The sequence below is a fragment of the Lysinibacillus sp. NPDC093216 genome, from assembly GCF_050280325.1.
Lineage (GTDB): Bacteria > Bacillota > Bacilli > Bacillales_A > Planococcaceae > Lysinibacillus.
Window position 1 is genome coordinate 1 of sequence record NZ_JBNNVB010000023.1, and the last position, 56923, is coordinate 56923.

At 37.6% G+C, this 56923-nt stretch carries 64 protein-coding genes (1 of these 64 cut by a window edge); 41 read left to right on the forward strand and 23 right to left on the reverse strand.

All coding sequences use genetic code 11. The annotated features are described in order from the left end of the window. The first annotated feature begins 411 nt into the window (after positions 1–411). Positions 412–1770, forward strand: coding sequence for a lytic polysaccharide monooxygenase (locus tag ACQKOG_RS20380; protein ID WP_402869320.1), 1359 nt, complete (start codon positions 412–414; stop codon positions 1768–1770). Positions 1771–1859: 89 nt separating this feature from the next. Here the strand turns inward: ACQKOG_RS20380 and ACQKOG_RS20385 are convergent, their stop codons facing one another. Then, on the reverse strand, positions 1860–2729 hold the full coding sequence (locus ACQKOG_RS20385; protein WP_402869319.1) for a ferritin-like domain-containing protein: 870 nt from the start codon (positions 2727–2729) through the stop codon (positions 1860–1862). 136 nt (positions 2730–2865) lie between these two features. On the opposite strand from ACQKOG_RS20385, the gene ACQKOG_RS20390 reads away from it, so the two are divergent. After that, complete coding sequence (locus ACQKOG_RS20390) at positions 2866–3045, forward strand: hypothetical protein (RefSeq protein ID WP_427448173.1); 180 nt, start codon at positions 2866–2868, stop codon at positions 3043–3045. Between the two features lie 446 nt (positions 3046–3491). After that, complete coding sequence (locus ACQKOG_RS20395; protein ID WP_370078113.1) at positions 3492–3959, forward strand: DUF6097 family protein; 468 nt, start codon at positions 3492–3494, stop codon at positions 3957–3959. Between the two features lie 230 nt (positions 3960–4189). Here ACQKOG_RS20395 and ACQKOG_RS20400 read toward each other — a convergent pair whose 3' ends face one another. Next, positions 4190–4540, reverse strand: a complete 351-nt coding sequence (locus ACQKOG_RS20400; RefSeq protein WP_427448175.1) for a DUF3592 domain-containing protein — start codon at positions 4538–4540, stop codon at positions 4190–4192. Positions 4541–5236: 696 nt separating this feature from the next. Between ACQKOG_RS20400 and ACQKOG_RS20405 the strand changes: the two genes are divergently transcribed. From ACQKOG_RS20405 to ACQKOG_RS20415, 3 genes are all read left to right on the forward strand, one after another. Next, positions 5237–5674, forward strand: a complete 438-nt coding sequence (locus ACQKOG_RS20405) for an Rrf2 family transcriptional regulator (RefSeq protein WP_370078276.1) — start codon at positions 5237–5239, stop codon at positions 5672–5674. Between the two features lie 93 nt (positions 5675–5767). Beyond that, positions 5768–6370, forward strand: coding sequence for a DsbA family oxidoreductase (locus tag ACQKOG_RS20410; RefSeq protein ID WP_370078109.1), 603 nt, complete (start codon positions 5768–5770; stop codon positions 6368–6370). 78 nt (positions 6371–6448) lie between these two features. Further along, positions 6449–7051, forward strand: coding sequence for a nitroreductase family protein (locus ACQKOG_RS20415; protein WP_370078107.1), 603 nt, complete (start codon positions 6449–6451; stop codon positions 7049–7051). 61 nt (positions 7052–7112) lie between these two features. Here ACQKOG_RS20415 and ACQKOG_RS20420 read toward each other — a convergent pair whose 3' ends face one another. Next, a complete protein-coding gene (locus ACQKOG_RS20420) occupies positions 7113–7937 on the reverse strand; it encodes a GNAT family N-acetyltransferase (RefSeq protein WP_370078105.1) in 825 nt (274 codons plus the stop codon). A gap of 175 nt (positions 7938–8112) precedes the next feature. Here ACQKOG_RS20420 and ACQKOG_RS20425 point away from each other — a divergent pair, with 175 nt between their 5' ends. From ACQKOG_RS20425 to ACQKOG_RS20460, 8 genes are all read left to right on the forward strand, one after another. Continuing rightward, on the forward strand, positions 8113–8301 hold the full coding sequence (locus ACQKOG_RS20425) for a hypothetical protein (RefSeq protein ID WP_402869312.1): 189 nt from the start codon (positions 8113–8115) through the stop codon (positions 8299–8301). Between the two features lie 144 nt (positions 8302–8445). Continuing rightward, complete coding sequence (locus ACQKOG_RS20430) at positions 8446–9303, forward strand: DUF72 domain-containing protein (protein ID WP_402869310.1); 858 nt, start codon at positions 8446–8448, stop codon at positions 9301–9303. Continuing rightward, entirely contained in the window at positions 9303–10124 is an 822-nt protein-coding gene (locus ACQKOG_RS20435; protein WP_402869308.1) for a sulfite exporter TauE/SafE family protein, read from the forward strand. Before ACQKOG_RS20430 ends, ACQKOG_RS20435 begins: the two co-directional genes overlap by 1 nt. A gap of 98 nt (positions 10125–10222) precedes the next feature. Next, entirely contained in the window at positions 10223–11587 is a 1365-nt protein-coding gene (locus ACQKOG_RS20440) for a bifunctional metallophosphatase/5'-nucleotidase (protein WP_427448179.1), read from the forward strand. 41 nt (positions 11588–11628) lie between these two features. After that, complete coding sequence (locus tag ACQKOG_RS20445; RefSeq protein WP_427448181.1) at positions 11629–12738, forward strand: HD-GYP domain-containing protein; 1110 nt, start codon at positions 11629–11631, stop codon at positions 12736–12738. A gap of 43 nt (positions 12739–12781) precedes the next feature. Then, complete coding sequence (gene yunB, locus ACQKOG_RS20450; protein WP_427448183.1) at positions 12782–13570, forward strand: sporulation protein YunB; 789 nt, start codon at positions 12782–12784, stop codon at positions 13568–13570. A gap of 449 nt (positions 13571–14019) precedes the next feature. Then, a complete protein-coding gene (lipA, locus tag ACQKOG_RS20455) occupies positions 14020–14943 on the forward strand; it encodes a lipoyl synthase (RefSeq protein ID WP_370078095.1) in 924 nt (307 codons plus the stop codon). A 32-nt stretch (positions 14944–14975) separates the two neighbouring features. After that, entirely contained in the window at positions 14976–15329 is a 354-nt protein-coding gene (locus ACQKOG_RS20460; protein WP_370078093.1) for a YutD family protein, read from the forward strand. 98 nt (positions 15330–15427) lie between these two features. Here ACQKOG_RS20460 and ACQKOG_RS20465 read toward each other — a convergent pair whose 3' ends face one another. After that, the gene (locus ACQKOG_RS20465) at positions 15428–15637 is read right to left on the reverse strand and encodes a hypothetical protein (RefSeq protein WP_370078091.1); all 210 of its coding nucleotides are present in this window, start codon (positions 15635–15637) and stop codon (positions 15428–15430) included. A gap of 122 nt (positions 15638–15759) precedes the next feature. On the opposite strand from ACQKOG_RS20465, the gene ACQKOG_RS20470 reads away from it, so the two are divergent. Further along, complete coding sequence (locus ACQKOG_RS20470) at positions 15760–16287, forward strand: D-glycero-alpha-D-manno-heptose-1,7-bisphosphate 7-phosphatase (RefSeq protein WP_370078089.1); 528 nt, start codon at positions 15760–15762, stop codon at positions 16285–16287. 64 nt (positions 16288–16351) lie between these two features. Continuing rightward, positions 16352–16546 carry a hypothetical protein gene (locus tag ACQKOG_RS20475; protein ID WP_142510565.1) on the forward strand — a complete coding sequence of 65 codons (195 nt, stop codon included), beginning with the start codon at positions 16352–16354 and terminating at the stop codon, positions 16544–16546. Positions 16547–16713: 167 nt separating this feature from the next. Here ACQKOG_RS20475 and ACQKOG_RS20480 read toward each other — a convergent pair whose 3' ends face one another. Further along, positions 16714–16980, reverse strand: coding sequence for a DUF3055 domain-containing protein (locus ACQKOG_RS20480; protein ID WP_068985326.1), 267 nt, complete (start codon positions 16978–16980; stop codon positions 16714–16716). Positions 16981–17068: 88 nt separating this feature from the next. Here ACQKOG_RS20480 and ACQKOG_RS20485 point away from each other — a divergent pair, with 88 nt between their 5' ends. Beyond that, on the forward strand, positions 17069–17521 hold the full coding sequence (locus tag ACQKOG_RS20485; RefSeq protein WP_427448185.1) for a DUF86 domain-containing protein: 453 nt from the start codon (positions 17069–17071) through the stop codon (positions 17519–17521). After that, positions 17518–18273 carry a TIGR01457 family HAD-type hydrolase gene (locus ACQKOG_RS20490; protein ID WP_415731831.1) on the forward strand — a complete coding sequence of 252 codons (756 nt, stop codon included), beginning with the start codon at positions 17518–17520 and terminating at the stop codon, positions 18271–18273. The genes ACQKOG_RS20485 and ACQKOG_RS20490 overlap by 4 nt, the downstream gene beginning before the upstream one ends. Positions 18274–18391: 118 nt before the next feature. On the opposite strand, the gene ACQKOG_RS20495 is transcribed toward ACQKOG_RS20490, so the two are convergent. After that, a complete protein-coding gene (locus tag ACQKOG_RS20495; RefSeq protein ID WP_285398312.1) occupies positions 18392–18628 on the reverse strand; it encodes a YuzB family protein in 237 nt (78 codons plus the stop codon). Between the two features lie 341 nt (positions 18629–18969). Between ACQKOG_RS20495 and ACQKOG_RS20500 the strand changes: the two genes are divergently transcribed. Next, on the forward strand, positions 18970–20034 hold the full coding sequence (locus ACQKOG_RS20500; protein WP_370078083.1) for an NAD(P)/FAD-dependent oxidoreductase: 1065 nt from the start codon (positions 18970–18972) through the stop codon (positions 20032–20034). Between the two features lie 59 nt (positions 20035–20093). Here ACQKOG_RS20500 and ACQKOG_RS20505 read toward each other — a convergent pair whose 3' ends face one another. Beyond that, positions 20094–20429 carry a YuzD family protein gene (locus ACQKOG_RS20505; RefSeq protein WP_370078081.1) on the reverse strand — a complete coding sequence of 112 codons (336 nt, stop codon included), beginning with the start codon at positions 20427–20429 and terminating at the stop codon, positions 20094–20096. Positions 20430–20512: 83 nt separating this feature from the next. Here ACQKOG_RS20505 and ACQKOG_RS20510 point away from each other — a divergent pair, with 83 nt between their 5' ends. Then, positions 20513–20749, forward strand: a complete 237-nt coding sequence (locus tag ACQKOG_RS20510; RefSeq protein WP_010857481.1) for a NifU family protein — start codon at positions 20513–20515, stop codon at positions 20747–20749. Between the two features lie 50 nt (positions 20750–20799). On the opposite strand, the gene ACQKOG_RS20515 is transcribed toward ACQKOG_RS20510, so the two are convergent. Then, on the reverse strand, positions 20800–21492 hold the full coding sequence (locus tag ACQKOG_RS20515; RefSeq protein WP_370078079.1) for a DUF2225 domain-containing protein: 693 nt from the start codon (positions 21490–21492) through the stop codon (positions 20800–20802). 346 nt (positions 21493–21838) lie between these two features. On the opposite strand from ACQKOG_RS20515, the gene ACQKOG_RS20520 reads away from it, so the two are divergent. Together ACQKOG_RS20520 and ACQKOG_RS20525 are read left to right on the forward strand one after the other, a co-directional pair. Beyond that, positions 21839–22210, forward strand: coding sequence for a HesB/IscA family protein (locus ACQKOG_RS20520; protein WP_370078077.1), 372 nt, complete (start codon positions 21839–21841; stop codon positions 22208–22210). 532 nt (positions 22211–22742) lie between these two features. Next, complete coding sequence (locus tag ACQKOG_RS20525) at positions 22743–22916, forward strand: hypothetical protein (protein WP_370078075.1); 174 nt, start codon at positions 22743–22745, stop codon at positions 22914–22916. Positions 22917–22976: 60 nt separating this feature from the next. Here ACQKOG_RS20525 and ACQKOG_RS20530 read toward each other — a convergent pair whose 3' ends face one another. After that, entirely contained in the window at positions 22977–23468 is a 492-nt protein-coding gene (locus ACQKOG_RS20530; protein ID WP_370078073.1) for a CarD family transcriptional regulator, read from the reverse strand. A 144-nt stretch (positions 23469–23612) separates the two neighbouring features. On the opposite strand from ACQKOG_RS20530, the gene ACQKOG_RS20535 reads away from it, so the two are divergent. Continuing rightward, positions 23613–24056 carry a MarR family winged helix-turn-helix transcriptional regulator gene (locus tag ACQKOG_RS20535; RefSeq protein WP_427448186.1) on the forward strand — a complete coding sequence of 148 codons (444 nt, stop codon included), beginning with the start codon at positions 23613–23615 and terminating at the stop codon, positions 24054–24056. A gap of 132 nt (positions 24057–24188) precedes the next feature. On the opposite strand, the gene ACQKOG_RS20540 is transcribed toward ACQKOG_RS20535, so the two are convergent. Further along, positions 24189–24740: a hypothetical protein gene (locus ACQKOG_RS20540; protein ID WP_402869285.1), complete on the reverse strand. Its 552-nt coding sequence runs from the start codon at positions 24738–24740 to the stop codon at positions 24189–24191. Positions 24741–24910: 170 nt separating this feature from the next. Here ACQKOG_RS20540 and ACQKOG_RS20545 point away from each other — a divergent pair, with 170 nt between their 5' ends. The 5 genes from ACQKOG_RS20545 to ACQKOG_RS20565 all read left to right on the forward strand — a co-directional run bounded on the left by ACQKOG_RS20545 (position 24911) and on the right by ACQKOG_RS20565 (position 30990). After that, positions 24911–25408: an NUDIX hydrolase gene (locus tag ACQKOG_RS20545; RefSeq protein WP_370078067.1), complete on the forward strand. Its 498-nt coding sequence runs from the start codon at positions 24911–24913 to the stop codon at positions 25406–25408. A gap of 23 nt (positions 25409–25431) precedes the next feature. After that, positions 25432–27183: a LytS/YhcK type 5TM receptor domain-containing protein gene (locus ACQKOG_RS20550; protein ID WP_370078272.1), complete on the forward strand. Its 1752-nt coding sequence runs from the start codon at positions 25432–25434 to the stop codon at positions 27181–27183. A 4-nt stretch (positions 27184–27187) separates the two neighbouring features. Further along, positions 27188–27934: a LytR/AlgR family response regulator transcription factor gene (locus ACQKOG_RS20555; RefSeq protein ID WP_370078065.1), complete on the forward strand. Its 747-nt coding sequence runs from the start codon at positions 27188–27190 to the stop codon at positions 27932–27934. Between the two features lie 118 nt (positions 27935–28052). After that, entirely contained in the window at positions 28053–29846 is a 1794-nt protein-coding gene (locus tag ACQKOG_RS20560) for a carbon starvation CstA family protein (protein ID WP_370078063.1), read from the forward strand. Positions 29847–30660: 814 nt separating this feature from the next. Then, positions 30661–30990, forward strand: a complete 330-nt coding sequence (locus tag ACQKOG_RS20565; RefSeq protein WP_370078061.1) for a YuiB family protein — start codon at positions 30661–30663, stop codon at positions 30988–30990. A gap of 236 nt (positions 30991–31226) precedes the next feature. Here ACQKOG_RS20565 and ACQKOG_RS20570 read toward each other — a convergent pair whose 3' ends face one another. Further along, complete coding sequence (locus ACQKOG_RS20570) at positions 31227–31709, reverse strand: divergent PAP2 family protein (RefSeq protein ID WP_370078059.1); 483 nt, start codon at positions 31707–31709, stop codon at positions 31227–31229. Positions 31710–31823: 114 nt separating this feature from the next. On the opposite strand from ACQKOG_RS20570, the gene ACQKOG_RS20575 reads away from it, so the two are divergent. The 7 genes from ACQKOG_RS20575 to cysI all read left to right on the forward strand — a co-directional run bounded on the left by ACQKOG_RS20575 (position 31824) and on the right by cysI (position 39149). Next, positions 31824–33332, forward strand: a complete 1509-nt coding sequence (locus tag ACQKOG_RS20575; RefSeq protein WP_370078057.1) for a leucyl aminopeptidase — start codon at positions 31824–31826, stop codon at positions 33330–33332. Between the two features lie 68 nt (positions 33333–33400). Then, positions 33401–33610, forward strand: a complete 210-nt coding sequence (locus tag ACQKOG_RS20580) for a hypothetical protein (RefSeq protein ID WP_370078055.1) — start codon at positions 33401–33403, stop codon at positions 33608–33610. 270 nt (positions 33611–33880) lie between these two features. Beyond that, positions 33881–34657: a uroporphyrinogen-III C-methyltransferase gene (gene cobA / locus ACQKOG_RS20585; protein ID WP_415731838.1), complete on the forward strand. Its 777-nt coding sequence runs from the start codon at positions 33881–33883 to the stop codon at positions 34655–34657. A gap of 12 nt (positions 34658–34669) precedes the next feature. Further along, positions 34670–35410 carry a sirohydrochlorin chelatase gene (locus ACQKOG_RS20590; RefSeq protein ID WP_370078051.1) on the forward strand — a complete coding sequence of 247 codons (741 nt, stop codon included), beginning with the start codon at positions 34670–34672 and terminating at the stop codon, positions 35408–35410. Beyond that, on the forward strand, positions 35410–35559 hold the full coding sequence (locus tag ACQKOG_RS20595; protein ID WP_370042262.1) for a YezD family protein: 150 nt from the start codon (positions 35410–35412) through the stop codon (positions 35557–35559). Before ACQKOG_RS20590 ends, ACQKOG_RS20595 begins: the two co-directional genes overlap by 1 nt. 63 nt (positions 35560–35622) lie before the next feature. Further along, on the forward strand, positions 35623–37410 hold the full coding sequence (locus ACQKOG_RS20600) for an assimilatory sulfite reductase (NADPH) flavoprotein subunit (protein ID WP_427448187.1): 1788 nt from the start codon (positions 35623–35625) through the stop codon (positions 37408–37410). A gap of 17 nt (positions 37411–37427) precedes the next feature. After that, on the forward strand, positions 37428–39149 hold the full coding sequence (cysI, locus tag ACQKOG_RS20605; protein WP_370078047.1) for an assimilatory sulfite reductase (NADPH) hemoprotein subunit: 1722 nt from the start codon (positions 37428–37430) through the stop codon (positions 39147–39149). Positions 39150–39396: 247 nt separating this feature from the next. Here the strand turns inward: cysI and ACQKOG_RS20610 are convergent, their stop codons facing one another. Genes ACQKOG_RS20610 through ACQKOG_RS20625 form a run of 4 tightly spaced genes read right to left on the reverse strand, consistent with a single transcriptional unit; the run spans position 39397 to position 43270 of the window. Beyond that, entirely contained in the window at positions 39397–40467 is a 1071-nt protein-coding gene (locus tag ACQKOG_RS20610) for a sulfate/molybdate ABC transporter ATP-binding protein (protein ID WP_370078045.1), read from the reverse strand. 16 nt (positions 40468–40483) lie between these two features. Further along, positions 40484–41359, reverse strand: coding sequence for a sulfate ABC transporter permease subunit CysW (gene cysW, locus ACQKOG_RS20615; protein ID WP_370078043.1), 876 nt, complete (start codon positions 41357–41359; stop codon positions 40484–40486). Positions 41360–41368: 9 nt separating this feature from the next. Then, entirely contained in the window at positions 41369–42202 is an 834-nt protein-coding gene (gene cysT / locus ACQKOG_RS20620) for a sulfate ABC transporter permease subunit CysT (RefSeq protein WP_402869267.1), read from the reverse strand. Positions 42203–42217: 15 nt separating this feature from the next. Then, positions 42218–43270, reverse strand: coding sequence for a sulfate ABC transporter substrate-binding protein (locus tag ACQKOG_RS20625; RefSeq protein ID WP_370078039.1), 1053 nt, complete (start codon positions 43268–43270; stop codon positions 42218–42220). A gap of 432 nt (positions 43271–43702) precedes the next feature. Between ACQKOG_RS20625 and ACQKOG_RS20630 the strand changes: the two genes are divergently transcribed. The 5 genes from ACQKOG_RS20630 (at position 43703) to ACQKOG_RS20650 (ending at position 48101) form a co-directional block, all read left to right on the forward strand. Next, entirely contained in the window at positions 43703–44404 is a 702-nt protein-coding gene (locus tag ACQKOG_RS20630) for a phosphoadenylyl-sulfate reductase (protein ID WP_427448188.1), read from the forward strand. A 12-nt stretch (positions 44405–44416) separates the two neighbouring features. Next, positions 44417–45481, forward strand: a complete 1065-nt coding sequence (locus tag ACQKOG_RS20635) for an inorganic phosphate transporter (RefSeq protein ID WP_370078035.1) — start codon at positions 44417–44419, stop codon at positions 45479–45481. Between the two features lie 213 nt (positions 45482–45694). After that, positions 45695–46834, forward strand: coding sequence for a sulfate adenylyltransferase (gene sat / locus ACQKOG_RS20640; RefSeq protein WP_370078033.1), 1140 nt, complete (start codon positions 45695–45697; stop codon positions 46832–46834). Next, on the forward strand, positions 46831–47427 hold the full coding sequence (cysC, locus tag ACQKOG_RS20645; protein ID WP_370078031.1) for an adenylyl-sulfate kinase: 597 nt from the start codon (positions 46831–46833) through the stop codon (positions 47425–47427). The genes sat and cysC overlap by 4 nt, the downstream gene beginning before the upstream one ends. Positions 47428–47630: 203 nt before the next feature. Then, entirely contained in the window at positions 47631–48101 is a 471-nt protein-coding gene (locus tag ACQKOG_RS20650; RefSeq protein WP_370078029.1) for a GNAT family N-acetyltransferase, read from the forward strand. A gap of 49 nt (positions 48102–48150) precedes the next feature. Here the strand turns inward: ACQKOG_RS20650 and mnhG are convergent, their stop codons facing one another. The 7 genes from mnhG to ACQKOG_RS20685 are packed head-to-tail and all read right to left on the reverse strand — an operon-like array spanning position 48151 to position 53909. Further along, complete coding sequence (gene mnhG, locus ACQKOG_RS20655) at positions 48151–48519, reverse strand: monovalent cation/H(+) antiporter subunit G (RefSeq protein WP_370078027.1); 369 nt, start codon at positions 48517–48519, stop codon at positions 48151–48153. Further along, positions 48503–48784: a Na(+)/H(+) antiporter subunit F1 gene (locus ACQKOG_RS20660; protein ID WP_142510536.1), complete on the reverse strand. Its 282-nt coding sequence runs from the start codon at positions 48782–48784 to the stop codon at positions 48503–48505. The genes mnhG and ACQKOG_RS20660 overlap by 17 nt, the downstream gene beginning before the upstream one ends. After that, the gene (locus ACQKOG_RS20665) at positions 48781–49260 is read right to left on the reverse strand and encodes a Na+/H+ antiporter subunit E (RefSeq protein WP_370078025.1); all 480 of its coding nucleotides are present in this window, start codon (positions 49258–49260) and stop codon (positions 48781–48783) included. The genes ACQKOG_RS20660 and ACQKOG_RS20665 overlap by 4 nt, the downstream gene beginning before the upstream one ends. A 4-nt stretch (positions 49261–49264) precedes the next feature. Beyond that, complete coding sequence (locus ACQKOG_RS20670; RefSeq protein ID WP_427448189.1) at positions 49265–50752, reverse strand: Na+/H+ antiporter subunit D; 1488 nt, start codon at positions 50750–50752, stop codon at positions 49265–49267. Next, complete coding sequence (locus tag ACQKOG_RS20675) at positions 50745–51086, reverse strand: Na(+)/H(+) antiporter subunit C (protein WP_249106769.1); 342 nt, start codon at positions 51084–51086, stop codon at positions 50745–50747. The genes ACQKOG_RS20670 and ACQKOG_RS20675 overlap by 8 nt, the downstream gene beginning before the upstream one ends. After that, entirely contained in the window at positions 51086–51508 is a 423-nt protein-coding gene (locus ACQKOG_RS20680; RefSeq protein WP_370078021.1) for a Na(+)/H(+) antiporter subunit B, read from the reverse strand. Before ACQKOG_RS20680 ends, ACQKOG_RS20675 begins: the two co-directional genes overlap by 1 nt. Next, complete coding sequence (locus ACQKOG_RS20685; protein WP_402869257.1) at positions 51495–53909, reverse strand: Na+/H+ antiporter subunit A; 2415 nt, start codon at positions 53907–53909, stop codon at positions 51495–51497. Before ACQKOG_RS20685 ends, ACQKOG_RS20680 begins: the two co-directional genes overlap by 14 nt. Positions 53910–54059: 150 nt before the next feature. Between ACQKOG_RS20685 and ACQKOG_RS20690 the strand changes: the two genes are divergently transcribed. Continuing rightward, complete coding sequence (locus ACQKOG_RS20690) at positions 54060–54623, forward strand: DUF5366 family protein (RefSeq protein WP_370078017.1); 564 nt, start codon at positions 54060–54062, stop codon at positions 54621–54623. 452 nt (positions 54624–55075) lie between these two features. Here the strand turns inward: ACQKOG_RS20690 and ACQKOG_RS20695 are convergent, their stop codons facing one another. Beyond that, positions 55076–56923, reverse strand: partial view of a transglycosylase domain-containing protein gene (locus tag ACQKOG_RS20695; RefSeq protein WP_402869254.1) — the 3' portion only. The gene runs 6 nt beyond the window's last position; 1848 of the gene's 1854 nt are visible here — the last part of the coding sequence; its start codon lies beyond the right edge, outside the window; its stop codon occupies positions 55076–55078.

A 56923-nucleotide genomic window follows, 5' to 3' on the forward strand; every position in this document is an offset into this window, starting at 1 on the left:
ATATGGAGACAACATAAAAAATAGAGAAATCCGAATTTGAATTCATTCAAATTCGGATTTCTCACTAATTGAAGCTAGTTATGTCCCAGCCTCTTTTTTATGCGGATGTTGTTTATATAGCTTTACCAACCTATTTTACGCAGAATAAAAAACTGTGGAGAAGATCATAAATTGACTAATTTTAATTTGAATATTTTATGAACACTTTAATAAAATCCGAAGCTACTTTAAATGAAAAGGCACATAATTATAAGATATTTATTATATTTAGAGCTATTAATATATATCTTTTGCGAAAAAACATCACAATGTAATGCGACTTTTATCATATTCACCCATAGTTTGCTTAATTTTTAATCCATAGCTATCATACGAGTAGAAATACATTTTCAAAGATAGGAGATTACTTATATGAACACTAAATTTACAAAATTAAGTAAAAGTAAAAAGGGACTAAGTGCGGCAATATTAGCAGCAGGAATCATGGGGATTGCAATGGCGCCAAATGCATCTGCACATGGGTTTGTAGAAAAACCAGCTAGCCGTGCTGCTTTATGTAGCCAAAGTTATGGCGCGCTTAACTTGAGTTGTGGAAGGGTTATGTATGAGCCACAGAGCTTAGAGGCCAAGAAAGGATTTCCACAAGGTGGACCAGTTGATGGTAAAATTGCATCTGCAGGAGGTCAGTTTGATGGTATCCTCGATCAACAATCTGTAAATCGCTGGTTTAAGAATACGATTACAGGGGGACCGAATACCTTTACATGGAAGTACACTGCATCACATTTAACAAGCAAATGGCACTATTATATTACGAAAAAGGGATGGGACCCTAATAAGCCATTAACTCGTGCTGATCTTGAGCCAATTGGAACTGTTGAACATAACGGTACTGAAGCATCAACTAATTTAACTCATACAATTAACGTACCAACTGATCGTAGTGGCTACCACGTTATTTTAGCTGTTTGGGATGTAGCGAATACTGCAAATGCTTTCTATAATGTGATTGATGTTAATTTAGTGAATAATGTGGATGTAGATAAGGAAGCTCCAACTCAGCCAAATGGATTACAGGCAACGAAAGTTACTGCTAACAGTGTCGAGCTAAAATGGAATCCATCTACAGACAATGTGGGTGTAAAAGAATATCAAGTATTCCGTGATGGTAAAGCGATTGGAACGGTACCGGGAACAACATTCACAGACAAAAATTTAAAAGCGAATACAAAATATACATATACAATAAAGGCAGTGGATGCAGCTGGAAATGTTTCTAAAGAAAGTGAGTCTATAGCTGTAGAGACAATGAATGCAGTTCCAGACACGGAAGCACCAACGCAACCAACTTCACTTCACACGATGGGAGTAACAGCCTCAAGTGTAGACTTAATGTGGGGGGCATCAGAGGATAATGTAGCAGTTGACCATTATGTTATATATCGAGGCACACAAGTAGGACAAATGACTGTAGTTGGAACATCGAAAACTACTTCTTTTATGGACATGAATCTACAATCAAATACAACATATAACTATGCAGTCACTGCCGTTGATACAGCTGGAAATGAATCTAATAAAAGTTCCATTTTCACTGTGACTACAAAAGAGCAAGGGTCGTCTTATGAGCAATGGAGTCCAATTAAGGCATACACAAAAGGTGATAAAGTAGAGCACCAAGGTAAAATATATGAAGCTGTTCAAAACTATCAAGGATATGGAGATCCAAATTGGATATTCGCATTGTCTTTATGGAAAGAAATTAAATAATTTTGCGTGGACTCTTGTGGAAAAGCAAGAGTACAGAGCGTTTAGATTGAAGGAGACGAACTTTAAAATTCGTCTCCTTCTTTTGCTCTTCAAGGTAAGTACCTAATGTTGTTTTGGAGGTTCAAAGAGTTGTTATATAGTTGAGGAAAAACGGTTGGAAAATTATCAGTAGGAATATTAAATGCCATAAACGATTCATACATAGAAATATTGTCTTTTTCCTTACGACTCCTAGCCGTATATGCTATTTTATTGTTTTCTGAGTTTGTTACGAATAACTGCGATTCATCATTAGAAAACGGTACCCAATTATGTCCGAAAAAGGGTATTAAAGAATTTATATGCCCAAAAGTATTATTAATAAAGTTAAAGTTTCCTAGAAAATTATCAAAAATTGATTGAGTTAAGTTTTCACCCAATAATTGAGGGGATGTCAATGTAGGAGGATGTAATAGATCTGGATGACCGTAATTTTGTGTATGTTTATGTGTTATGTCCGGGCTTTTTGAAAAAAAATACAAAAACCATACTGCGTGATTTTGCTCGTCCGCTGCTGCACGTCGAAATCTTTCTTTAATCATCGGATCATTTGCTTTATCTGCTATATCTAAATAAGAATCAACAGTTTCTTGTTCATCTTTAAAAGCAAATTCGATTCCGGCCCTATAGTTGTCCGGGCATTCCTCAATTATTTGATAAGAAGGCTTTCTTCCTGTTAAATTCATATAAATTTTGCTAAATTCCTCGAGATGGCGTATTTCATCTTTTTGTATCTCAAGTATTCTATTCTTTTCATCCTCAGTAGGTGCCATCTTAGCTAACTTCTCATAACAAGCAACGGCACTATACTCAGCATTAATGGCCTTCTGAATATCATTTACAAGTTGAGCATCGTTTACCATAGGATAAGTACTATTATGCTGTGGAGCATAATGATAATAGTATTGATTTGGATACATCATTGTCCTCCTTTTGTTTAACTTCTTTCAGCGGGTGTCCAAACATCTGTACCTGTCGCTACGCTTTCGGTACAAAAGACATCCGCTGAAAAAAGGAACTCAGTCCAAGAACGCCCCGTCCTGTGGCAACGACTGAGTGACCAACATCGTGTTGCTGCCGCTGCCGCTTCGCTTTCGCGCAAAAGCCATCTGCTGCTGCCGCTTTGCTTTCGCGCAAAAGCCATCTGCTGCTGCCGCTTTGCTTTCGCGCAAAAGCCATCTGCTGCTGCCGCTTTGCTTTCGCGCAGATAAAACCCTTTTGCTGCCGCTACGTTAGCGCTTCGCTTTCGCACAAAAAACATTTGCAGGCCTAAGAACAAAGCCGATTCCGGACGCAATTATGCCGAGGCGTAATTGATCCATCAACTTATCTTATGCATTGTGTATAGGTAATTGTGCAAAGTCATTTCTTGTGTTGCCTAGGTTGGATTCTTCTTTTCATCGAACAATGGAGCATCTTTTAAAAATGCGAGCACCGGTGATAAACGTTGCTTTTCACCACCTGATAGAACCATCTAACAGACGGATAGAAAATCATAAAGAAAGGGGGAGTCGCCGAAACGTTCGGGAAGCTTCATATTATGCCTCCACTCCAACATTTGATGTAGAATCATCTTTTTTCTCTGTTTTTTCGCTTAGATAAATATGACAAATCATAACCTGCAAATAGCAAAAATCCTTCATTTATGGTACTATATACTAAATATTTTAAGCGAGAAAGAAGTGGGGAATCTGAATTACGGAAAAACGATGCTTGATATTCATTCTAGCGCGGAAGAACTTAAACAGCTTCACAAAATAATTAGTGATTACAACTTACCTATTAGAAGTGAAGATACTTTTGAAAAACAAGCAGTGGGGGTTAGCGATTATTTAAATGAACCTACTTTTATCGAAGCTCGGAATAAAAAACGATCTTTAAACATTATGTCAGGTGTTATTGCATTACCAATCGTTGTCTTTATTGTTTATATGATTTTAGGAAAGTTAAAAATAATAGGTCGCGAGGATATCTTTAAAAATATACTTGATTGGTTCTTAGCGTATCCATGGGCATTTATTCTGTACGCTTTTATATTTGCTTCTATCGTAATTGCACATAAATTAATAGAAAAGAAAATGTATAATAAAATATATCCTAATTTAAAGTTGAAATTATTAGACCAATTAAATCAAAATATTGAAAAGTAGGTTTAACGGAGTTTCTTTCCGCTCATTTCTCTACAACAGTTCCTACCTTAGGAGCAATGAGATGGGCGTGTCAAGCGTAGCAATGTACTGACCTAGAAATTCTAAGATAAATAAAAACACCTTTCGTTGAAAAACTGGTATGACTCCTTATGAAATCAACGTGAAGGTGTTTTTCTATGGGACAAGAATGAATAATAAATTATCTCCCATTCATTTAACCCAGTAACCTTCTATATTTGATATTTGAGTTTAAACTGTTGAGGCTTCTTTTTATTATAAAGAATCGTCACCCATTGTCCTTCCTCAAAAAAAGCACGATTTTTCGTATATGTCCATACTTTGCTCGTGACAGTGATTGATTTATTTTGTAATGACGTAAATTGTACTGTCAACTTTACTCTACGCTTTGATTCTCCTTTTGCATATGTAATCTCATGGCCAACTGTTCGGTGTGAAAAATCACTTTCGATAATCTGTGCGTTCGTTTCAATCCATTCAATTTTTTGATACTTCAGTGGTAATATCCATAGTGCGACAAAAATGATTAGAAAGAAGATAATTACCCCGATAAAAATGTACATTTGCATCCCCACTTTTTTCTTTTTTAAACAAAAGACTATAGGTAAACTCAAAATTTTTGAATATTGTTTTTTCTGTGAAAGGTGCCAGATCCAGTAATGCTTTGGGAACTTTACTTTTATAATACTATACACTTTTTACTTTGTTCACAATTAAATATAACTTGTGGAAATAATAGTTGAAGCTACAAAATCAGCTTTAATTGAGAAACTTAAAGGTCAAAAACTGGTTGCTATTCGTATGGAGGAGGCAACCTTATGTATATCCAAAAGAAGTATTCTTAAATCTGTATTATACGGAGAGCTTAGTTTAGAGGTTCCTAATGAAATTAGCAAGAAGCACTTTCTGTAGTGCAATTGGCAGATATGAATCTAGACTATTTATTTATACAATTCTCAGCAGATGAAAACTCAGATTCACCAAATACATTAGAACATTTCAAGAAGAATTCAATTGTTCAAAATATCAACCTTTAAAAGTAATTAAGTGTTTATAAACGTGGTAGACCCTCTTATGGAAGGAGGACTAGCATACAGTCGAATTTAGAAGGCATGTAGCAGTATCTTATAAAATAGCATGTTAAAGTATAGACCCAACAGTTTTTGGATCTATATTTTTTTCGCATGTTGTATTTTTTATAAAACAGTTGACTTATTTTTCAGTTGTAACTATAATGGTTACAGCTGAAGGTGATGAAGATTAAAATTAGCAGTCGTTTTACAATCGCTGTTCATATTTTATCAATCATCAAACAAAATCCATCGACCATTTGCACATCGGAATTTATGGCGGAAAGCGTGAATACAAATCCGGTAGTAATTAGGAAAATATTGTCCTATCTTAAAAAGGCAGGTATAGTGCAAGTGCGCCGGGGAACAGGTGGAGCTTTTTTAGTAAAAGATCTGGATACTATCACTTTGCTAGAGGTTTTTCGTTCAGTAGAGGTTGTGGAAGAAGATAAATTATTTCATCTACATGAAAATCCAAATCCTGATTGTCCTATTGGTGCAAATATACAGGCTGTGTTAGAACTAATTTTAGTGCAAGCACAAGAAGCAATGGAGCAAGTATTAGCCAACATTACTATGGAACAAGTGATTACATCTTTAATCCATGAAATTCAACAATCACAATAAATGCATTCTTTTCTTTTCACGGAATGCATATTTATTTGACTTAGTTGTAACTAAAATGGTTACAACTAAAAGAGAAAGGGAGGTTTTTATTGGGTGACTCTTAAAATAAAAGCATATTCGGATTTTATTTGTCCTTTCTGTTTTTTAGGGAAAGGGCCGTTGGATGAAATTGCAAAAGAAAAGGATATAGAGATAGAGTGGATGCCGTTTGAATTAAGGCCAAAACCATATCCAAAAATCGATCCTTGGAAAGAGCCTGCTAAATTAGGGTCGTGGGATTCCTATATTCTCCCTACAGCCAAAAAGCTAGGGATTGATATGCGATTACCACGAGTATCTCCACATCCATATACGAATTTAGCTTTTGAAGGATATCAATTCGCTAAAGTATATGGAAAAGGAAATGAATTTCATCATAGAGTTTTCACAGCATTTTTCCAAGAAGAGCAAAATATTGAGGCTGTAGACGTGTTAACTCAATTAGCAAATGAGGTAGGTCTGCCAAAAGAAGAATTCAAAGAATCCTTGCTTTCAGGTAAATATCGTGAAGCTCATCAAGAAGCTTTAAAGCATGCTTATGAAGAAGCGAATATTACGGCTGTTCCTACACTAATTATTGGTGATGAAATGATCCAAGGATTAGCTAGTAAAGAAAGAATTGCGCAAGTCATCGATCAGCAATTAAAAAATAGGTAATAAAATTTAAACAGTAGCAAATGATGCTGCATGAAAAAGTCTATATATAAAATTGATTAAAATTTGGAGGAACTACAAATGTCAGTAACAACAACTAATTTAAAAGATGCAATTATTAATCGTCGTTCAATCCGTAAAGTGAAAAAGAACGCAGCGATTACAAAGGAAAAAATTGAAGAGCTATTAAAAGTCAGTGTCCATGCGCCATCTTCATTTAATATGCAAAGCGGACGTGTAGTAGTTTTAATGGATAATGAACACGAAAAGTTTTGGGATATTGTTAAAGAAACATTGCGTGCACGTGTTCCAGCAGAAAATTTTGCTGCAACAGAAGAGCGTTTACAAGGCTTTACAGATGGAGTAGGAACAATCTTATTCTTTGAAAATCAAGCAACAATCAAACAAATGCAAGAAAACGCACCTTCTTATAAAGAGCAATTCCCATTCTGGTCACATCAAGGAAATGCTATGCTACAGTACGCAACATGGATGTCTTTAACTACTGAAGGAATTGGTGCATCTATTCAGCACTATAATCCAATTATTGATGAAGAAGTTAAAGAAACTTGGAATATCCCTGCAGAATGGAGCCTAGTAGCTCAAATGCCATTTGGTGAACCAAATGAACAACCAGGAGACAAAACGTCATTACCTTTTGAAGATGTAGTGAAATTTTATTAATTAAATCCATATCTACAAATAAACCCTGTTAAGTGATTTACTTAGCGGGGTTTTAATATTTTTAGTTGAATGAAAATTCGTATCCTACATAGTTAAAAACATTAGTAAACCCTATATTTTCTGCTACAGCGATGGAAGGCTTGTTTGAATCCATACAATCCCAATATGGGGTCGAACCTTGTGCTAAACAATCTTTTACAACGTAGTGAGCTAACTTTTGGGCTAATTTATTTCCTTGGTGAGCTTCTAATGTTTCAATGTCAATACAGTGGACATTTTCAACTACAAAGCCTGAAAAACAAAGACTAATAATGTGATGTTTGTAAACGACACAATATCCAATTCCTTTATTCAAGAAACACTCAGGAGAAGACCAACACGAAAGAATTTTTGAATGTAAAAATTCGGGATTTTTAATTGCGTTATCGTTAAATAGAGCGTTATCTATTTTTAAAACAGTGCATCCTTCTTTAACATCGGGCTCATTATTTGCTATATAGTTATTTTTATGTAGCTTATAGACTCTTTGCTTCCAACTACCAAGTTCGCGATGTTTAAATATTTTTTCTATCGTTTCATTCCACTTTGGATGGTTACCAATACCTTCGAAGTAATGTAACCCCACTTTCTTCGCTTCAGGTACAATTACTCGATCTACAAAATCATTTATTTGATTATTAAATTGGTCATTTTCTTCATTCCCGATAAATAAAAATCCATCATTGTTGCCTAACCAAATAAGTGCTGTACGTGGTGTGTCGATATTATCCACAAATACTCGTCCAGGATTTACTCCCTCTACAACTGCTTGAACTTCTAATTGGCCTTGCTTATTCAACAGCTCTTTACACCTGTGAAATTCATTTTGCTGTAGTTCAGTAATCATTTATATCACTATCCTTTCATGTTCTATTTTCTATATTTTGACTCATCCCCAAAACGTAGGGTTGATTTCCGCTCCGGCTGGGCGCTTTGTTGCTGCCGCTTCGCTTTCGCACAGATAAAACATTTGCCGCTGCCGCTTCGCTTTCGCACAGAGCAGAGCTTCCTGGGGGCGTCCGATGAGCCGCTTCACTCGCGTTGCTCGCTCCAGGGTCTCGGGCCAGCACGATGCTGGTCACGAAGGCGTTATCACAGGACGTGATGGTTTTAGCCTTCGTTCCTCTATTGCTGATCCCCAAGGAGTCGCCCAGCCTCCACTCCAATCCGCTTATTTACAGGACATACGTTTTAATAAATACTTCACTTAACTTTGGACTTTACTTTATCATATAGGTAAATGATGGTAAAATCCATCTTGCTATACGTATTTATTAGCTGTGTTTTTTTACGATACGTTCATATTTCATTAGAAAGTATATGCTATGATAAATGTACATAGAGGAGGGGGTCACATGATTATAGTTGGATTAACTGGTTGGGGTGATCATCCTTCGCTTTATAGTGAAGTGACTGCCTCAAAGGACAAATTATTCGATTATACAGGTCATTTTTTAACGGTCGAAGTTGATACTTCTTTTTATGCCATACCTTCTCAAGAGAATGTTCGAAAGTGGTGTGAGGGTACACCCGAAAATTTTAGTTTTGTTGTGAAGGCCTATCAAGGAATGACAGGTCATTTACGTGGTGACATACCGTTTGAATCGAAGAATGACATGTTTAATGCCTTTATCGAATGTGCCAATGAATTTAAACGTCATGGGAAGCTAGCAATGGTACTAGCACAATTTCCACCGTGGTTTGATTGTCAGACTAAGAATGTACAATATTTATTGTATATTAGGCAACAGCTTAAAGGCTTTGACGTAGCTATTGAGTTTCGTAATCGAACATGGTATGCGGACAATGTCGTGCAGCAAACAATGGATTTTTTACGAGAGCATCAATTCATTCATACCATTTGTGATGAACCACAGGCTGGCGTGGGTTCTGTACCATTTCATCCTACGGTTACTGCAACTAAGGCACTTGTACGTATTCATGGACGTAACATTCATGGGTGGCGTAATACTGGTAATGCCGAAAACTGGCGGAAGGTTCGCTTTTTATATGACTATAATAGTGAAGAATTGCAACAGCTTGGACAGCATTTGAAACATCTTCAATCAGAAGTACAGGATCTGTATGTATTATTTAATAATAATTCAGGGCTTCATGCTGCGAAAAATGCAAAGGAATTACAAGGGATTTTAGCGATTAGAGATGTAGGGTTAGCGCCTAAACAATTAAATATGTTTGAAGGGGAACTATAATGGAATTTTTTGTTTTAGCTATTATTGCATTATTATCTGGGGTAATTGGCTCGTTGGTTGGACTTGGTGGAGGAATTATCTTAGTCCCAGCAACGTTATACGTTGGATTAAATCTAGGGATGATTCCAGATATCACTCCTCAAAAAGTAGTTGGTTTATCGGTTGTCATGATGATTTTCACTGGACTTGCCTCTACATTAAGTTATATGAAATCTAAAACAGTTGATTATAAGAGTGGTTGGATATTTTTTATAGGAAGTATTCCTGGAACGATTCTGGGCGCATGGGTAAATAAGGGGCTAGATGTACCATCATTTAATTTGTATTTTGGTATTTTACTAATCATTTTAGCGACGATATTACTTGTACGTGATCGATTGAAACCTGTAGAATGGTTTGTAAAAAACGGTGTGCAACAGGAATTCAATGATAAAGAAGGAAATACCATTATATATGGGTATCCCATTTGGTTTGCTATTGCATTAACATTTGGCATTGGCTTTGCCTCCGGATTATTTGGTATCGGTGGAGGCTCGATGATCGTACCTGCCATGATTATTTTATTTTTATTCCCACCACACGTTGCAGTGGCAACATCGATGTTCATGGTATTTTTATCGTCGATTGTTAATTCAGCGAGTCATATTTATTTAGGACACGTTCCATGGCTCTATACGATTCCTGTTATTCCAGGAGCTTATATTGGAGCAAAACTAGGGGCAGCATTAAATAAAAGAATTAAATCAGATACGCTTGTAGTAGCGCTTCGAGTTATTTTATTATTATTAGGAATTCGTTCTATTATCGAAGGTTTAATGTAATATTGATTTTTGATGTCTATAGGTCCGAAAAGTAAAGATGACTTTGATAGAAAGTCTTCTACAGACATAGAAGCTATTTTAAAGAAGAGGTGGCTTAATTGCTGGAAAAAATTCATATTTTTCACACGAATGATTTGCACAGTCATTTTAAGTATTGGCCACGAATGCAAACCTATGTGGAAGAAATGCGTACGAAGCTTACAACCATGGGAGAAACATGTTATTTATTTGATGTCGGCGATCATTTAGATCGTTCAAATATTTATACGGAAGCAACAGTCGGTAAGGGCAATGTGAGGTTATTGAATGAAGCGGGCTACGACGTAGTGACAATTGGTAATAATGAAGGTATAACATTGTCCCATGAGGAGCTGTACCATTTGTATGATGAAGCAACTTTTGACGTAGTAGTTGCTAATGTAAATGCCTCTCAAGGACCAAATCCAACGTGGATGAAGCCGTATGTTGTATTAACAACTGCTTATGGCACAAAGGTTGCAGTCATTGCAGCAACGGCTATGTTTGAAATTTATTATAACGAATTAGACTGGGAGATAGATGAGGCACGAAGTACACTCATTCGCTTAGCACTTCAGCTTCGGGAAGAAGTAGATATAATTGTTTGTTTGTCACATTTAGGGATATCAGAGGATGAGCTTTTAGCTGAGGAATGCCCAGAAATAGATGTTATATTTGGCTCACATACACATCACGTTCTCCCTAATGGAAAGCTAATTAATGGCGTTTTATTAACAGGTGGAGGGAAATTTGGACAATATACTGGCCATCTTATGTTAGAATATAATACAAAATTTAGGAAAATTGTTGAAAAAAAGGATACGTTAATTCATAATAATGATTTGCCTGCAATTAAGAATGAACATGAAATTGTTCAATCTTTTGAAAAGGAAGGCAAACGATTACTTGATATTCCAGTATTCACTACGGAAAAATCGTACAACAAGGAATGGTTCCATTATTCGCAATTATCCGATTTGTTCGCACGTGCGATTTTAGAGAAAAGTGGAGCAGATTGTGCGTTATTTAACGCGGGTATTTTTTTAGATGGTTTACCTAAGGGAACAGTGACAGCACTAGATTTGCATAGAATTTTCCCACATCCTATAAATGTATGTACGATTGAATTATCAGTTGCTGAAATGAAAGAAATTTTTCAGCAATCTAAAAATGAAGAATGGCCTTATATTGAGCTAAAAGGATTAGGGTTTAGAGGCGTTATTTTTGGGAAGATGTTAACTTATGGATTTTCAATGAATGAAGATCGGCAATTACTTATCAATGGGAAGCTAGCAGATAATGATCGAATTTATAAATTAGTAACACTAGATTTGTTTACGTTCGGTTATTTTTATCCAAGCTTTAAATATGCTAAGAAAAAATATATTTTACCAGAATTTTTACGAAACATTATGATAGATTATGGTCAAAGATTCTTTAAGTAATAGTAGATAAAATGCTTTTAGAATGGATTGGGGAAAAGGTCATGCGATTAATTTCAATCGATGTATTAAAAGAAGGAATGGTATTAGCAAGAACCATTTGGAATGAGGCGGGGCATCCTCTTTTAAAGAAAGATGTTGTCATTAATGAACGTATCATAAAAAGACTTCAGCAATTAAATATGCATTATATATATATTGACGATAAAATTTCTGAGGGGATTGAGGTACAAGAAACAGTTCCAACTGTTATTCGAAACAAAGCAATTTCAACCATTAAAGATTCTTTCCAATCAATCGATGGTTTAAATCCAGTAAATGCCTCTTATGTGCTTGACCAACAATCAAAAGCAATTGTCTCAATTGTAGATGAGTTACTGTTGGCGGTTAGAGGTAATGATGAAATTTTAACAATACTAACAGATGCGTATTTATTTGATGAATATTTATATCAACATTCCTTTCAAGTCACACTTTATTCGATAGCGATTGCTAAAGAGCTTGGATACTCAGCTGAAGATTTACGTTTAATTGGAATTGGCGCATTGTTACATGATATAGGGAAGCTTATGGTACCAAAAGAGATTCTGACAAAGCCTGCTCGCCTATCATATGAGGAATTTGAAACGATGAAGCAGCATGCTCGATATGGTTTTGATTTGTTACGTAATTTACATTCCATCTCATTGATTGTTGCACATTGTGCCTTCCAACATCATGAACGGATTGATGGGAGTGGCTATCCACGGGGCTTAGTTGATTTTGAAATACATCCGTTTGCCAAAATTATTGGTGTAGCAGACGTCTTTGATGCGGTGACTACAAGTCGTGTATATCGTGAAAAAATGCTACCTTCTCAGGGCCTAGCCATTTTAGAAGCAGGTGCTGGAACTATATACGAAGCACGTATTGTGAATGCATTGAAAAGGTCTGTTGTCCATTATCCTAACGGCGTTATTTTAAAATTATCGGATGGGCGTCGAGGTATTGTATCAAGACAAAATACATTGAATCCAGCCTTACCGTGGATTCGTATTTTTGAGGAGCAAAATCAACTATTAGCAGCTACATATGAAATTAATTTAGTGGACGACTCAGCCGTAATAATAGAAAGCGTTGAAGTGGACTATGTTGTACCATTGAAAATCGAATAAAAATCTCCTCCTGTTCATACGTTAAGGAACAGGAGGAGATTTTTTGTTTTTCCCTCGAAAACGAATGAAATTACGATCATATAGTAATCACGGTACCTATAGAAAAAAAGGAAATCGGTTGAATCGATTAACCTTAGTAGTTGTGTTTGTTATTATCGGTGTTTTTTTATTTATTTATTATTTAAATGCGAAGCTTATGCCGACCTATTTAGATTATGCTGAAATACAAACGGCTAAGATTGCATCTTCGGTTGTGAGTAAAGCGATTGATTCTCGTACATCAAGTGTTATGGATGTTAATGATATTCTTGTAGAAGTATCCCCTGGCAACCATGCTGATTTGAAAGTTAATACAGAAACGATTAATCGAGTTCGGACAGAAACGGTCAATCAAGTAAAATTGTATTTAGAGCAGGCAGAGCAAGGGGAGTTGTCGCATTTGCCAAATGTTGATGATGTTGAATATGATTATAACAAGATTAATGAAGGGAATGGGGTAGTTTTTTATATGCCGTTGAGTCAGGCGGCTAATATCCCTTTAATCGGGAATTTAGGACCTAAAATTCCGATACGCTTTCATGTCATTGGCAATGTGCATAGTGAAGTTACTTCTTCAATAGAGGAATTTGGTATAAATAGTGCGTATATGACGGTAGGGATTCATATAGAAGTAAATGTGCAAATTATTGTCCCTTTTGCTAGTAAAACTACTACAGTTACTCAGGATATTCCGGTGGCAATGGGCTTAGTAAGGGGAGCAGTTCCAGATGTTTATTCAAATGGTAGTAAAGAGACACCTTCCATTCAAGTACCTGTCTCTCCTAAAAAGTAGAAATGTTTGCCTTCTTTCGGCGAATGTCTTTTGTACCGAAAGCGTAGCGACAGGTACAGGTTTTCAAACACCCGCTGAAATAGAGGAACTCAGTCTAAGAACGCCAGGTCCTGTGGCAACGACTGAGTGATCAACGTCATGTTGTTGCCGCTGACGCTACGCTTTCGCGCAAAAACATCTGTCGCTGCCGCTACGCTTTAGCGCAGATAAAACCCTTTTGCTGACGCTTCGCTTTCACACAAACAAAAACACGTTGCTGTCGCTAGGTTAGCACTACGCTTTCGTGCAAAAAAGCATTTGCAGGCCTAAGCACAAAGCCGGTTCCGGACGCAATTTTGCCGAGGCAAAATTGATTATGATAGTTGTTGGAGTTCATTTATTATGTTACATTGACAACAGTAAAGATAGTAATATAAAAACTGCACATATTTGATAGGGGCGATATCCGTATGACATCTTGTAAACCTACAAGCAAAGGAAAAGAAGAATATTTAAGAAAACCAGATTGGTTAAAAATTAAATTAAACACAAATGATGAATATAAAGGGCTAAAGAAGCTCATGCGTGAAAAAAATCTGCATACAGTATGTGAGGAAGCACGCTGTCCTAATATTCATGAATGCTGGGGTGAACGACGTACAGCGACAATGATGATCCTTGGATCTGTTTGTACGCGTGCTTGCCGTTTCTGTGCTGTTAAAACAGGCTTACCAAATGAATTAGACCTAGCTGAGCCAGAACGAGTAGCAGATTCTGTAGCTATTATGAACTTGAAGCACGTTGTTATTACAATGGTAGCACGTGATGACTTAAAGGATGGCGGTGCGCAAGTATTAGCTGAAACAGTCCGTGCAATTCGTCGTAAAAGTCCGTTTACATCGATTGAAGTTTTACCGTCTGATTTAGGTGGTTTGCAAGAGAACCTTCAAATGTTAATGGATGCAAAGCCAGATATTTTGAATCATAATATTGAAACAGTGCGTCGCTTAACGCCAAGAGTACGTGCACGTGCAAAGTATGAGCGTTCATTAGATTTTCTTCGTCTGGCAAAAGAAATGCAGCCAGACATCCCTACAAAGTCATCATTAATGATCGGCTTAGGTGAAACACATGAAGAAATTTTAGAAGTTATGGACGATTTACGAGCAAACGACGTAGATATTATGACAATTGGTCAATACTTACAGCCAACGAAAAAGCATTTGCCTGTTAAAAAGTATTATTCTCCAATAGAGTTTGGTAAACTGCGTAAAATCGCAATGGAAAAAGGGTTTAAGCATTGTGAAGCAGGCCCACTTGTACGTAGTAGCTATCATGCTGATGAACAAGTTAACGAAGCAACAAAAGAACGTCAGCTACAAGCAGAACAGTAAAAACAAATGTTGAAATAGAAGGCGGTGTCACTTTGATCAATATTGAAGGATATGAATACGAGATTATTGAAGATTACAAAGAAGCTTTTCAAGAGGAAGTATTCAAGGAACGATACTCAGATATTTTAGCCAGATATGATTATATTGTGGGCGACTGGGGCTATAGTCAATTACGCTTAAAAGGCTTTTTTGACGATAAAAATCAGAAAGCCACTTTCGATACGAAGATTAGTACACTACAAGATTACTTATTTGAGTATTGTAATTTTGGCTGTGCATATTTCGTCTTGCGAAAATCCGGTAAATCTACTCAACAGCCAGAAGCTGTAGTAAATGAAGATCATGAAGTGACAAAGCTTGTTGAGAATGCACAAATAGCAGAATAAACTTTTAAAACCTGATGCAAATTTTGCATCAGGTTTTTACTTTGTAGTGATAGGTTTTTAAAATTTGGTAATAATAAAAGTGAATGCAAAAAATTGTTTTATTTTTGGCTTTTCACCAAAGTTGGGATGACACTGATAAAACATATTCCATTGATATAAGTTGATTGGAGTGGAGGCTGGGCGACTCCTTGGGGATCAGCAATAGAGGAACGAAGGCTAAAACCATCACGTCCTGTGATAACGCCTTCGTGACCAGCATCGTGCTGGCCCGAGACCCTGGAGCGAGCATCGCGAGTGAAGCGGCTCATCGGACGCCCCCAGGAAAGCGCCCAGCCGGAACGGAAATCAACCTCACGCTATGGAGATGAACCTGTATATTTGGCTATTATACTAACCTACTTATTTTATATTAAAGGTGTGTGTTGTTTAGATGAAAAAAGCTGTATTTTTGGACCGTGATGGGGTCATCAATGAAGTATTAACGGATCGCGTTAAATTTGTCAATAAACCTAAGGATCTCTATTTCTTGCCGCATGTTTCGAAAGCTATAAAAAAATTGAATAAATACTTCGACTATATTTTTGTAGTAACCAATCAAGGTGGCGTTGGATTGGGGTTTATGAAAGAAAAGCAGCTACAAAAAATACATGAGCATATGGTAAAAGAATTGAAGAAGGAAGGGGCCATTATTCACGAAGTCGTATATTGCCCCCATAAACCAAAGTCTGGCTGTGCCTGCCGTAAGCCCAATAGTAAATTAATCGTCGATCTTGGTGAAAAATATAATATAGACATGGCAAAATCCTATATGGTGGGAGATACAGATACAGATATTATAGCAGGCAAACGAGCAGGAACTAAGGGAGTATTTTTAGGTGAGAAAGATCCGCTGGCAGATGCGATTTTTCCAGATTTAATTAGTGCTGCTGATTGGATTATTAAAGATGCAACAGCCTAACGCTAGTATTGTTGAATTGGAAAGACAAAGCGTATAAATCATGTAAAAAAGGATAATTTATTTATTGGAGGTGATTAATTTGACTAAAGAAAATAAAAAATCGTTAGATCGAGAAGAATATGGTTTTGGCTTTGATATTAGTGTTGATGACTTAGGAGTAATTGGGCAAAATCAACAAGCCAAAAAACAAAACGACAATGAAAACAAAGACAAGCCTCGCAATAAGGATAATCCTGCTAAATTAAATAATGAAAAATAGGAGCACGATCCGTCGAGGCATCATTGATACTTAAGATATTTACAAAAAAATTCCGCCAACCTTCTGTTGCTCAGTGCGCAAAGTAGAACCCTATGTTCGCAGAAAAGCGGAATTTTTTTGTATTAAATTCTTAATGGCTATACAAAAAACACCCACTTTGAAGGGTGTTAATTTAATAATTCACGTAAATATTCCCGTAGCTCGACTGTATCTTCCTCTGTGCGATTGTATACGTGTTCAAGATAGCCAGGCTCTTCTACATCATCTGGACCAATTATAGCAAAGCGTCCAAATTGAATATCCATGACAAGCACTTTTCCAAAGAAACGGCCCGATTGCAAAATGGCTAAATCATAACGTAACTTATTCCCTGCAAAACTAACAAAGCGTGTTTTCGTATCTTCTACATCATCATATAAAAAAAAACGTTCCATCTTTTAATCTCCTTCCAGTCCTATAGATATGGTACTATAGAAGAGAAATGACTATCAACTTTTAAAGATTTGAATGGGGGCTTTCCTTGTGTATTTTGTAGATCGTAATAAAATCACAAAAAACTTACAGTACTTAAATGGACTATTAGCAATTTTAGAGTCAGAAGATAGCTGGCTAGAAAATGATATTAAGAAATTAGCAATCGAGCGAATTGGTCACAATGTGATGGAGTCAATGATGGATGTAGGAAATTTAATGATTGACGGTTTCATTATGCGTGATCCAGGAAGCTATGAGGATATTATTGATATTTTAATCGATGAAAAAGTCGTATCTATTGAAATGGAAGCACCATTAAAAGCAGTAGTTGGCTTACGTAAAATGCTTGTTCGTGAATTTATAGATGTAGATGTTCAGGAAGTTGTTAATGTGTTAACAACGACTTTACCAGCATTAAAGCAATTCTCTCCAGCTGTGAATAGTTATTTAACAAATGAACTCGGCCCTGTTTCAGCATTTTTACCAGAGGATCGTCAATGAAAACCTACAAGGCATATTGCTTTGATTTAGATGGTACAGTGTATCGTGGAAAGGATGGCATTCCTTCTGCGATTACTTTTATTCATCGGTTACAACAAACAGGAATCGAGCCATTTTACGTTACAAACAATTCTTCTAAGACAAGAGAGCAACTGCAGGAAGCTTTAAGCGCTATAGGTGTGAATGCACCGTTAGAGCATATTTACTCTAGTGCATTAGTTACAGCAAAATATGTAGCCTTGAATTTCCCTGGCAAAAAAGTAGCCATGTTAGGTTCTGATGGTATTCGTAAAGCGTTATTTAATGAAGGCATTGAACCTACTGAGGATGAGCCAGAGGTATTTGTTATGGGCATTGATCGAAATCTAGATTATATGGCACTCGCGAAGGCGACAGTTGCTGTGCAAAATGGTGCGACGTTTATAGCAACGAATCAAGATATTAAATTCCCAACAGAACATGGGTTTTTACCAGGTAATGGGTCCTTTGCCCGATTAGTAGGTGAGGTTGCAGACGTTGAACCAATCTATATTGGTAAACCATCACCTGCAATGCTTGAAGTCATTGCAACAGAGCATGGCTTTAAGAAAGATGAAATGGTGATGATTGGCGATAATTACGACACAGATATTATGTGTGGAATTCGTTTTGGCTGTGACACAATCCATGTAAATACGGGTGTTACACCAACAAAGGCTGTACTTGAGAAGGAGCAGCAACCTACCTATGTGGTAGAAGCTTTAATTGATTAGTTCAAACATAAAAAAAGGATGTTATGTCGATTTTTTTTGGCATAACATCCTTTTTATATGTTCAAATTTAGTATTAGTAAGTGTTTCATCATTTTATGAATGAGGTATTACGCCTTCATTACCATAACGGATTTTCTTCGATAAATTGATAAATGGCTTTCGTCAACTCTTCAGGAGAATCAGCCTCAACTAGTTCACCATTGACGATTGCATAAAATGATTCAGAACATTTTGTACAGTAACTAAGGCAGCCGTATTCCAAAACGTCGATGTTCGGATCACGCTCTAGTATTTCATAAGTTTTTTGAGAGCCATTTGCCAAATTACTTATACAAAATTCAACCATTGGATTCATACATGTCACCTCACCAAAGTAATGCTACTAGCTTTTAAAACATTCGTCAATGATTTGAGTTAATCATGAGATAAAAGCAGATACTAAGTGATAAATTGTGCGCACGCCAATGATTTAAACTATCTTTACAAAAGTGAAGAGAAGAAAACAGTATTTAAGGAAAATTCGAACAATAGCGACAATATGATGTAGAAATCGTTCGAAAAAAGCAAGTTAGCATTTATTTTGTGAAATCTTTCACAAAATTGCATTCTGATATTGTGAAACTTCTCACAATCGGTTATACTCATTTGTGGATACTTTGTGAACAATTAATATAAGAGATATAAAAGGAGACTATTATGGGAAAATTAGTACTTTTAGGTGGCGGCTACGGCAATATGCGTCTTATGCTTCGATTATTACCAAACGTTCCATTAGACACAGAAATCGTGCTAGTAGACAGAGCGCCTTTCCATAGTTTAAAAACAGAATTTTACGCATTAGCAGCAGGGACTGCAACAGATAAAGAAATTCGTGTAAGCTTCCCAGAGCATGAACGTTTATCGGCTGTATACGGAGAAGTTGTTGAAATTAATCGTACGGAAAAAGTAGTCATTCTAGAAAATGGACAACGTATTGAATATGATGATTTAGTAATTGGTCTTGGCTGTGAGGATAAATATCATGGTGTACCAGGTGCAGAGGAGTACACATATAGCATTCAGACAATGGCGAAATCACGTTCAACATTCCAAGCACTTTGTGGTTTACCAGCAGGCTCTACAGTCGGAATTGTAGGAGCTGGCTTAAGTGGTATTGAGCTTGCAAGTGAGTTGCGTGAAAGTCGATCAGATTTAAAAATAAAGCTATTCGACCGTGGTCCTCGTATTTTGAAGGACTTTCCAGAAAAGTTAAGTAAATATGTAAAAGACTGGTTTGTAAAACATAATGTCGAAGTCATTGCCAATTCAAATATTACAAAAATTGATCAAGGTAAAATTTACAATCACGAAGAAGAAATTGCACTTGATTCTGTAGTTTGGACTGCTGGTGTACAGCCTGTCAAAATTGTTCGCGATTTAGAAGTTGAGAAAGATAGACAAGGGCGTCCGCTTGTAACACAGTATTTCAATCTTCTTGATGATGAGCATGTATATGTTGTAGGTGACTGTGCTGCTTCAGAACTACCTCCAACTGCGCAGTTAGCAGAGGAGCAAGCAGAACAAATCGTCAAAGTACTTCGCATGCGTTGGAAAGGCGAAAACTTACCTGAGAAAATGCCTGATATTAAATTAAAAGGGTTCATGGGAGCTCTTGGTAAAAAACAAGGCTTTGTTTATTTAGCAGATACAACAGTAACAGGACGTATTGCACGCTTGATGAAATCAGGGTTATTATGGTACTACAAACGTCAAAATGATTAATTTATTATAAAAAGGAATTGTTTCAAAATTTACTTTTGAGACAATTCCTTTTATTTCTTTTAAACGGTTTCGTCAGGAACGAAACCTAAATTTTCAAGTGCAGTAAATACAGGCTTTAATTGTACATAGCCTTCGCCCACTACTTCATCATTTATAAGGACAAGTGGATAAAAAAATTCATCTTCTTGAATGCGTGTAGCATAATCTTGATCGCGCTCATTCTCAATTGGTCCTTCAATATCGATATAGCGAATATCATATCCTTGGTTTGGGTATTTTCGATCTATGGCTGCTTGTAGCCACTCATATGTATCCTTCGAAGATGGCGCATTGACACAACTTGCGCAGATTACCGCTGTTCCGTAAATTTCAATCATTGGTTTCGTTTGATTCATTTCATTTCCACTCCTCGTGATTCTATATTGGATTTTTTCTGTTGCTAACATTATAATCATTATAAGGAAAGGAGTCGAGACAAATGGCAGAAGCAACAATTAACGATCAAGTTCAAGAGGTATTAGATAAATTACGCCCATTCTTACTACGTGACGGTGGAGACTGTGAATTAGTAGATGTAGAAGACGGCATTGTAAAATTACGTTTATTAGGTGCATGTGGTAGTTGCCCAAGTTCAACAATTACACTTAAAGCTGGTATCGAGCGCGCATTATTAGAAGAAGTACCAGGTATTATTGAAGTAGAGCAAGTATTCTAAAACGACTTAAAAAAGTTCTAGCTGATACATTCAGGCTAGAACTTTTTTTCTTAAACATGGCGGGCGTGTTCTTTCTCTTCTCGAATAATAGCCCATTGTTCCTTAGCCATATCAATGATTTTCGCTTCTCCACCAATACTTTGCTTTTCGATGACCTTTGAAAAGAAGCGTGTAGCATTTTCTAAATCACCGATACGTCGTGATAGTTCGGCAATCATATACATAATTCGTATATCTGACATTTGCGTTGAGCTGTAATCCTCAGTTGAATAAGAATCCATATAGTAATCTCGAGCCATTGTCATAAAACGTTGCTCTTGGCCTTTGTTTTTTAGTGAACGATATAGCCATGCAAGACGTAATGTAAGCCCAGCTATAGCGACAAATTTTTCTTTCTTAATCGTACCGCAAAGGAATGCTAATTTATATGCTTGTATTGCTTGGAATACAGTGCGTTCGCCATTAAAATCATGGTGCACCCATTTTTCTGTAATTTGCGTACGAATATCATCTTGCGTGCCAGGGGCAAAATATTTTGAAAAGTCTTCTGTAAATGAAAATCCGCAATGTTCACAAACAAATACATTATAATAAAGGGCATTTACACCGTCTGCATAAATAGGATGAAAATCTGTTTCTGTATGATCTACTTTAATGAATTTAGAGCGTACTTTTAATGTTGGAAATTCTTTTTTGCAATTAAGACATTGAATTTTTTTTTCGTAATAAGGTGAAATCTCCATATTTTATACCTCTTTCATCGACTTATTACAACTATTATACCAATGTAAATTTCATAAACATGAATAAAAAATACTATTAATGTGAAAAATATTAGAATTTTTACTAATAATCAGGTTTGTCACGATCATGTGAGGTTGATTTCCGTTCCAACTGGGCGCGTCCCTGAAAAGTGATCGGGTAAGCCCAAGTAGTCGCCCTGTCGTCCCAAAATCAACTATTTAGCATACGTTTTAACAAATGTTATCCTTAACTATTAATAATGAACCAAAATCCTGTTGGAGCTGAATGTTTGTCATACAATAGTCAAAATTGATATGATAATAAGTAAGAAGGAAGGTGATTGGGATGACAAGTAAGCAAGTAATTGAAGTTACTGAAGCGGCTAGTTTTCATATTAATGAAATGATGGAGCACAATGAAGAGCAAGGTTCGTTTTTACGTGTAGTTGTAAATGGTGGCGGATGCAGTGGCCTATCATACGGTATGCATTTTGATAAAGAGAAAAAAGAAGATGATTTTGAAGATATACAACATGGTTTAACAATTCTTGTTTCCCGTGAAGATGCGCCGATTTTAACGGGGACAAAAATTGACTATAAGCAATCACTAATGGGCGGAGGCTTCACAATCGACAATCCAAATGCTATCGCATCATGTGGCTGTGGCACGTCTTTCAAAACAGCAAAACGCGAAGGTACACCTGAGATTTGTGATTAAAAATAAACTATCTAGATGTTTGTAGATACTAAGCCTTTTTGATTTGTATGTTGGAAAACATAGCAAATTGAAGAGGCTTTTTTGTATGGTTTTCTGGAGAAGAAATAACCTAACCACAAGCCTCTAGTTTTGATGGGTGATGGTCATTTCATAATAGTTCCCATGGCTATAGACCAAATTATTAGAACGAATGATAGTGTAAGCCAAAATGTATTCTTCGTTGTCTTTTCATCCTTCTCAATTTTAGTTAAAATGCTGACAAGATTTAAACAAAAAATGATCCCGAGTATAGGCATGAAGTAAACGATAATAAACGCAAAAATAATCAATTTTCTACCTCCACATCATGTATGACTTCTTATTGCGGATAGAATATTCTACACCTCTCAACGTATCGAGGTGAACGATTATTCGTCTGTTCATTTCTCAATGGGTGTGAGAGTACTGTACAGAACTAAAATGAACTGGAATTGAAATCGAAATTCTAAAGTTTTGTGGGGTTTCACAAGAAATAAAAAATAGTGTTTGTAATATGTGGTGGTTAGGAACTCCTGTTGGCGGTGAATTACAAACGAGTTGTGAAAGTTTAGAGGTCGGTTTTTTTGATGTTGAGGAGGCTTTACTATTAATAGAAAATGAAGATTTTAAACATGAACTATTACTTTGCTTAAACTATGGAGTAGAACCTTTTTATATTTCTTTCTAAATAAGAATAAGCCACGACTATTTCTAATCGTGACCTTATTACTGCACCGATAATTCACAATTAGTGAAGTTGTGTTAATACATAATCATAAATTTCATCGGATGGTTTATTAAGAGCTATGGAAAACTCTGAAAAGATAGTATCTTGTAAAGATTGCAATAATTTTTCTTCCTGGTTAGGGAATTTTTTTTCATTGGTCTTATATTCGAGCTTTTTTCGTAACAATGTGTTTAACAGCTTTGCTTGTTTTTGGCGATTGCCAGATTTAATGATTTCTAAATGAAATCTCATTCGATGTGTATTTTGTTCAATCCATTCCACACCAGGTGATGTGAATGAATGTAAAATACTGAGGGCTTCTTCTTTTTTAATAACATCTCTAAGCTGTTTTTTGGAATTGTCAATAGGGGTACGAATGATTAATTGCGGTTCATTTAGTGGTTGTAAAACATAATAAGATTTAGTAATGTCGTTAAAGGTTTGTTCACAAATATCTTCAATAGAACAAAGTCCATGTGATGAGTAAATGACTACATCGCCAACGTTGTACATGTATATCCCCTCCAACAAACTATATTGTCAACTTAGTTGACTAAATCTATTGTAAGCAATTAAAAGGTTTTTGTCAACTTAGTTGACGACTGCTGCTGTTTTTTGTATATTAATAACGAAAAATAGGAAATGAAGGTGAACTAGTTGAAGGACGAATTGCAGAATCGAGATGTAATTGATTTGTTGAGCGAACGTCACGAACTACTTCGAAGATTTGCTGAAGAGAAGTGGAATAAGCATAACGATATTTATATTTCAAATTCGGAATGGCATATTTTGGGGATAATTTATCGAAAACAACTTACGATTTCAGATGTAGCTAAAAATGTTAAATTTTCTAGACAAGCAACCCATAAAATAATAAAGAGTTTGGAAGTTAAAGGGTTGGTGACAGTTATGAGTGTCGAACATAGTAAAAAACATAAAGCTATTCGAATGACTGAATTTGGTGAAGATTGCTATAAAAAAAATCAATTATGTAAAGCAGAAATAGAAAAACAACTGGTCAATACAATTGGAGAAGATCAGGTCATCCGATTAAAAAATATATTAAAGCTTAATTGGGATATCGAGCAGTTGGAAGCATAAGTATTCGAAAATGTATGGTGCACATGAATAACAAAGTTTATAACATAAAAATGTAGAGTACTATTTTGCAGGTAGGCTACATTTCATAAGCCACTTTCGTTCAGCGCGAAAGTGGCCTTTTTTAAAAATCAGTTACTTTACCTTCTCGCGCTCTACGAATGTAGCGCTATTGTCATTTGCTAAATTGTAAATGGCGCTTTTTTCATCTAAGCCAAATTGTCCGTTTTCTCTAATAACAAACTTTTCGTTATTGTTCGTTTGGAAGTAATAAGTGCCTGCTGCACCTATTTCATACTCATAAATGACTTCCTTAATATCCTGCCATTCATATGTAATTTGATGATGAAATTCTTTGAAAACAATTTGTGTATTCTGTATAGCGATATAACTTAAAAGAGAAAAATAGCCTAAAATCAGACCGCTCACGATTGTTATAATCGAAATCAAATAGGTGTATTTATTTCTTTTAAATCCAAGCATGATCAACGTTAAAATAATGAACGCGATTGCTAGGAAAAGCATAGTGAAGTTGCTTGTTGGAGTAATCAGCACGATATTATCTTTACTAAAATAAAATGTTTGGGAAATGGTGAATGGCAACAAGAAAACAATGAAGGGCAATAGTAAAAGTAACACTATCGCTATAATAAAAAGTTTTGCATTAGGTGATAATTCGTTTAACATAAATCTCCTCCTTGCAATAGAGTGAATATTCCGCTCTTTATAAAGTGTAAGATGTTTACAAATTAGTGTATATGTGTATTTTGCGATTGTGAAGTAGCCATAAAATTCTGATTTAATACTTCTATATATGGAAAATTGGCCGTTATAATAGTGATATAGGGGTGAAGCTTATGAAAAAAGATAGAGGAAAAGTTTGGTTAGGTGTTGCAGGGGTAACAGTAAATGAGTTAGGACAATGGCTAGTTGTCAAAAAGGCATATAGCGGATTAAAGGGAAGATGGTCATTGCCGGCTGGTTTTGTCAATGCAGGCGAAACAGTAGATGAAGCTGTTGTTCGCGAATTAAAAGAAGAAACGGGTATCGATTGCTACGTATCAGGCTTAATTGGTTTTCGAACGGGTGTGATTCGTGGTGACATTAGTGATAATATGGCGATTTTTTATTGTCGGATGAAGGATGAGCAGCAGAAGATTTGTATTCAGGAAAAAGAATTATTAGAAGCGAAATGGATGTATCCAAAGGAGCTTGCAGAGGATGAAATGACATCAGTGATGTTAAAGGAAATGGCATCTAACCAATTTGAAAAGCATCAATTAGAGGGGATTGAAGGCATTAATCCAGGAGATGTCTTTGGCTATTCCTCTTATAAATTGTTCTTTAAAAAATAAAGTGACAGAGGAGGGGACCTATGATGGAGCTATTTTTGTTTATGTTAGAGCGAGTAGGGCTAATCATTGTGTTTGCCTTTTTAATGTCAAGATGGCGGCTCTTTCGGGGAGTGTTATTTCAAGATCAAGGGGTTAAGGAAAAGGTATGGCTTATAATTATTTTTAGTGCTTTAAGTATAGTTAGCAGCTATACAGGGATAAAGATCGAAAGTGGGTCCATCAATCCTTTAAATCAAATGATACATAGCACGATTAATGCAGAAGAAGCCATTGCGAATACGAGGCTAATTGGCGTAGCGATTGCAGGTATTTTTGGTGGACCACTTGTTGGTGTTAGCGTGGGGATTATTGCAGGGATTCATCGTATTACCCTTGGCGGTTTTACAGCGGTTGCCTGTGGTGTTTCGACAATACTAGCAGGATTCATTACTGGTAGTTTAAGTAAGCAATTAAAAATACGTCAAACCTTCTCCTATAAAAAAGCTGTTATTATCGGAATTTGTGCAGAGACTTTACAAATGATTATTATTTTAATAGTGGCAAAGCCGTTTGAACAAGCTTTGCAATTAGTTTCTTTAATAGCGCTACCGATGATTTTTATGAATGCCTTTGGGATTTTGATATTTTTCATTATTATCAAAACTTTTATTGATGAAGAAGAGCGCACAAAAGCATTACAAACACACCAAGCCTTTTCTATTGCCCAACAAACAATTGAACATTTTCGTAAAGGGTTAAATGAAGAATCCTGCCGAACGGTTGCGGAAATTATTAAAAGAGAGATTGAGGTTGATGCAGTCGCGATTACGGATACAAATGGAATTTTAGCGCATGTAGGAGTAGGTGAGGACCATCATGTTATTCATCAAGAAATAATGACGGCTTTAACGAAGCGTGTATTAGTAGAGGGACGTATTATTACAGCGATGTCCGCAAAAGAAATCAATTGTCCACATGAAGATTGTCCATTAAGTGCTGCGATTGTCTTACCATTAAAAGTACAGCATAAAACGGTAGGTACTTTAAAGTTATATTTTATCAACGTTTCTTCATTAACAGGGGCGAAAAAGGAGCTTGCTGAGGGCCTCAGTCGACTATTTTCATCGCAACTTGAATATGCTGAAATTGAGCAGCAAAGGAAGCTGTTAAAGGATGCCGAAATTAAAGCGCTACAAGCACAGGTTCATCCTCATTTCTTTTTTAATAGTCTTAATACGATTTCAAGTTTGATTCGAACGGATGCCGATGAAGCTAGAGCATTATTGATAAAGCTTAGTACATTTTTTAGGAGTAATTTGCAGGGCGCTCGTCAAATGCTGATTCCGTTAAAAAATGAAATTGACCATGTGGAGGCGTATTTGTCGATTGAACAAACGAGGTTTCCGAACCGCTATAATGTGCAATTTCACCTGGATGAATCACTTTTTGACGTACAAATTCCCCCATTTACTTTACAGCCACTTGTTGAAAATGCCATTTATCATGCCTTTAAAAATCGTAAGGAAGGCAAAATTGATGTGAAGGTGCAACGAATTAATAATAAGCTATTGTTGTTAACAGAGGATAATGGCTGTGGGATTGGAGAAGAGCAGGTTAAACAGCTTGGCAAAACGATCATGCAATCCGAGCAAGGGACAGGGACAGCTTTATGGAATATTTATCAACGTATTCATGAAATTTATGGAACTGAGGCGGATTTTCATGTTTCAAGTACGCTGGACGTTGGCACAAAAATTATGATTCAGCTGCCGTTAAAAGCCACAAGATGGGAGTAGAGAAATGTTAAATGTCTATATAGTAGATGATGAACCGTTAGCAAGGGCTGAATTGCGCTATTTATTGGAGCAAACAAAGTTAGTCCAGATTATTGGAGAATCGGAGAATCTGGAGTACATACTGCAGAATCCGCAGTTTGAGCAGATTGATTGTGTGTTTTTAGATATTCAGCTAGGCGTAAATAATGGCCTTGAATTAGCAAAACAGCTGCAGCAAAGCATACTTAAACCTGAAATTATTTTTGCTACTGCTTATGATGAGTATGCATTACAGGCATTCGAAGTGAACGCCTTTGATTATATTTTGAAACCATTTGAGCAAGAGCGTGTACAAAGTGCAGTTGAAAAGCTAGTGGCGAAAAGAAGAGCGACGCAGGCTAAAACGATGGAGAAATTAAAGGATTTACAATTGGACAAGCTTGATAAATTAACAGTTTATATAAATGATCGAATCTTACTTATTAATATACAAGAAATTTTATATTGTACGTCTGAAGATAGTAAGACGATTGTTGTCACTGAAAAAGGGAGATATTTTGCTTCAGAGTCGTTAGCCGTTTTGGAGAAAAAGCTCACTTTAAAAGGTTTTGTGCGTGTCCATCGGGCATTTATCGTCAATTTAGAACATATTGTAGAGCTGGAGCCTTGGAGTAGCTCTAAATACAATTTGATTTTGCATAATAGACATTCGATACCTATCAGCAGGCTTTATATGAAGGATGTGCGCAAGATTTTCCAGCTATCAAAATAACTGCATTTCAACAGTAGAAAACACCCTTTCAACTTAAAATTCTGACATTTCGGTGAATTTTACGAATAATCTTTTAATTCATTTGCTATGATGTGGAAAACGTAAAAGGAGTGATAACATGAATGCTATTACAATAGTAATAGGTTCCATTTGTGTTCTGATGATTAGCTATCGTTTGTATGGCATATTTTTCACAAAGAAGGTACTTAAGATAAAAGATGATACGCCCACCCCAGCACACGCTATGGAGGATGGTAAAGACTATGTTCCGACGAATAAATGGGTAACATTTGGGCACCATTTTGCTGCGATTGCGGCAGCTGGACCGTTAGTTGGGCCTATTTTAGCTGCACAATTTGGATATTTACCAGGGCTCCTTTGGTTGTTAATTGGTGCAGTTATCGGTGGTGCAGTACATGATGCGGTAGTGTTATTCGCTTCTATGCGCCACGGAGGAAAGTCGTTATCAGAGGTAATGAAGAAGGAATTAGGACCTGTTGCAGGATTCTGTACAGGCCTTGCAATGCTTTTCATTATTACTATTACAATGGCCGGGCTATCGATGGTTGTCCTTGGCGCGTTGGAGCGAAATCCATGGGGAACTTTTGCGGTAGGGATTACAATTCCAATAGCGATGCTTGTTGGTATTGCTTATCGTAAAACAGGAAATTTAATTGTTACGTCAACAGTTGGTTTTATTTTGTTAATGATCGGTGTATTTGTTGGACCTATGATTCAAGGAACAGCATTTGGTGATTTTTTAACGTTTGATCGTAATACTTTAGCTATTATTCTACCTATCTATGCTTTCTTTGCGGCGGCATTACCTGTATGGCTCTTATTAGCGCCGCGTGATTATTTAAGTAGTTTCATGAAAATTGGCGTATTTATTGCGTTAATCATCGGGGTCTTTTTCGTGAACCCAGTTATTCAATTTCCACCAATTACAGAGTTTATTCATGGTGGTGGTCCAGTAATTGCTGGCCCAGTATGGCCATTTGTCTCCATTACAATTGCCTGTGGGGCTATTTCTGGCTTCCATGCGTTTGTAGGCTCTGGGACAACTCCGAAAATGATTGATCGCTGGGAAGATATTCGTATCGTTGGTTTCGGTGCTATGCTCGTAGAATCTTTAGTAGGGGTAATGGCTTTAATCGCAGCAACGGCTCTTCATCCTGCAGATTATTTTGCGATTAATTCAGCCCCAGCAGTCTTTGCTACTTTAGGAATGGAGCCGGTACATTTACATGCATTAGCGGAAAGTATTGGGATGGATTTAGAAGGACGTACAGGTGGAGCTGTAACGCTAGCAGTTGGGATGACTGATATTTTCACAGGGATTCCTTGGTTTGCTGAAATGTCTTCTTACTTCTATCAATTCGTGATCATGTTTGAAGCGGTCTTTATTTTAACGGCTATTGATGCCGGGACACGTGTAGCGCGTTATTTAATTCAAGATTTTGGCGGCAATGTATACAAACCGTTGAAGCGTACAAATTGGCTTCCAGGTACAATCTTTGCAAGTGCACTTGCATGCTTTATGTGGGGCTATTTATTGTATTCAGGAGATATCAGTTCGATTTGGGTATTATTTGGCGTTTCGAATCAGTTGATGGCAACAATCGGTTTAGTATGTGGTGTAACAATAGTCTTAAAAGTTGCAGATAAGCGAATCTACGCCTTAACTTGCTTTATCCCATTAGCCTATTTATATGTCACTGTAAATGCAGCTGGCCTTTGGATGATTAAAAATGTTTATTGGAATACAGCGGCTGCTGGATACAATATGTTAAATGGTATATTGTCTGTTATTATGTTAATTTTAGGCTTAATAATTGTGATAGCTGCCTTTAAAAAATGGGCAGAGCTTTGGAAGTCACCAAAGTATTTATTATCACAAACAGCTTCATAATTAAAATCGAGAAACTATTGAAAATTAGTCGTATACTAGTTTTCAATAGTTTTTTAATTTCTTAATTATGGTTTATCATCAAAATAGCGGATGGCATTTGTTAAAATGTTTGCCATTTATAAGTTGATGGGAGTGGACTTAACGACATAATAAAGTAAAAGAATTCACACTCAGTTTTATGCATGAATCTTTTTCGCTCTTTGGTAGGTGGATGTCGATAAAATTCAAAAGTTGGTTGATAAAACGTGAAAGTTAGTAGATAAAACTCAAAAGTTGGTTGATAAAACGTGAAAGTTAGTAGATAAAACTCAAAAGTTGGGCGATAAAACGTAAAGGTGTTCCGATAATACTCAAAAGTGGTATGTCATGTGAATCAGTTGATTTTCGTTCCGACTGGGTGACTCCTTGGGGATTAGCGCCACAGATGAGACAGCACATAGGGGAACGAAGGCTAAAACCATCATGTCCTGTGATAACGCCTTCGTATCAACACCATACTGTTGCCGCTGCCGCCTCGCTTTAGCGGAGATAAAACCTTTTTGCTGCGCTACGCTTTCGAGCAAAAACCATCCTGCTACTGCACTACGCTTTCGCACAGATAAAACACGTTGCTGTCACTTCGTTAGCGCTACGCTTTCGCGCAAAAAACATTTGTTGCTCGAAGCGGCTCAACGGACGCCCTCAAGCGCCAATCAACCACACGTTATGGTAACAATCCCTAAATATGACGAACAAGCGAAATCAAGGATATGTTCATTGAAAGCGTTGTAGTAATCATGTAAACTAATGAGAGGAAAACGGAGGTTATACATACATGGATGGTCCAGTTTCACTAGTACAGTTAATTATTTCAATTTTGTTATTTTTCGTCATGTTCTTTGGTATTGGATTTTTATTGAATATGCTTCTGCGAATGACATGGTTAATGGCAATAGTGTATCCAATTGTTGTTATCTTTATTATCGATGATGTAAGCTTTTTAGATTATTTTTTCAAGCCAGGTTCCGCATTTCCAGCACTTTTAGATAAGTTGCAAGCACTGCAGTTTGTAGATATTTCAATCTTATCTGGTGGCTTTGCCGGTTCAATTGTTGCGGGAATTGTCATGATTTATTTGCGTAAAAGTGGTTATCGAATGTTTTAACTTATTTCAGCAAATGTCCCCCACCTCTATAGGTGATGAGATGAATGCGGGTTTAAGTCACTTTTCAGCGGGTGTCAATACACCTGCTGATTTTTTTTTGAATGTTTCCGATAAATCTAGAAAAGTTTCCGATAAAATCACGAAAGATTCCGATAAAACGTGAAAAGTTTCCGATAAATCTCAAAATTATTCCGATAAATAAAAAACACAGCCTCAACATGAGGATGTGTCTGTTTTCACAAAATAAACTGGTATGTGATGATGGCGATAAAAATGCCGGTTAATGCCCCAAAAACTACCTCGCTCCGTTTATGGCCTAGCAATGTTTTTAGCTCTTCCATTTTTTCTTGCCCATCCATTTGTGGCCATTTTTTTAAATCATGTAGCAATGTTTGAAAGTCTTTACGTAGTTGATTTAATACGGCTGCATGCTGACCTGCCTGGAAGCGTACTCCACTCGCATCATACATGACGATAAATGAAAACATAGCGGCTACAGCGAAAATTGGGGAATCTAATCCTGTTTCATAGGCAATAGAGGTTGTTAGTCCTGTTACGGAAGCGGAGTGGGAGCTAGGCATTCCTCCGGTGGAAGTAAATAATCCCCAGTTAATCTTGCCTGTCATAAAAAAATGAATAGGGATTTTTACAAACTGTGCAAAGAGAACTGCAAAAAGGGCAACGAGTAAAGGGGTATTTTGAAGTAAACTCATAATCATCACAACCTTCACTTATAATTGTTTTTATTATAACATTCATTATTTTCTAAAAGCCAAATATAACGCGTTTTCTGAAACTTAGGTATAATAGAATAGTGAATGGAGGAATTTAACATGCATATTGTAAAAGAAGCAAAAACATTTGAAACGATTTCAACTGAAGTGTTAGTAGTAGGAGTCACTAAACATCGTGAGCAAATGCAGGATTGGGCAAGCTTTTCAACATTTTATGGAGAATCCCTTGATATGTGGATTAGTGCAGGGGATGTATCTACTGAGCTAAAAAAAATAACGAAATTGCCATTCTTGAAGGGCCACGCAAATCTTAAACGCATATTATTTGTTGGTTTAGATGAGCGAAAAAACTTAACAGAAGGCGATGTTCGTGCAGCATTTGGATCGCTTGGCAAGGAACTAAGAGCCTTAAAGGTTAAAGAATATTCCATTTGGCTTGAGTCGTTTACGACAGAGTCGATTACTGTAACAGATGTTGCCTTTTTAGCTGGTGAAGGAACAGGACTTGGTTATTATTCAATTCCTCATTACAAAACAACATCAAATGAAGTAGAGAAACGTATTGCCGCTGTTCACATTGTGACTACTGCTAATGATTTAGATGAAGTGGTGGCAGGCTTTGAGGTTGGTGCTATTTATGCAAATGCTGTAAATGAAGCACGTAGTTTAATTAATTTACCACCAAACTTACTGACAGCGACAGACTTAGCTAATTACGCAGAGTCCCTTGCAGTCGAGTACGATTTTGAAGTGGAAATTTTAGATAAAGCACAAATAGAGGAGCTTGGTATGGGTGGTATTTTATGTGTCAATCAAGGCTCCCATGAAGAACCTCGTTTAATAACATTAAAATATAAAGCGACTGAAGACTTTGACGATCCAATTGGCCTTGTCGGCAAAGGGGTTACGTATGATACAGGTGGCTACTCCTTAAAGCCAAAAGATGCAATGGTAGGCATGAAGGGTGATATGGGTGGTGCAGCAGTAGTGCTAGGTGCCATGAAAATCATCGGTGAATTACGTCCTAATAAAAATGTCGTTGCAGTTATTGGTTCTACCGATAATATGGTATCTGGCACAGCATTTAAGCCAGATGATGTCATTACGACATATAGTGGTAAGACAGTAGAAGTTTTAAATACCGATGCGGAAGGACGTTTAGTATTAGCAGACGCTACTACATATGCTAAACAACAAGGAGCGACTTCCCTGATCGATGTTGCAACGTTAACGGGTGGAGTAATTACAGCACTTGGTATGGATAAAACAGGTGCCCTTTCAAATGATGATGAATTCTTTGTTGCTTTCATTGAAGCTGCACAGGAGACTGATGAATTTGTGTGGCGCATGCCTTTAACAGAAAATGATAAAAAACGAATTCGTAAATCAGATGTCGCTGATTTAAATAACTCTCCTGGTCGTGATGGACATATGATCTTTGGTGGAGGCTTCGTTGGAGAGTTCGTTGGTGACACACCATGGATTCACCTAGATATAGCAGGAACATCAGATGCGATTGCTGCACATGACCTAGGTCCAAAAGGTGGTACAGGAGTAATGGTACGTACACTAGCAAATTTTGTGCAACGTTTGGGAGAAGAAAAATAGAATAGGCAATAGACATGTGATAAATGCATCCTCCTACATAAGATAGAATAAAAAAAGGGAGGAAGCTTATGACATTCTTCGGAGGTTTTCCAGGAGGCTTTATGCCAGTAGGTGGGCCGTTTTTCCGACCGCCATTTTTCGGGCCGCCATTTTTTGGACCACCATTTTTCGGGCCGCCATTTTTCGGCCCACCGTTTTTCAGACCGCCGTTTTTCGGTCCGGGTTTCAGACCAGGTTTCAGACCAGGTCCACCATTTAGAGGTCCTCGTAGATTTTAATTCAAATAAGATAGATCTCAAAAAAACCAGATGTCAGCAAGTGACACCTGGTTTTTTCTTTAATTAAGTAAATAAAATAAATATCATATTCTAGGCACTAAATAAACTGTTGACAGAATATACTACATTATATATTATTCTTATTATATTACTAAGAATTAAATACGTAGCTGACTAGCAAACTAGAGGCTCAAATTATTCACAGACATTGCTCTGTCCATGAATGATTTGAGTCTTTTTTTTCTATCTGACAAGAGGGAGTGAAATCAAATGGGAAAAGTTTTTATAGTGGGTGCTGGTCCTGGTGATGTTGATCTTATCACGGTAAAAGGATTACGGTGTATCGAATGTGCTGATGTCATCCTGTATGACAGACTCATTAATAAGAATCTACTATCCTATGCTAAACAAGAGGCTAAGCTTATCTTTTGCGGTAAGCTACCGCAGCAGCACGCCATGATTCAAGAGCAAATTAATCAATCACTTGTCAGCTATGCACAGCAAGGATTGATTGTGACGAGATTAAAGGGAGGCGACCCCTTCGTGTTTGGAAGGGGGGCTGAGGAAGCAGAGGTGCTAGCTCAGCATAATATTCCATTTGAAATTGTGCCTGGCATTACTTCAGGGATAGCAGCTCCTGCCTATGCTGGGATTCCTGTTACACATCGTGACTTAAGCTCAAGTTTTGCAGTGGTTACTGGACATATGAGAGAGGGCAAGGATGATGCCATCCGATGGGAAAGTCTGGCGAAAGGGATTGATACGATTGCTATTTATATGGGGGTCGGTAACCTTCCCTATATCCGTCAGCAGCTACTTAAGTATGGCCGTGATCAAGAAACACCAATAGCGCTCATTCATTGGGGTACATTTTCTCAACAAAAAACAGTCACAGGTACTTTAGCTAATATTGAAGAACTAGTGCAGCGAGAAAATATTCAAAATCCAAGCGTAATTGTAGTAGGGAAAGTTGTGACTTTGAGGGAAACAATTCAATGGTTCGAGCAAAACATTCCACAGCCACAGTTAGCAGAAATTTCTGTGTAAGGATGTGGGGTTATGCAAGCCATTTTATATATCGCTCATGGAAGTAGAGTAAAGGCAGGAGTAGAGCAAGCTGTAACCTTTCTAAAGAGTGTACAACAGGAGATTGACATACCGATTCAAGAAATTAGTTTTTTAGAACTCGCGACGCCGACAATTGCTGAAGGTATAGCAAGCTGTATTAACCAAGGGGCTACAGCTATAGCGATCGTGCCTATTTTATTGCTTGCCGCTCAGCATGCAAAACACGATATTCCGAATGAAATTGAAAAAGCAAAAAAACAGCATCCACAAGTGCGTTTTACATACGGTGAACCACTTGGTGTCCATGAACTATTAATTGATACATTACAGACTAGAATTTTAGAAGCAAGGTGCCCTACTAACGATGCAAGTGTTTTACTTATAGGTCGTGGGAGTAGTGATCCTGAAGTAAAGAGTGTTTTAGCCAAAATTGCGGCAAGATTACGTGATAAATATGCTTATAAAACCGTAGACACATGTTTTTTATATGGAATGGGTCCTACGTTTGAAGAGTGGTTACAACAAGAGAAGAATAGGACCAATCCAGTATTTATAGTGCCGTATTTGTTGTTTACTGGGATTTTGCGCCAAAGCATAACAAGGCGATTACAAGATTATGAGAATAAGAACGTTATGTTATGTGAAAGTTTAGGCTATGACGACAATGTAAAGAAAGTTTTAGTGGAACGTATTTATCCATTGTTAAAATTTACCGAGGAAGGTGTTTTGTAATGATAGATAAAAGAACTGAAAATGTAAATCTAGCATTAGATAATGTTCGCCAAATTTTAAATACTGTGAACCACGGATCGATTACATTGATTGTGCAAAATTCCTATGTGGTCCAAATTGAAAAGAAGGAAAAAATCCGACTTCGATAATAATGTTTTTGTCAGACAAAATATCAAGAGTAGAAAATGATACGAATACGTGAGGTGGCAAGATTGAAACTGCAAGTAGTGAATAGTCCATTTAATGAGGAGCAGGTAAAGCTGTTAAATGAGCTGCTTCCTAAACTAACAGGAGAACAGAGGGTGTGGTTAAACGGCTATTTAAGTGCACCACTAGCAACTATTGATGCTGTTGTCGAAGAAGCAACGCCGATAGTAAAACCAAGCACCAAGACAGTGACGATTTTATATGGTTCACAAACAGGCAATAGTCAGGGGTTAGCTGAAAAATATGCCTCAGCCTTGAAAGATAACGATGTCGACGTAACCATTTCATCGCTAGCAACGTTTAAACCAAATAATTTAAAAAAGGTAACGAATCTTTTGCTCATTGTTAGCACGCATGGGGAAGGGGATCCGCCTGATCAAGCAATACAGTTCTACGATTTTTTGCATAGTAAGCGTGCTCCTAGGTTAGAGCATCTTCATTATTCTGTACTAGCCTTAGGAGATAGTTCTTATGAATTTTTCTGTAAAACAGGAAAGGATTTTGATGAGCAACTTGCAAAATTAGGGGCAACTCTAATCGTCCCTCGCACAGATTGTGATGTAGATTATGATGACACGGCTGCACAATGGTTTTCTGCTGTTCAGCAGGAGTTGTTGCAACAGACCGATTTAGCTGCTACATCTACTACACAAAATCAGACAGTACAAGGAGACACTACATATTCTCGTAAAAATCCGTTTTATGCAGAAGTACTTGAAAACATTAATTTAAACGGCCGAGGATCAAACAAAGAAACACGCCATATTGAATTATCCATCGAAGGTGCAAGTTTCCACTTCGAACCAGGAGATAGTATCGGTATTCAACCAGATAATGATGAAAAGCTAGTAGATGCTTTAATCACTGCGTTACAGTTTGATCCACAAACGGATGTAACCGTCTTCGAAGAAACGCTACCATTAAAGGATGCATTACAAAAAAAGCTAGAAATTACTGTACTGTCAAAGCCGTTGTTACAAAAAATTGGTGCCTATACGGTCCATGAGCAATTTACAAAGCTACTTGAGGGCTCTAATTCCTGGAAGGACTATGCAAAAGGAAGAGATTTACTTGACGTTGTGCAAGACTTTGCACCATTTATATGGGATGCGCAGCAATTTGTAGATTTACTACGTAAAATTCCAGCACGTCTATATTCCATTGCTAGTAGTCAAAAGGCAAATAGTGAAGAAGTACATTTAACAATTGGGAAAGTAAGCTATGAGACGAATGGACGACAACGTCTTGGTGTTTGCTCCGGAAGTGTAGCGGAACATATTCAAATTGGAGATACATTAAAGATATATGTTCATAAAAATCCGAACTTTAGATTACCGGAGCATGAGGATACACCGATTATTATGATTGGTGCTGGCACAGGTGTAGCCCCGTATCGTGCATTTTTGGAGGAGCGTGAGGAATTAGGCGTCGAAGGAAAAGCGTGGCTAATTTTGGGGGATCAACATTTTGTCACTGACTTCCTTTATCAAACGGATTGGCAGCGTTGGCTTGCTGCAGGCACGCTCAGTGAAATGCATGTCGCCTTTTCACGTGATACAGATAGAAAAATATATGTTCAACATAAAATTGAGGAAAATGCTGTCGCCTTTTATGAATGGCTAGAGCAAGGAGCTATCATTTACGTCTGTGGCGATGAAAAATCAATGGCTGCTGATGTTGATGCAACAATACTTCGCGTTATTGAACAACAGGGACAAAAAACGCCAGAGGAAGCGAAAGCCTTTGTTCAAGAGCTAAAACAGCAGAAACGCTATCAACGTGACGTCTATTAATAAAGGAGCGATAACAAATGACAGGAAAAATTATTCTACCTCCACAACCAGGGAAGCCTAGTGATGTAGAACGTATTAAAACCGACAGTAATTATCTACGCGGGACATTAGAACGTACGATGAACAATCCATTAAGCTCAGGTATTCCAGAGGATGATAATCGTCTAATGAAGTTCCATGGTAGTTATTTACAAGACGACCGCGATCTTCGTAATGAACGCCAGCGTCAAAAGCTTGAGCCTGCCTATCAATTTATGGTGCGTGTACGTACACCGGGCGGAGCAGCTACTCCAGCACAATGGCTTGTAATGGATGAAATGGCGAGAAAGTATGGTAACGGCTCCTTAAAATTAACGACACGTCAGGCGTTCCAAGTGCACGGTATTTTAAAATGGAACGTCAAAAAATATATGCAGGAAATTAATGAGGTGTTATTAGATTCTCTAGCTGCCTGCGGAGATGTCAATCGTAATGTCATGTGTAATGTGAATCCCAATCAATCCGCATTACATGAGGAAATCTATAATTGGTCTGCCAAATTAAGTGAGCATTTACTGCCTAGAACACGAGCTTACCATGAACTATGGCTAGATGGTGAAAAGGTAGTTGACACTCAAGATGAAGAAATTGAACCTATATACGGTGCGCAATATTTGCCACGTAAATTTAAAATTGGTATTGCTGTTCCGCCAAGTAATGATGTGGACGTATTCTCACAAGATATAGGGTTAATTGCAATTGCTGAAGAGGATAAGTTAATAGGTTTTAACGTAGCAGTTGGCGGAGGAATGGGCATGACACATGGCGATCATGAAACATACCCACAGCTTGCTCGTATAATTGGCTTTATCACACCTGATAAACTACTGGAAACAGCGGAGAAAATTATTACGATTCAGCGCGATTATGGGAATCGTTCGGTTCGTAAAAATGCACGTTTTAAATATACAATTGATGCTAGAGGACTTGAATGGTTTAACGAAGAACTAACACGTCGTCTAGGCTGGGATATTCAAGAGGCTCGTCCATTTACCTTTAATCGTACAGGTGATGAGTTTGGCTGGATTAAAGGTGCAGAAGGCCAATGGCATTATACATTATTTATTCAAAATGGTCGTATTAAGGACTTTGAAAATTATGAGCTACTAACAGGATTACGAGAAATTGCGAAGGTGCATACGGGTGATTTCCGCTTAACGCCAAACCAAAATTTAATGATTAGTAATGTAACGCCGCAAAAGAAGAAAAAAATCGCTGCTATTATTGAGCAATACAAGCTTACAGATGGTGCACACTATTCTGCATTGCGTCGTAATTCGATTGCTTGCGTTTCGTTACCAACATGTGGTTTAGCCATGGCAGAAGCAGAGCGTTACCTGCCTTCTCTTATTACAAAAATAGAAACAATCATCGATGAAGCAGGCTTAAACGATACAGAAATCGTTATTCGCATGTCAGGCTGTCCGAATGGTTGCTCACGCGCAGCAATGGCTGAGATTGGCTTTATCGGTAAAGGTCCAGGAAAATATAATATGTATTTAGGGGCGAGCTTTACTGGTAATCGTCTCAATAAAATTTATCGCGAAAATATAGGTGAAGAGGAGATTTTAGCGGAGCTTCGTCCAATCCTTCTGCGCTATGCGAAGGAACGTCAAGATGGCGAGCATTTCGGTGATTTTGTTATTCGTGCTGGCTATGTAACAGCTGTTCACGACGGACGAGATTTTCATCATAAATAAAATAGTAGCCCTGTAGCAAATTTCTTTGCTACAGGGCTTATGTTGTTGTGTCCTATTAAATAAAGTCTGGGTCTTCGGCAAAATGAGGGATTGATTTCCGTTCCGACTGGACGCTTAGTTGTGTGACTAGTAGCCTAGAACGGGAATCATCATCATTTAAAGCGGCAGAACATTTCACAATATTTCCTTGATCATTTTGTTTTTCAACACTAAGAGCCGTGTAGCAGAAATTTGCTACACGGCTTTTTTAAATGGAAAAGTCTTCGGGGATAAAGACTTTTAATTGCTTTGGTCTGACAAATACATGGTCACCAACCTTAAGCTGCAGATTAGTAAATTGTTCTTTAGTCAGTTCTGCCTCTAAAAATTCATCTATATCTTCACGACGTAGCTCAATCTGCACGATAGGTCCGAGCAAATGAATATGGCTTACTTTGACGGGGACGGTGCCAGGTACGTTAGTTTTCTCAATATGAATATCATGGGGACGTACATAGCCTACTGCATGATCCTCTGTATGTTCTTGTACGCCAGGTACATCAATCGCAAATTCACCATGCAGGAGCTTACCATTATGTAATCGTCCTTTAAAGAGATTCACATTACCTAAAAAATCAAAAACAAAAGGGCTCTTTGGGTTTGTGTATACGTCGTCTGGGCTACCAATTTGCTCTATCTTGCCGTTGTTCATCACGACAATTCGGTCTGCAACATCAAGTGCCTCTTCCTGATCGTGTGTAACAAAAATGCTTGTTATATGAAAATCATCGTGAAGCTTTCGTAGCCAGCGCCGCAATTCCTTGCGTACCTTAGCATCCAGTGCTCCAAAAGGTTCATCTAATAAAAGCACCTTGGGCTCCACGGCGAGAGCTCTAGCAAGTGCAACACGCTGACGTTGCCCACCTGAAAGCTGAGTTGGGTAACGATCAGAAAAATTATCTAGTTTGACGAGTCGTAGAAGTTCCATCACTTTGTCCTTAATTTCAAGTTTAGAAGGTCTTGTTTTACGAGGGCGTACTTTAAGACCGTAAGCGACATTATCAAAAACTGTCATATGGCGAAAAAGCGCATAATGCTGGAATACAAAGCCTACATTTCGCTCCTTTGGATGACGATCTATCATCGATTGACCGTCAAATAAAATCTCGCCAACATCTGACGTTTCAAGCCCAGCAATAACGCGTAGTAAAGAAGTTTTGCCAGAACCAGATGGGCCGAGAAGGGCAACCAGTTCCCCTGATTGAATATGAAGTGAAACATCTTCTAAAGCTTGAAAGGAACCGAATTTTTTAGATACATTTTTAATTTGAATGCTCATGCTGACAATACCTCCTTTAGGCAGATTTTGATTTCCAAGCAATAATATCTTTAACGATAAGTGTAATAATGGCGATCACGCTCATCAATGAAGCAACGGCGAAGGCTGCTGCAAATTGGTATTCATTGTATAAAATTTCAATATGAAGGGGCATCGTATTTGTCATCCCTCTAATATGCCCTGATACAACAGAAACGGCACCAAATTCACCGATTGCCCGAGCATTACATAGGATAAGGCCGTACAATAAGCCCCATTTGATATTTGGCAATGTCACATGCCAAAATGTTTTAAAACCATTGGCACCAAGTGAAATGGATGCCTCCTCCTCAGAAGTGCCTTGTGTCTGCATAAGAGGAATAAGCTCCCGTGCAACAAAGGGCAACGTGACAAAGACAGTAGCTAGGACAATACCAGGTAGCGCAAAAACAATGTTAATGTCATGTTCAAATAGCCAATCCCCAAATAGTCCCTGTGAGCCAAATAACAAAATAAATACTAAACCTGCAATAACAGGAGATACTGCAAAAGGAAGATCGACAATCGTAAGTAATAGATTTTTCCCTTTAAAGTTGAACTTTGTTAAAGCCCAAGCAGCCATAACTCCAAAGATTGCGTTTATTGGTACTGCAATCGCGACGACAGTTAAGGTTAACTTAATAGCCGCCAATGCATCTGGATGTGTGATAGCTGCTACATATACGTCTACTCCTTTTTGAAAGGCAGTGGAAAAAATTGATACTAGCGGAAGCACAATGAACAATGCTAAAAAAGCTAGCGCAATAAAAGTTAGCGTATATCGGACAAAGCGAGGCTCTTGTAAGGCAGCAGACTTTGTCACTGCATTATTTTTTTCAGGAGCAACTTGCTGTATAAATGTTGACTGTTCCATAAATACCTCCTAATGTACAAAGCGACGATTTGCCAACCATTGTATTAAATTAATGCTAAATAATAGGATGAAGGACGTGACAAGCATGATCACTGCAATAGCAGTTGCACCAGCGTAGTCATATTGTTCGAGCTTTGTCATAATAATTAATGGCGTAATTTCAGTCTTCATCGGCATATTCCCGGCGATAAAAACAACAGAACCATACTCTCCTAGTGCACGTGCAAATGCTAATGAAAAACCTGTTAAAATGGCAGGAGCAAGCTCTGGAAAAATCACTTTACGAAAGGTTTGTAGACGAGTTGCTCCAAGGCTTGCAGAGGCTTCCTCAACCTCAGCACTAATATTTTGTAAGACAGGCTGCACAGTACGAACGACAAATGGTAGCCCGATAAATGTAAGGGCAATGATAATGCCGAGTGGTGTAAAGGCAATTTTAAAATTGAAAAATTGACCAATCCAACCATTTGGTGCATAGAGTGATGTTAAGGCAATGCCTGCTACAGCAGTTGGTAAAGCAAATGGTAAATCGACAAGCCCATCGATGATTCGTTTAAAGGGAAAGCTATAGCGCACAAGCACCCAAGCAATGATTGTGCCAAAAATAACATTTAATAAACCAGCAGCGAGAGCTGTACTGAAGCTTACCTTATAGGAAGCAACAGCACGAGGGTCGGTCACAATATTAACAAACTCTGTCCAGCTTAGAGACATTGTATGAATAAAAATCATCGATAGTGGCAATAAGACTAGCAAGCTAACATATAACATGGTATAGCCAAGAGAAAGGTGAAAGCCAGGGATAATGCGGCGTGTTTTCTTATTAGCAGTTAAACTACTCATAATAGATAGGTCTCCTTATTGAGGTACATAAATTTCGTCGAATGTACCACCATCTTTAAAATGTTTTGCTTGTGCTTCTGCCCAGCCACCGAAATCATCGATTGAAACAAGTTCAAGTTTTGGGAATTGCTCTTGATATTTTGCTAGAATTTTTTCATCTCGTGGTCGATAGTAATTTTTAGCAGCAATTTCTTGACCCCGCTTACTATATAAATGCTTTAAATAGGCCTCTGCTACTTCGCGTGTACCTTTTTTATCAACGATTTTGTCAACAATTGCCACAGGAGGCTCAGCTAAAATACTTAAAGAAGGTGTAATGATGTCAAACTCATCATCACCCAATTCATTAAGCGATAAATAGGCTTCATTTTCCCATGCAATTAAAACGTCACCAATTTTACGTTCAACAAAAGTTGTTGTAGCGCCGCGTGCACCAGAATCCAGCACCTCCACATTGCTATATAGAGCTTTCATAAATTCTTTTATTTTTGCCTCATCATTGTTATATAATTTCCCTGCATAGGCCCAAGCGGCTAAATAATTCCACCGTGCACCACCAGATGTTTTAGGGTTTGGTGTGATGACAGATACATCGTCTTTTATTAAATCATCCCAGTCTTTAATACCCTTTGGATTGCCTTTGCGTACTAAAAAGACAATAGTCGATGTATAAGGTGTAGAGTTATTTTCAAATTTTGTTTGCCAATCTTTTTTTAATAGGCCTCGAGCTTGTGCAATCTCATCAATATCGTAAGCTAGTGCTAGTGTCACAACATCAGCCTTCAGACCATCGATTACAGCTCGACCTTGTTTACCAGAGCCACCATGTGATTGTTTTATCGTTACATCTTGACCGGTTTCATCCTTCCATTTTTTTATAAAATCTTTGTTGAACTCCTCGTAAAGCTCACGTGTTGGATCATAAGATACATTTAATAGTTCTACAGTTTTTTTGGTATCCTGAGCACCTGTATCTTTTTCCGAAGAGCTACTACCACAACCTGTTAATGTCAGCGTTAATGCAGATATCAATGCTAACGATTGGAAAAGTTGTTTTCTTTTTTTCATAAAATATATCGCTCCTTTTTTGTCTAGAGAAACAAAAGGCCATCTACCAATACGATTTATAATCGTCATAAGTAGATGGCCTTCAGATCCTCTGATCAGCATTTTATATTGGTTTGGTTCAAAGCTTAGTTATACATTAAACATATATTTCCTATTAGTCAACATGGAATTAAAGATATTACTTTTGACCGGGATAAAAAATTTGGACTCATTGAAATGAATTTTTACAAAAACCTAGTTGACTACTAGGTGTACTTTAGTATATATTGGGTAATAAGAAAAATGATTGTAGAACGGGGTAGGCAATACTAGTGAACAATCATTACATAATGAACTAATAAGCTGGCTAGTAAAACTAGAGGCGTTTTAACAAAGACATGTCTATATATGTCTTTCGTTAGAACGCCTCTTTTTCGTTATGAGGGGGATTATATGCTAACATATGCAACTTGGCATGAGCCAACATTGAATTTTCAGGTAGACGAAACGAATAAGGGTGCATTGGAGGTTTTACAGTGGAGTTATGCTGAATATGGTGAGGATATCGTCTATGCATGTAGCTTTGGGATTGAGGGAATTGTCTTGATTGACCTTATTTCAAAGGTGAAGCCTAATGCTACGATTATCTTTTTAGATACAGATGTTCATTTTAAGGAAACATATGAAACAATTGATAAAGTAAAAGAAAAATATCCGCAGCTTAACATTATTATGCAAAAACCTGCACTGACACTCGAACAACAGGCAATAGAATTTGGTAATGAATTATGGAAGTCTAATCCAAATAAATGCTGCGAAATTCGCAAAATTGTGCCGTTACATGAAGCGTTAGCTGGAGCAAAGGCTTGGATTTCAGGCTTACGACGTGAACAATCACCAACCCGACAAAATATGAACTTTATCAATCATGACGATAAATTTAAATCCATTAAAATTTGTCCACTCATTCATTGGTCATGGAAGGATATCTGGCGGTATGTTTCAAAGCATAATTTGCCGTACAATCCTTTACATGATAAAGGCTATCCAAGCATTGGCTGTGAGCATTGTACAAAACCAGCATTTACAATGGATGATTTGCGTTCAGGTAGATGGCAGGGGTCTGGTAAAACTGAGTGTGGATTACATGAGTAAAGGAGTTTTGCCATGCTTGAATATGTAGCAATAGCGATTAGTTTATTTTTTGCGATGAATATAGGTGCTAGTGGAGCGGCAGCCTCAATGGGAGTTGCTTACGGAGCAGGTGCCATCAAAAAAGCTTGGCAAGCATTGCTCATTTGCTCAGTAGGAGTTTTTTCTGGGGCAGTTCTTGGAGGTGGAGAGGTAGTAAAAACAATCAGCTCCGGCATAATGCCGCAGGAGTACATTACAGTAAAGATTGTCATTATTATATTGGTTTCTGCGACAAGCTCACTATTTCTCGCCAATCTTTTAGGCATTCCGTTATCAACAAGTGAAGTGACAGTAGGAGCAGTTGTAGGTGTAGGGATTGCCTACAAAGTGTTATATATTAAATCATTGCTTGTCATCATATCGTTTTGGGTAATAGTGCCAATCATAGCGTTTGTCATTGCATTTGTCTTTGGGAAGTGGCTGTATAAATTACGAGTTAAAGGTTTGTTAAAAGATCATCCAATATTAACGATTCTCCTTGTGTTTGCAGGATTTTTCGAAGCATTTTCAGCAGGGATGAATAACGTAGCAAATGCAATTGGGCCTCTTGTTGGTGCAGGAATGATGAGTGTAACAACTGGAATATTGCTTGGTGGGGCATTTGTGGCGCTTGGGGCGGTGCTACTAGGAAAACGTGTGCTTGAAACAAACGGAAAAAAAATTATGCGCTTTGAAAAGGCAGAAGGAATATTAATATCGAGTACAGGTGCATTTCTAGTCGGTATAAGCTCTATCTTTGGGCTTCCCGTACCATTAACACAAGTAACATCCTCTTCGATTATCGGAATGGGGATGGCCAAAGACGGGAAACAAATTTTCCATAAGCATATTGTGAAAAAAATAATCCGTATTTGGATTGTCTCGCCAATCCTTTCTTTAGCCATTTCCTATTTTTTAGTACAACTTTTTTTAGAGAAAGATGTCTATGCCATCGTATTAATTGGCAGTATTATTGTTGGAACACTGGGTGTCATTAGTTTAATGCGAACAATGCGTGAAGAAGAGCGCTCAATATACGATGCGGGTGAAGGAATTTAAATATCCGGTTGAGGAGGAAAGCCGATCAAATCAGAGGAGTACCCGATCACTTTTGAAAGGAAGCCGATCAAATCAGAGGAGATGCCCGATCACTTTTGAAAGGAAGCCAGTCAATTGCAGAAGCCTCAATTTGCCTAAGACAAAAAATCAATAAAATATGCAAATACACTTAAATATAAATGAGTAATTTTATAGAACTAGGAGGAGATTTTGATGAGTTTACAACCACATGGTGGACTATTAGTGCAAGCCTTTAATCCAGAGAAGGATGTAACGCATATAAATAAAGTTATCGAGCTTGATGCCATTGCACTGAGTGATTTAGAGTTAATTGCTATCGGTGGTTACAGTCCAATTGAAGGTTTTTTAACGCAGGAAGATTATGAATCCGTTGTTGAACATACACGTTTAGCGTCAGGCGTGGTATGGAGTATTCCGATTACATTACCTGTAGCAAAGGATGTAGCGACAACATTGCAGCCTGGTGATGAGGCAAAACTAGTATTCGGTGATGCTGTTTATGGTGTTATTGAAGTTGCCGATATTTATGAGCCAAATAAACGGAAAGAGGCATTGTTAATATACGGCACGGAGGATATACAGCATCCAGGTGTTAACAAGTTGCTTGAACGTCCAAGTATTTATGTGGGTGGAAAAATTACATTAGTAAAACGTCTAGAGCAAAAGTTTCCTGGCTATTCATTCGATCCGCTTGAAACACGAAAGCTTTTTGCTGAAAAGGGTTGGAAAACAATTGTTGGCTTCCAAACACGGAATCCTGTGCATCGAGCACATGAATATATTCAAAAGGCTGCACTTGAAACAATTGATGGATTATTTTTAAATCCGCTAGTTGGGGAAACGAAGTCAGACGATGTTTCAGCTGCAATTCGCATGGAAAGTTACGAAGTTTTACTACAAAATTATTATCCTGAAAAACGCGTGCAATTAGGCGTGTTTCCAGCTGCAATGCGTTATGCAGGGCCAAAGGAAGCTATCTTCCATGCACTTGTACGAAAAAATTATGGCTGTACGCATTTTATCGTTGGGCGTGACCATGCAGGTGTTGGTGATTACTATGGCACATACGATGCACAAAAAATCTTTGAACAATTTACGGAAGATGAATTAGGAATTGTTCCTTTAAAATTTGAGCATAGCTTCTATTGCAACATATGTGAAGGCATGGCAACGACGAAAACTTGTGCACATGATAGCTCAGCACATGTTATTTTATCGGGTACTAAGGTTCGTGAAATGTTACGTAATGGCGAAGTACCACCAAGTACATTTAGTCGTAAAGAGGTTGTGGATGTACTAATTAAAGGGATGCGTAAGGAGGTTTTAAAGTGAGTTCAAACATCGTTTGGCATGAAGCGTCCATTACGAAAGAGGAGCGTCGTACACAAAACAAGCATCAAAGCTTTATTTTATGGTTCACTGGTTTATCAGCATCAGGAAAATCTTCTGTGGCGAATGCCTTCGCGCGCCGACTCTTTGAACGGGGCAATCAAGCATTTGTCTTAGATGGTGATAATGTTCGCCATGGCTTAAATAAGGATTTAGGATTCGACGAAACAAGCCGTAAAGAAAATATACGACGTATTGGAGAGGTATCTAAGCTTTTTGTGGAAAATGGACAAATTGTTCTAACTGCTTTTATTTCACCTTACCGTGAAGATCGTCAAGTTGTCCGTGAGCTTGTGGAAGCCGGAGAATTTATAGAGGTCTATGTGAAGTGTTCTGTTGAAACATGTGAAAAACGTGATCCAAAAGGTCTTTATAAAAAAGCTCGTAATGCGGAAATTCCAAACTTTACTGGGATTAGTGCACCCTATGAAGAACCGGAAAACCCAGAAATTATTTTAGACACAGAACGCCATTCTATCGAAGAATGCGTAGAACAGCTCACAGACATATTAACTTTAAAAGGATATATATACTAAATCTGTTTTCTTAAAGAATCTGCTTACTTATGATGAGCAGATTTTTTTAACTTCTTTCAGCGAATGTTTTTTGTACCGAAAGCGAAGCGACAGCAACAATTATGCCGAAGTATAATTAATTGGTAGATTTACCTGTTTATAATAGAATGATTCCATATATTGTGAGATGATTAAATCATCAAACGTTATAGGAGATGAAAGAAATGAGCATACATATTCAACTATTAACTGAGGATGTTGTAAACCAGAAATTATTAAATGAAATATTGGAACTATGGAATGAAAATGCCATAGAAACGGCAGATTGTGAATTAGGGGAGAGTGAAAGGAAGGGAATTCAAGAACAGCTGGAACAATATATTCATTCAAAATATGGGGCCATTTATATAGCAACGAATGAAAATAATGAAATGATTGGTTTTGGATTGGCATCGATCAAAAAGGATTTTATTTACGATATGAACTACGGTCAAATAGACGAGGTTTATGTAGTACCAGTATATAGAAGACAGAAGGTTGCTAAACGTCTAGTAGATGATTTAGTGAATTGGTTTAATGACGAACATGATACTACTGTAGTAAATGTCTATGTAGATTTAGAAAATGACTTAGCACTAAACTTTTGGGAAGGCATTGGTTTAGAGAAGGAATTTTTTATGCTATCAAATAATTAAAAAAAGTTGGCCAATGAAGTTTATTCATTGGCCAACTATTTTTGAAAAGTTATTTAATGCCTTGTTCCTTTTTCATCCGATCAATTTCAGGTCCCAGCTCGTCGTGTACTGTGCCTTTCCAAGGTTTTACGCCAGCGATGTATGAGGAGCGAGCCATAATATGCCCTCCGACAGGACCTGTGATAAACAGGAACAGTATACCGAGCAAAATGCGGGGATTAAAGTGATCTTCAATCAGCCAAAAGTGAAAGAATACGCCAATGAGTACGCACATGACACCGAGCGTTGCACTTTTAGAAGCAGCGTGCGCACGTGTGTACAAATCAGGTAAACGGACAAGACCAATGGCTGTCACAACTATAAATAGCACCCCTACAGAAATGAAAAAGATAACTAAACTATTAGCGAGAATTGTCACGTTTAATGATATCTCCTTTCTCTATGAATTTAGAGAAAGCAACAGTACCGATAAACGATAAAATCGCTAACAATAATATAATCTCCAGGAAGAAGCTTGTTTCAACCAGTACTGAAAACAGTCCAATTAGCGAGATTACTGATACACCTAATGAATCCAATGCTACTACACGATCGGATGCAGAAGGTCCTTTAACCATTCGATAAATGACTGCAATCATTGATAAGCAAATCACTACAATCGAAGCAATAATAAATGTTGTCATGATTTACTCACCTCCAAAATCGCTTTCTCAAATGAATCTCGAATTGCTGTAATCGCTTCATCGACATCACTCATATCGATAGCATGTACATACAAAGTTTTTGCATCATCTGATACATGCACTACTATTGTACCAGGTGTTAACGTAATAAGACTTGATAATAAAGTAATTTCCCATTCTTCTGTTAAAACAGTCGGATAGGCAAAGAATGCAGGCTGCATATCCAACTTAGGCTTTAAGACTACTTGAAGAACTTGTATATTCGCTAACACTAACTCCTTTAAAAAGAGTAACGTCAGTTTAATCATTGCCCATATACGGTAGACGTAAAGTCGGGTAGTAAAAAACCTTCGCATAATAATGAGCAATATAATACCGAGAATGAACCCAACGATAAAGCCTGTTGCTGTGTAATTAGAAGAAAGGAACATCCAAACGAAGGCAAGTACAACATTTAAAATAATTTGAAATGCCATATCTCTAATCCCCCTTCATTACAGCATCTATATAAATAGATGGATCACTTAATAGTTTTGCCGCATCGTCCATAAATGGAGTAATCCATTCAGAGCCTACACCATAGGCTACAGTAATGAGTACTAAAAGCACAGTAGGCACAAATAGAGTATTGTAGACTTTTTTATCGACAGTACCCGTTGTTTCTTTTTCTTCACCCCAAAAGGCATAAAGGAAAATACGAATAACAGACAATAAAACGAGAAGAGACGAAGCTAAAATAAAAATACTGCTCCATTTACTGCCTGCTTCAAAGCCTCCCTGTACAATCAACAGCTTTCCAACGAAGCCACTAAGTGGAGGAATCCCTGCTAGACCAAATGCTGCAATTAAATAGCACCAACCAAGAGCAGGATATTTATTCATAAGACCGCCCATTTTTCGTAAATCAGATGTACCCGTAATGTAAATCACTATGCCTATTAACATAAAGAGCGCTGCTTTTATAAGCATGTCATGAATTAAATAGAACATTGCACCTTTTAGGGAGATTTCATTCATTTGAGATACACCGAATAAAATAACACCTACAGCTATGACAATATTATAGATAATGATGAGCTTTACATCGTGATAGGCAAGTGCACCAATACAGCCCGCAATAATTGTTGCAACTGCTAATGCCATCAGTAGATCATGTGTATACGATAAATCATGAACAAAGAACAATGTATATGTTCGAGTAATCGCATAAATGCCCACCTTTGTTAGTAGTGCACCAAATAGCGTTAGTACTGGTATAGGTGCTGCTGCATAAGAAGTTGGAAGCCAAAAGTATAGCGGGAAAATAGCCGCTTTTAACCCAAATACCATTAAAAATAGTACAGCGATAACAGTAACGATACCTGGTTGATTAATTTCAGCAATCTTTACTGCAATATCTGCCATGTTTAATGTACCTACTACAGAGTAAAGGTAGGCAACTGTAATAACAAATAATGCAGATGAAATAACATTAATTAAAATATATTTAATAGAACCTTTAAGCTGTCCTTTCTCGCCCCCAAGAACGATGAGTAAATAAGAGGCCATTAACAATACCTCGAAGAATACGAAAAGGTTAAAAATATCGCCTGTCGTAAATGCCCCGTTAACCCCGGTTAAAATAAACATAATTCCAGGATAGTAGAAGAAGCGTTCACGTTCCTTTGTGATGGAACCGAAGCCATACCAAACAACAAAAAGTGCGATCAGCAGCGTTGTTGTGACAAGCAGTGCGGACACCATATCAGAAACCATCGTAATGCCATATGGCACAGGCCAATCTCCGAATGTCACCTTTTGGATACCGTCATTTTTCACCTTTAAAAGTAGTGAAATCGCTGATGTAAGTGCGAGCCCTATACCAAGTAATGTGAATGAACGTTGGTATTTTAAGTTTTTTTGCCCAAACATTAAAATCATACCGAAGAAAAACGGGATGATAATTGGCAGTAGAAGGAAGTTATTCATCCTCATCACTTCCTCTCATTAAGCTTATATCATCTGTCTCAAGCTCCTGATAAGAACGGTATGCTAGTACAAGGAAGAAAGCTGTTACCCCAAAACTAATAACAATCGCTGTTAAAATAAGCGCCTGTGGTAATGGGTCTGCAAAAGTTTTTGCCCCTTCCTTTAAAACAGGTGGTGCTTCTCCACCTAGCCCGCCCATCGTTAAAATGAGAAGATGAGCGCCATGACTTAAAAGGCCTGTCCCGATAATAATACGCAATAAGCTTTTAGATAAGATTAAATAAACCGCTGCCATAAACAGAAAGCCTATGACAAACGCCATCAATATTTCCATTATTCATCCTCCCCAATCGTTTGAATAATGGTCATCGTAACGCCGACAACAACCAAATAGACACCGCTATCAAAAAGCATAGCCGTGTGTAATGACTGTTTGCCTAGAAGCGGTAAATCGAAATAATCAAAGAAATGTGTAAAAAACGGTTGACCTACAAACATTGGGAAAGCGGCTGTTGCCAGTGCAAGTAGTAAGCCAATTGCTGTTAAATACGTATAATTTATAGGTAAAACCTTACGAACCGTATTTAAATCAAAGGCAAGGACTAAGAGTACAATAGCACTCGATGTTAAAAGTCCACCAACAAAGCCGCCTCCAGGTGTGTAATGACCAGCGAGAAAAATATGAATGGAGAAGAAGAAAATAATGAAGAATACAATTTTTGTTGTAAATTGTATAATGACATCATTTGTTTTCATGTGTTTTCTCCTTTCTATTCATGCGTAGCTTTATCATTGCTAAAATAGCCATTCCAGCAATAGCTAGTACTGTAATTTCAAATAATGTATCAAAGCCACGGTAGTCTACTAAGATCACGTTGACAATGTTTCCACCGCCTGCTTTTGAATAAACTGTTTCCTCATAATACTTCGAAATAGTTGGAATCAATTTTTGTGAATGTGCAGACAGTGCTAAAAGCGTAACCATAACACCGACTGCAATGGAAACAATCGCGCGATTTAATTGGAATCTCATGCGCTCTTCTCGTTTTCCAAGCTTAGGCAGATGATAAAACGCTAGTAAAAATAGCGCAACAGAAATTGTTTCAATGACAAGCTGTGTTAATGCTAAATCAGGAGCATTAAAAATAACGAAGAATAATGCTACTGTGTAGCCCACTGCACCAAGACCTATAATGGCTGTTAAACGTGATTTTGCTAAAATAGTAATGGCTGTTCCAACGACTAACACCAAAACTAAAATGATCTCGTAAGGATGAATAGGTGCAGTATCTTGGAAGGAGACTGTAAAAGCATCCTTCACAAATAAAGAACCTATTACAATTGCTGTAATGCTACTAAACATATACAGCAGGTAGTGACGCATAGAGCCTGTCATATAAAGACGTGATACGCGATTTAACCCAACATCTAGTCCAAGCATAATCTTGTTGTATGCATTATTTAATGTTAAAGCTCGTGGGAATTTTTGATAAATACCCTGCCATTTCGGTAACGCTACAAATAATAGAACCCCAACAATTACTATGCCAAACGTCATAAGCAATTCAGGTGTAATTTCACCATGCCAGGCTGCCACATGAATATCAATATCCTTCGGTGAATCATATAAGAATGGCTGAATAGCTTGTACTGCTGGCTTTACAAAAGTATCACCAACTAGGTTCGGAATAAAGAATATTGTTACGACTAATGCTGCTAAAATCATCGGCGAAATTAGCATGCCAATCGGTGCTTCGTGTGGTTTATGAGGTAATTTTTCTGGTGTATATTTACCAGTAAATGTTCTGAAAACAAAATAGAAGCTATAGACAAATGTAAATATACTAGCAATCCAAGCAACAATCGGGAAGAGTGCTCCCCATGTTTCAAAGCCTAAAAATTCGAAATTTTGCAGTGCAAGCATTGCAGTTAAAAACATTTCCTTACTTAAGAAGCCATTAAATGGCGGTAGACCAGCCATTGATAAGCTTCCGATTGCCGCTACTGTAAAGCTAAGCGGCATAATACTCATTAAGCCTCCGAGCTTACGAATATCACGTGTACCTGTTTCATGATCGACAATACCAGCAATCATGAATAGGCTTCCTTTAAATGTTGCGTGGTTAATAAGGTGGAAAATCGCCGCAAAGGCAGCAAATTTAATAGTATCTGTTGCCCCGTTGCCATGAAACGCCAAAGCACTTGCGCCGAGCAATGACATTATAAGTCCAAGCTGACTCACTGTAGAGAAAGCAAGGATCCCTTTTAAATCTGTTTGCTTCACAGCAAAGAATGAACCCCAGAATAGCGTTAAGATACCTACGCCTGTAACGAGCCATACCCAAAGCTCAGAAACAGCAAAAATCGGTGTAAAGCGTGCAACTAAATAAATACCTGCCTTTACCATTGTTGCAGAGTGAAGGTATGCACTTACTGGTGTTGGCGCTTCCATTGCATCTGGTAACCAAATGTAGAATGGGAATTGGGCAGATTTCGTAAATGCTCCTAGAAGTATTAAAACGAGCGACCAGGTGAACAGCGGATGCTGCACTAAACTAGGTGCCATGATAATAAGTTCACGGATTGAATACGTTCCTCCCATTATATAAAGAAGGATGAATCCTCCTAACATCATTAAGCCGCCACCGACTGTAATCATCATTGACTTAAGTGCACCAAAGCGAGAGGCATCACGAGAATACCAATAGCCAATCAGTAAAAATGATGAAATAGATGTTAGTTCCCAAAAGAAGTACAGCGTAATTAAATGATCTGACTGTACTACTCCTAGCATTGCGGTCATAAATAATAATAGGTAAACATAAAAATTATGTAATTTTTCTTTATGTTTGTCTAAGTAAAAAATAGAGTAAAGTACGACTAATGAGCCAATTCCAGTAATCAGTAATGAGAACAGCAAGCTAAGTCCATCTAAATAAGAAACGATGGAAATATCAAGCGATGGAATCCAAGGAAGCTCTTCAAGAAATACTTTACCATCTGCTACTTTTCCGATATAAGACGCGTAAATAATCGCGAGTGTAGCAGGTACCGCAAGAACAAACCAGCCTGTGTGAATATTTTTAATGCTTTTATATAAAAGTGGCACAAATATTGCAGCAAGCATTGGAATGAAAATATAAAGTACTTGTAACAAAAAAATCCTCCTTTATGCAGATAAGTATGTTAATTATATCGTACTTTTTGTATGAATGCATATGCTCATAGGATTTAGCTTGCGATAGTGGAAGAATTTTGGATATATTATAAATAGGAAGTTATCAATAATAATAGAGGAAAAAAATTTATGAAGAACCCTTATATTTATGGTTATCTACCATTAATTACGATTTTATTGTTTAGTTTGACATTTGGAATGTATGCAGTAAGTGAATCGTTGCTAGTTTTTCATGCAATCGGTGTGTATTCCGGCATGCGTGAGTTTTTATCCGATTTCGAGCTCCGTGTATTCTTGCTAATTGTCTTTGCAGTAATCTTTTTTATGTTATTTTCGGCATTAAAATTAGTAGGGGAAACTATTCATGAACTAGGAATGTTGTTTTTCTCAAAGGATCATGATGGTGCGACAGTTAATCAAGCACGAGGTGGATACATCATTTTATTGGTTGGTGCAATCTGTTCAGCCTTTGCTATTCAATTTATTTACGTTTTAGTAGGTATTTTTATCTTAACTGTTTTTATCTACTTTATTTACCTTATCTATAAAATGAGTCATTTTATGTCGATGGGTGGAACGATTGGCTTATTAGTATTTGAGCTTTTTATGTGGACAATACTATTATCGCTATTAGTTTATGTTGTTTTAAAATTGTATAATGGTATTTTGGCAAGCTTACCGTTTGCTCATTAAATGCCGTGGTTTATTAAATTACATAGTAACGTTAAAACAATAAAGGAGCAGCCCTAGAGTGAAGAATTTCACTCAGGGCTGCTCCTTTTAACTTCTTACAGCGGTTGTCCAAACATCTGTACCTGTCGCTACGCTTTCGGTACAAAAGACATCCGCTGTAAGAAGTTAAGCCTCCGGCGGATGTCACGGAATCGGAAAGGAGTGCTTAAAGGATGTTAGCCTAAAATCATCGCATCCATGCGATAACGGCTAACTGACCTGCATCGGTAAAAACGCCAGGTCCTGTGGCATTACCGAAACGACCGACATCGTGTCGGCTCTCACGCAGGCCTAAGCACAAAGCCGATTCCGGACGTATTGTTTATCTGTGCGGAAGCGAAGCGACAGCAACAAATGTTTTATGTAGCGAAAGCAAAGCGTCAGCTACAATTATGCCGAGGCATAATTGATTTTTATTCCAGTAAAACATTAAATAGCTTGTGGTGAATCTTATAAGATTCTAAACTCTCCATAGATTGTGGCTTATCGTAGCCAAGCCATACTGCTGCAGTGTATTCATCATTTAATCCAGCAAGCCAGTAGTCGCGATAGTCGTTAGTTGTTCCCGTTTTGGCACCGACATAGTTACTTCTACTATAAACGCCTTGTCCTGTACCTTTAGTAACAACATCTGTAAGCATCGAACGCATATACTTAACCGTTTTCGGTGACCAAATTTGATCGCGTGCTGAATCCCAGCTGTAAAGCTCCGTGCCATCAGATGCTGTTACTTTACGGATGCTATGGGCAAGTACGTATGAGCCGTCTATAAAGCTTGTATAAGCATCTGCTAGCTCAAGTGCTGTAACACCATACGTTAACCCTCCCAAAGAGGCAGGAGCATAATCATGGTCTTTTGCCACGATGGAGCGGAAATGAAAGCGATCTAAGTAACTAAAGGCTGTGTCAATTCCGACTGTGTTAAAGAGACGAAGAGCCGATGTATTGTAACTATTTCGAAATGCTACTCGAATTGGTACATCACCGTATTTAAAGCCTCCATAGTTTTGCGGACAAAATGAACCGACACAATAACTGCCACCACTTACTATAGAATCAGGTGTGTGAGCTGTCGTTTCAAAGAAAGGAGCGTACACCGCTAACGGTTTAAAGGCAGAGCCTGGCTGACGCGTACCTTGAAAGGCACGATGATAACCAAACTTCTCGTAGTTTTTCCCAGCATAAAGACTAACAACTTCTCGGGATGTATTATCAATAACTGCTCCAGCTGCTTGTAATTTACCTGAGCCTAGAATTGCAGTCATTTTTTTCTCATCATGTGCTTGTTTGTCTGGGTCAAGCGCGGTATAAATCGTTAATCCATTTTGGAATAATGTATTGAGTCGATTGTCTAGCTGCGCTTTGATTTTTTTCTTCTCTTCCTCGCCTTGTGTATTTGCAAGTCGATCTGAATAACCTTCTTTTTCTGCAACTAACCATCTAAGCTCTTGTAGGACATACGTGCTGTACATAGGGTAGCTTTGCGCTTTATTCTTTACATTTAACGTTATAGTTTCAGCTTTATATGTAGTGGCATCTTCTTTTGTTATAGCGCCACTCGCTGCGAGTGTATCTAATAACCGCTCTTGCCTCGCTTTTGTTTTATCAAAGTTTTTTAAAGGATTATAAAGCGAGGGGTTATTTGGAATGGCAGCAATAAAAGCAATTTCAGCTATAGATAGCTCTTGGAGTGGTTTTTGAAAATAATATGTAGCTGCTCCACCAATTCCATAAACTTGATTGCTAAAATAGGCTTCATTTAGATACATCGTTAAAATCTCGTCTTTATCAAATTCTTTCTCAAGCTCATAGGAGTAAAAAATCTCTGTTAATTTTCGTTCATATGTTTTTTCATCGGATAAATAACGCATACGAACGAGCTGCTGTGTAATGGTGCTAGCACCTTGAGAAGCTGAATTTGAGCTTGAGTTAGCAACAACTGCACGGATGATCGCACTGAGGTCAAAGCCGATATGCTCATAAAAATGTGCGTCCTCACTTGCGATAAAAATTTCCTGGGCAATTTTTGGGGTTTCCTGTAATGTTAGAGGTTGACGCCATTCGACATATTCCTCGCTAAATGTTTTGCCGTTTCGATCAATAAGTGTTACTGGAAGCTGTGGCTGTACTTCCGGTAAATGAATAGCACTAGCAATTTCCTCCTCATGCGCTTGTGCCGCATTGATCTCTGTCCTAATATTTGTACTAATCCACCAAAGGACAGGTAAGGACAGTAAAATGATAAAAAAACCAAAAGCCTT

Excerpts from the sequence above, each read along its gene's own strand:
- ACQKOG_RS20580 (WP_370078055.1), top strand. The coding sequence starts at position 33,401 with ATGACATTCTTCGGAGGTTTTCCAGGAGGCTTTATGCCAGTAGGTGGG.
- ACQKOG_RS20505 (WP_370078081.1), bottom strand. The coding sequence starts at position 20,429 with ATGAATCAAACGAAACCAATGATTGAAATTTACGGAACAGCGGTAATC.
- ACQKOG_RS20435 (WP_402869308.1), top strand. The coding sequence starts at position 9,303 with ATGGAATTTTTTGTTTTAGCTATTATTGCATTATTATCTGGGGTAATT.
- lipA (WP_370078095.1), top strand. The coding sequence starts at position 14,020 with ATGACATCTTGTAAACCTACAAGCAAAGGAAAAGAAGAATATTTAAGA.
- ACQKOG_RS20380 (WP_402869320.1), top strand. The coding sequence starts at position 412 with ATGAACACTAAATTTACAAAATTAAGTAAAAGTAAAAAGGGACTAAGT.
- ACQKOG_RS20525 (WP_370078075.1), top strand. The coding sequence starts at position 22,743 with ATGTGGTGGTTAGGAACTCCTGTTGGCGGTGAATTACAAACGAGTTGT.
- ACQKOG_RS20665 (WP_370078025.1), bottom strand. The coding sequence starts at position 49,260 with ATGGCATTTCAAATTATTTTAAATGTTGTACTTGCCTTCGTTTGGATG.
- ACQKOG_RS20470 (WP_370078089.1), top strand. The coding sequence starts at position 15,760 with ATGAAAAAAGCTGTATTTTTGGACCGTGATGGGGTCATCAATGAAGTA.
- cysT (WP_402869267.1), bottom strand. The coding sequence starts at position 42,202 with ATGAGTAGTTTAACTGCTAATAAGAAAACACGCCGCATTATCCCTGGC.
- ACQKOG_RS20660 (WP_142510536.1), bottom strand. The coding sequence starts at position 48,784 with ATGACAACATTTATTATTGCTTCGATTGTAGTGATTTGCTTATCAATG.
- ACQKOG_RS20515 (WP_370078079.1), bottom strand. The coding sequence starts at position 21,492 with ATGGAGATTTCACCTTATTACGAAAAAAAAATTCAATGTCTTAATTGC.
- ACQKOG_RS20680 (WP_370078021.1), bottom strand. The coding sequence starts at position 51,508 with ATGAAAACAAATGATGTCATTATACAATTTACAACAAAAATTGTATTC.
- ACQKOG_RS20400 (WP_427448175.1), bottom strand. The coding sequence starts at position 4,540 with ATGTACATTTTTATCGGGGTAATTATCTTCTTTCTAATCATTTTTGTC.
- ACQKOG_RS20565 (WP_370078061.1), top strand. The coding sequence starts at position 30,661 with ATGGATGGTCCAGTTTCACTAGTACAGTTAATTATTTCAATTTTGTTA.
- ACQKOG_RS20430 (WP_402869310.1), top strand. The coding sequence starts at position 8,446 with ATGATTATAGTTGGATTAACTGGTTGGGGTGATCATCCTTCGCTTTAT.
- ACQKOG_RS20590 (WP_370078051.1), top strand. The coding sequence starts at position 34,670 with ATGCAAGCCATTTTATATATCGCTCATGGAAGTAGAGTAAAGGCAGGA.
- ACQKOG_RS20415 (WP_370078107.1), top strand. The coding sequence starts at position 6,449 with ATGTCAGTAACAACAACTAATTTAAAAGATGCAATTATTAATCGTCGT.
- ACQKOG_RS20550 (WP_370078272.1), top strand. The coding sequence starts at position 25,432 with ATGGAGCTATTTTTGTTTATGTTAGAGCGAGTAGGGCTAATCATTGTG.
- ACQKOG_RS20570 (WP_370078059.1), bottom strand. The coding sequence starts at position 31,709 with ATGATTATGAGTTTACTTCAAAATACCCCTTTACTCGTTGCCCTTTTT.
- ACQKOG_RS20420 (WP_370078105.1), bottom strand. The coding sequence starts at position 7,937 with ATGATTACTGAACTACAGCAAAATGAATTTCACAGGTGTAAAGAGCTG.
- cysW (WP_370078043.1), bottom strand. The coding sequence starts at position 41,359 with ATGGAACAGTCAACATTTATACAGCAAGTTGCTCCTGAAAAAAATAAT.
- ACQKOG_RS20480 (WP_068985326.1), bottom strand. The coding sequence starts at position 16,980 with ATGGAACGTTTTTTTTTATATGATGATGTAGAAGATACGAAAACACGC.
- ACQKOG_RS20445 (WP_427448181.1), top strand. The coding sequence starts at position 11,629 with ATGCGATTAATTTCAATCGATGTATTAAAAGAAGGAATGGTATTAGCA.
- sat (WP_370078033.1), top strand. The coding sequence starts at position 45,695 with ATGAGTTTACAACCACATGGTGGACTATTAGTGCAAGCCTTTAATCCA.
- cysI (WP_370078047.1), top strand. The coding sequence starts at position 37,428 with ATGACAGGAAAAATTATTCTACCTCCACAACCAGGGAAGCCTAGTGAT.
- ACQKOG_RS20465 (WP_370078091.1), bottom strand. The coding sequence starts at position 15,637 with ATGAGCCGCTTCACTCGCGATGCTCGCTCCAGGGTCTCGGGCCAGCAC.
- ACQKOG_RS20610 (WP_370078045.1), bottom strand. The coding sequence starts at position 40,467 with ATGAGCATTCAAATTAAAAATGTATCTAAAAAATTCGGTTCCTTTCAA.
- ACQKOG_RS20625 (WP_370078039.1), bottom strand. The coding sequence starts at position 43,270 with ATGAAAAAAAGAAAACAACTTTTCCAATCGTTAGCATTGATATCTGCA.
- ACQKOG_RS20560 (WP_370078063.1), top strand. The coding sequence starts at position 28,053 with ATGAATGCTATTACAATAGTAATAGGTTCCATTTGTGTTCTGATGATT.
- ACQKOG_RS20630 (WP_427448188.1), top strand. The coding sequence starts at position 43,703 with ATGCTAACATATGCAACTTGGCATGAGCCAACATTGAATTTTCAGGTA.
- ACQKOG_RS20490 (WP_415731831.1), top strand. The coding sequence starts at position 17,518 with ATGAAAACCTACAAGGCATATTGCTTTGATTTAGATGGTACAGTGTAT.
- ACQKOG_RS20385 (WP_402869319.1), bottom strand. The coding sequence starts at position 2,729 with ATGTATCCAAATCAATACTATTATCATTATGCTCCACAGCATAATAGT.
- ACQKOG_RS20495 (WP_285398312.1), bottom strand. The coding sequence starts at position 18,628 with ATGAATCCAATGGTTGAATTTTGTATAAGTAATTTGGCAAATGGCTCT.
- ACQKOG_RS20635 (WP_370078035.1), top strand. The coding sequence starts at position 44,417 with ATGCTTGAATATGTAGCAATAGCGATTAGTTTATTTTTTGCGATGAAT.
- ACQKOG_RS20520 (WP_370078077.1), top strand. The coding sequence starts at position 21,839 with ATGACAAGTAAGCAAGTAATTGAAGTTACTGAAGCGGCTAGTTTTCAT.
- ACQKOG_RS20545 (WP_370078067.1), top strand. The coding sequence starts at position 24,911 with ATGAAAAAAGATAGAGGAAAAGTTTGGTTAGGTGTTGCAGGGGTAACA.
- ACQKOG_RS20555 (WP_370078065.1), top strand. The coding sequence starts at position 27,188 with ATGTTAAATGTCTATATAGTAGATGATGAACCGTTAGCAAGGGCTGAA.
- ACQKOG_RS20540 (WP_402869285.1), bottom strand. The coding sequence starts at position 24,740 with ATGTTAAACGAATTATCACCTAATGCAAAACTTTTTATTATAGCGATA.
- ACQKOG_RS20675 (WP_249106769.1), bottom strand. The coding sequence starts at position 51,086 with ATGGAAATATTGATGGCGTTTGTCATAGGCTTTCTGTTTATGGCAGCG.
- ACQKOG_RS20425 (WP_402869312.1), top strand. The coding sequence starts at position 8,113 with ATGAGCCGCTTCACTCGCGTTGCTCGCTCCAGGGTCTCGGGCCAGCAC.
- cobA (WP_415731838.1), top strand. The coding sequence starts at position 33,881 with ATGGGAAAAGTTTTTATAGTGGGTGCTGGTCCTGGTGATGTTGATCTT.
- ACQKOG_RS20500 (WP_370078083.1), top strand. The coding sequence starts at position 18,970 with ATGGGAAAATTAGTACTTTTAGGTGGCGGCTACGGCAATATGCGTCTT.
- ACQKOG_RS20510 (WP_010857481.1), top strand. The coding sequence starts at position 20,513 with ATGGCAGAAGCAACAATTAACGATCAAGTTCAAGAGGTATTAGATAAA.
- ACQKOG_RS20575 (WP_370078057.1), top strand. The coding sequence starts at position 31,824 with ATGCATATTGTAAAAGAAGCAAAAACATTTGAAACGATTTCAACTGAA.
- ACQKOG_RS20530 (WP_370078073.1), bottom strand. The coding sequence starts at position 23,468 with ATGTACAACGTTGGCGATGTAGTCATTTACTCATCACATGGACTTTGT.
- ACQKOG_RS20595 (WP_370042262.1), top strand. The coding sequence starts at position 35,410 with ATGATAGATAAAAGAACTGAAAATGTAAATCTAGCATTAGATAATGTT.
- ACQKOG_RS20650 (WP_370078029.1), top strand. The coding sequence starts at position 47,631 with ATGAGCATACATATTCAACTATTAACTGAGGATGTTGTAAACCAGAAA.
- ACQKOG_RS20690 (WP_370078017.1), top strand. The coding sequence starts at position 54,060 with ATGAAGAACCCTTATATTTATGGTTATCTACCATTAATTACGATTTTA.
- ACQKOG_RS20670 (WP_427448189.1), bottom strand. The coding sequence starts at position 50,752 with ATGAATAACTTCCTTCTACTGCCAATTATCATCCCGTTTTTCTTCGGT.